Source organism: Companilactobacillus formosensis, from assembly GCF_005405305.1.
GTDB classification, from domain to species: Bacteria; Bacillota; Bacilli; order Lactobacillales; family Lactobacillaceae; genus Companilactobacillus; species Companilactobacillus formosensis.
Genome location: NZ_BJDU01000010.1, coordinates 1 through 57,671 on the forward strand (window position 1 = coordinate 1; position 57,671 = coordinate 57,671).

Consider the following 57,671-nt stretch of genomic DNA (forward strand, 5'->3'; position numbering starts at 1 on the left):
TTATCTTATCGAAGATGCAAGAACAAGTCAAGCACTTTTTTAAAATAATTTTTGACGTCTTGGATAAGCTGTAAGGCTTGAATCCGTTGACGCCGTTGCATCTGTCGTGACAACAGGTAATATATTACCGTTAATAATAAGTCGTTGCAAGTACTTTTTATTATTTTTTTCAATTTCTTTTGAAAAACTGACTAATTGAATAGTTTCTTCCTATTAATTATCAAATAAAAAAACTTTTAAAAAAACTACAACATGACTTTATTGATTAATACTATATCACGATTTCAAACAAATGAAACCCCTTTTATACAAAAAGACAACCACCAGTTTATACCAGTGATTGTCTTTTAATTAAAAGAAACTCTTACTTACAACAATAGCGAAGATCAATAAAATAACTGAAGAAGATAAGGCTGCTAATACAGCATTCTTTCCACTACTGATAAAGGCCTTGAAGTTCACGCTCATCCCCAAAGCTGCCATTGCCATCCCTAATACTATATAAGCTAATTTAACTAGGGCATTTAAAACACCAGTTGGCATAGGAATGAATGTTCCAATTACACTAGCCAACAAAAATCCTGCCATGAACCAAGGAATGGGCAACTTACCTTTACTACCATCTACTACAGGTTCTTGTCTTTGATACCAAATACCGATAACTAGAGCAGCAGGTGCCAATAATAAAACTCGTGATAGCTTAGTAATGATTGCGGCACTCAAACTGACTGAACCACCGGCGCCACCTGTAGCAATCGCATGAGCAATTTCATGAAGTGATCCACCAGCCATTACTCCAAACTGCGTTGGTGACATGTGTAGTAAAGGTTTAATAGCAATTTCTATCAAGGTAAAGACCGTTCCTAATATTGCTACTATCGCTACAGCTAATACTTCATCATTGTGCTTAGCTTCTTCTTCCTCTTTTGAAACTTTGATTTGGGGTGAAATACCCATGATTGCAGCTGCCCCACAAATCCCTGTTCCACTTGCTGTCAAAATTGCCAAACGTTTGCTGACTCCAAATTTTCGGGCAACATTATAAGTCAAAAAGATTACTCCACTGACAATAAACATCGCAAACAAAATCGTTTTGACCCCTGCATGAGCTAAATCAATCAAATTCAATTTGAATCCTAATAAAATAATTCCTAAACGTAAAAATTTATTGGAAATAAAACCAATACCCACTTTAGATTTCTGAACTAGTGGCTGACTAACTTGAAACATCATCCCTAGAATCAAGGAAATAACTAAAGCACCGATAATTGTCAAATATGGCAACCCACCTAACAGAGTTCCCACGATTGAACAAAGAAGTGTTATCCCAAATGCATATAGGAAACTTCTCTCAAAAAATTTTGCATACATACTAATTCCTCCGTGATTAAGATGATAATATAGAATCATCATAAGTAAAAATTAGTATTTCTTTGATATACATAAATTCAGCTTATAAGGAGAACAATCATGCTAGATCGACGCTATCAAACACTCATCACTTTGGCTAAATATCAGTCATTCACCAAAACTGCCCAAAAGCTCTACATCACTCAACCAGCAGTATCCCAACAAATCGCCTCATTGGAAGAAGAATTAGATTTTGCTCTAGTCATCAGAGATCATGGCAAAATCCATCTAACTCCTGCTGGCGAGAAATTGGCACAGTTTGCTACTCAAATCGAATTCGAAGGGACCAAAGTAATTGATAGTCTACGTAATAACGTGGAACATCTAAAAATGGGTTGCACTTTATCACTCAGTTCCACCATCTTACCTAAATTTGTTCAACAACTATCTACTAGGACTAATATCGTCACAACGAAAATTAACAATACCCAACATATCTTGCAAAATATTCGTGATGGCAAAGTCGACTTTGGCTTAATCGAAGGTAATTTCAATAAGAAAGAATTCGATGCCTTCCTATTGCAAAAAGAACATTTCATTGGTGTTGGTCATATTAAATATCGGTGTGATTCAATTGAAGATTTATTTAACCAACCATTATTACTGCGAGAAAAGGGTTCTGGTAGTCGAGAAATATTTGAAAACTGGTTAGCAACCCAAAACTACAATATTAATGATTTTAAAAATACCATCGAAATCGCTAGCCCTTCTGCCATCATTGAATACCTCAAACAAAATGATGGAATTAGTTTTATGTACGAGTCTCTAGTAATAAATGAATTAAAATCCGAACAATTAAAAAAACTAGATCTAACAGGATTCCACGTGGAACATCCCATCAATCTAGTTTTTCTCAAAAATTCTTATTTCAAAAATATTTATCAAGAAATTGCTGAATCAGTTTAGTCAGAGATTTCAACACTTTCCATCACGATATCATCGTTAGGTTTGTCATTACTGTTGCGTTTAGCGCGGGCAATATCACGAACAACGTCCATACCGTCGATAACTTGACCAAATACAGTGTGGCGATGATCCAACCATGGAGTTCCACCATTCTTGTATGCAGCGATGATTTCTTCTGGATAACCAGCTGAAGCCATTTCCTTAATCATGCGTTTTGGCATATTTTGGTTAGAAACGATGAAGAATTGACTACCATTAGTGTTAGGACCAGCGTTAGCCATTGATAGAGCACCATCTAAATTGAATAATTGATCAGTGAATTCATCTTCAAAACTATCGCCGTAGATACTTTCGCCACCCATACCAGTTCCAGTTGGGTCTCCTCCTTGAATCATGAAATCAGGAATAACACGATGGAAGATAACCCCGTTGTAGTAGCCTTTCTTAGCTAGTTCAATGAAGTTCTTTACAGTCTTAGGTACTAACTCATCGAAAAGTTGAATTTTGATTGCTCCGTGATTAGTATTAATTGTTGCGACACTACCAGTAGCATTGGCTAAATCTAATTGTGGATATGACATTTTAAAGTTCCCTTCTATATATAAGTAAATTTACTTTACCACATTTAACCAATAAGCCAAATCAAAGGAGATTTTAATTACTTTTGATAAACTGAAAGAAACACCTTTGGAGGTCATTATGCCTAAGAAAGATATCACCCAAATGTATTTCAACGATATTTACCCGCTATACGTCAAAAAAGTAGCGAGAAAAAATCATACTCAAAAAGAAGTAGATCAAATCATCACTTGGCTAACTGGATATACCCAAAACTCTTTAGAATCCATCCTTCAAGATAAAATCACTTTTGAAGATTTTTTCAATCAAGCACCTAACTTTAATGACCAAGCAAAGCTCATCACTGGCACTATTTGTGGCGTCAAAGTCGAAAATATTACAGATCCACTCGTTCAGAAAATTCGCTATTTGGACAAACTAATTGACGAGCTTGCTCACAACAAAAAAATGGATAAAATTTTGCGCCATTAATTTCGTTTGAAACGCCGGATTAGATAAGTTACTCCACCAATCAAACCAGCCAATAAGAATAAATAGCCAATCGGTACTAAGAAAAATGGTTCCTGCAAATAACCATTTTTATCAACAGTGCTACCAATCAATACAAATAATAGGAAACTAATAACACCTGCGATTATCATTGCTAAACTGAAATACAAATTCCACTTAGTTTTCTTCATCTCACTACCATCCTTCACTAATTTATCAGTCATCGTAGGATCGCCTAATATCAAATTATCCAACGAAATGTTAAAAATTTGGGCAATCAAAACTACCATTTCTAAATCAGGCAAATTGCGGTTGTTTTCCCAACTAGAAATAGTTTGCCGAGAAACATTCAACTTCTGGGCAATTTGTTCTTGAGTTAATTTTCGACTAGTTCGTAATTTCTTTATCTGTGCTCCAAAGTCCATGAATTCAACTCCTTTAACCTCAGTTATACATAATCTCTGTCAAAAACTAAAGCTAGAGTTACAAGCATCCTTGGTTTAACGGGATTTATAAAACATATTTCCATATAGTACAGAATACTACAAATTACGTTTTCTATATGTTATGTTATATACTCATTCCAATTGAGGAGATTTTAATTTGGTTACAGAAAACATTCAAGATTACACATTAGGACAAAATGAACCTACTTTAGATATTACCGTGACTGGAAATAGCGAACTTGACTATTCCCACGACGACTTAAAAATCGCCGCTGCCATTAAATTGATTGAATCATGCGACAACCTAAACTTTACTTTAATGACTGGCGAACACGAGCTATACAAAAAGCTATCCGATAAACTATACGTAGCAACAGAAGACTTCGTTCCTAAAAGTTATTTACAATAATAAATTCAAGTCAGAGAAGACCGTTTCTCTGGCTTTTTCTTTTGTGATAATATTATTTGAGTAATTATCCAGAAAGGAATAAATAATTTGTCATTTAATCTCAACACCTTAATCAAAAAACTCTTTCTCAAAGTCGATTGGGAATCAGTTTTACAGCACGTTGCCTCAGTTGCTTTCCAATTAATACTATTAACTATCGTCTTACTCTTAATCAATTGGGTCGGTAAAAAAATTATTCGTCACATTTTCAAAACTGGACTTAGAGGCACTAAGCGCCAAATTTCACCTAAAAAACTTGATACCGTTTATACATTAGCTCTCAACATTTTTAAATATACGTTGATGTTCTTTTGGATCTACGCCATACTTTCAGCCATAGGAATCCCTGTTGGTACATTGATTGCTGGAGCCGGAATCTTCAGTTTGGCAATTGGTCTTGGAGCTCAAGGTTTCGTTTCCGATATGGTCAACGGTTTCTTCATTTTATTGGAGCAACAAATCAGTGTCGGCGATTTAATTCAAGTCAACAATATCGAGGGAGAAGTTACTTACGTCGGCATTAGAACAACTCAAGTCAAAAGTTTCGACGGAACTTTAAACTACATCCCTAACCGTAACATCACTATTGTCAGCAATCTATCGCGTAATAATATGCGAGCTTTAATGGAAATTCCCGTTTCCAGTGACTCTCCTTTTGAAAAAATTACGCAAGTTATTGACGATGTTAATGACAATTTAAATTTAAAAGAACTTCAAATTACCCAAAAGCCCTATATTTTTGGTTTTTCCAATTTAAACGACGGTACCTTATCAATTCAAGTCGCCTGTTATACCACTCCTGGTGCTCAATACAATGCCAGAAATGTATTATTAAAGAAGTATTTGAATGCATTAAAAGATGCTGGGATTAATCTACCTAAGTAGTTAGCTTAGTTGGTTTCCTACATTATAAAAGTTATAATTAATCTATTAGAGATTATAAAAAGGAGCTAATTAATAATGGAAAAACGCATTAAAGGTTCTTGTACTTCGATTTTAGTTGGTAAAAAAGCTTCAATTGACGGTTCAACTCTTATTTCAAGAAATGATGACGGTCATGAAGCCTTAGATCCACAACGTTTCGTAGTCGTAAAACCAGAAGATCAACCTAGAGATTACACTTCAGTTATCAGCAAGGTAAACGTTAAATTACCTGATGATCCACAACGCTATACTTCAATTCCTAATTCAATTTTGACAAACGGAATTTGGCCAGCCGCCGGTATCAACAGTTCAAACGTTGCTATGTCAGCTACTGAAACTATTACTACTAATTCACGTGTTCAAGGACTCGATCCCTTCGTTGAAAATGGCCTAGGTGAAGAAGACTTAGTTACTGTTGTTCTTCCTTACGTCAAAAGTGCTCGCGAAGGTGTTAAACGTCTAGGTTCACTACTAGAAGAATACGGAACTTATGAACCAAACGGTATTTCATTTGCCGATAATGAAGAAGTTTGGTGGTTAGAAACTATCGGTGGACACCACTGGGCAGCCGTTCGTATTCCTGATGATGCTTACGTTGTAGCTCCAAACCGTATGAATATTGACCAATTTGACTTTGATTCAGATGACACACTTTGTTCAAGCGATTTGAAAGACTTGATTGACAACAACAACCTCAATCCAGACTTTGAAAACTACAACTTAAGACATATCTTTGGTAGTGCTTCTATTAAAGATACTGTTTACAACAACCCCCGTACTTGGTATGGTCAAAAATTCTTCAGTCCTGACGATACAGCTGATGATCCAATGGAACAAGATCTACCATTCATCTGCCACGCCAATCGCAAGATTTCTGTTGAAGATGTGAAATTCGTTTTGAGTTCTCACTTCGAAAATACTAAATACGATGTCTACGGTAGTGGCTCTGAAAGTGACAAGAAACTCTTTAGACCTATTGGTATCAACAGAAACCACAATGTTCACATTCTTCAAATCAGAAACAATGTTCCAAAAGAAATTGCCGGTATCCACTGGTTAGCTTATGGTGCTAATACTTTCAACACAGTTGTTCCATTCTATGCCAACGTTAATGACACACCTGCCCAATACAAAAACGCTACCGGTAAATTCGATTTGAATAACATGTACTGGTTGAGTTGTACAACTGCCCTACTTGGTGACACAGATTACGACTTCTACGTTGATATGAGAAATGATTATGAACTAGACGCTATGAGTGCTTACCGTAAAATTCAAAACGATACCGACGCCGATATTTCTGGACAAAAAGATATTGAAAAATACCTCGAAAATGCCAATAAGAAATTAGCTGACGTAGCCTTTGAAAAACAAAATAAATTGCTCGGAGACATGGTAACAACAGGTTCCAACAATATGAAACTTCGTTACAATTTAAATGATTAATCACTAAAAGTCGATAATTTTTTTATCGGCTTTTTTTTGCAATTTTATCGAACATACGTTCTAGTTTAATGATATACTTTAGCTAAATCTTAATTACGGGAAATTTTACGATACAATAAACTCAAATGGAGGGTTGATTATGAAACTATTACACACTGCTGACTGGCATATTGGACGAACTTTAAACGGTTATTCCCTACTAGATGAACAAGAGGAAACTTTCAAACAAATCCTAGATATTGCTAAACAAGAACACGTTGATGGCATCGTTATTGCCGGAGATATTTACGACCGAGCCATTCCTAGTCCTGAGGCCGTTACTGCCTTAGATGAAATGTTCCGTAAGATCAATTTGGAAAGTCATTTACCGATTTATGCTATTTCTGGTAATCACGACAGCGCCAAACGTCTCAATTATGGTCGTGCCTGGATGAAACAATCTGATTTTTATCTTAATACGCTTTTAGAAGAAGCTTTTAAACCAATTGAAACTTCACAAGCACAAATATTCTTATTGCCATTCTTCGATCCAATGGATGCTAGAGCTTATTACTCTCATCAAGGTATGCCTGACGAACAAGCTCAAGAGATCAAAACCATTTCCCAAGCAATGAATTTAGTTGTCGCTGATATGAAAAAGAACTTTGATCCTAATAAAAAACACTTACTAGTAACCCATTTTGCTGTAACACCTAATCAAGATACCGAACTAGAACTAACCAGTGAAACTAATTCTAAAGTCGGTGGCTTAGCAACTTTAACTAGCGACGAATTCAGTGATTTTGATTACGTCATGCTGGGACATATTCATACCCGCTTCGCTTCTCCGACTGATAATATTCGTTATTCCGGCAGTCCCGTCAAATTCAACGTCAAAGAAGCTCGTATCAAGAACAAAGGTAAAGGTGTCGATATTGTAACGATTGACGACAACGGTATTAGTCGTGAATTCAAACCTTTAACACCTAAAACTGACTTAATTGTTCTAGAAGAAGATTGGGATACCCTCTGTGATGAGAAATTTTATAGCCAACAACCACTTGATTCAGCCTGGTTCGCTATCACAATTAAAAACTTTGACCCTAGTGAGCACATTCATACCAACATCCGAGCCAAATTACAAAAACACTATAAAACTATCGTCGAACTAGACTACCAAATTAAAGCAAATGACAATCAGCTTCAAACTATCAATACCAATATCAATGATCTCAGTCCCGAAGAGACCGTTGACCAATTTTTCAAAACTATCACTGGCAAAAATTTATCCAACCAACAAAAAACACTAGTTGAAAATATTTTCAACGAAGTAGAAAGAGCGCAAAAATGAAACCAATATATTTAGATATCAATTTCTTTGGACCACATGAACATTCAACTATTGATTTTAGAAAACTAGATGAATCACCAATCTTTCTAATCGGTGGTGACACTGGGGCTGGTAAATCTACTATTTTTGATGCCATGACCTTTGCCCTCTTTGGTAGTACAACTAGTGATCGTGATGCTAAAGAAATGCGCAGTCAATTTGCTGAAGGCACCGATACGACCAAAGTAATCTTCTACTTCGAGCAAAATGGCAAAATATTCAAAGTTGAACGGACACCTGAACAATTTTTAGATAAGAAAAAAGGGACCGGCTTTACTAAAAAAGCTCCCACTGCTAATTTGTCGATTGTTGACGAAGTTAATGGCGTCGAAGTTGAAAGTATCGCAACTAAACCAGTTGATGTCGGTACATCAATTCGTGAAATTCTCAATTTGTCTGCCGATCAATTTAAGAAAATCATTCTTTTGCCACAAAATGATTTTTCAGAGTTTTTGAAGTCAAATACTGCTGATAAAGAAAAAATCCTTAAAAAAATTTTCGGAACTCAATTATTCACTGATTTTACAATCAAACTAAAAGATCATTATGATCAAGCTACTTCCAAAGCTCAAAACTTTAAAAACAAAATTCAAAGCCAACTGTCTGCTTCCATTTGGAATGACGAGGAAAAAGCCAAACTTAAAGAAATCGATAACGATCAACTGAATGACACATTAGAAAAATTTGTTGCTAATCGTCAAATTACTTTAGATGAAGCCCAAAAGACTGAACGGGCTAAACTTGTAGCCAAGAAGAAGACCGATGCTACCTATCAAACAGCTTTAGATATTAGTAAAAAATTTGATCAATTAAACGAATATCAGTCACAGTACCAAGACCACATTACAAACCAAGCTGACAATATCAGCCAAAAGCAAGCACACATTTCTGAATTACAATGGGCACGACCTCTTCAAGAAACGGTCCGTGATTTAGAGCGCCTCGAAAAAGATCAAACAGATATTTTGAATAATGAAAAAGATCTCGAACAGAAGTCACAACTTTCTCATAAGAATTTAGCTGCTGCTCAAGCTAAAACTACCGAGCTAACTAATCAACAAGCAGATTTTGATGAAAAGAATAAACAAGCTCAAAAATTAACTGTTCTGATTACTAAAGTTCAAGAAATTGAAACCATTAAAAAGTCTCTCTCCCAGTTACAACCTCGCCTTGAAAAAGTCACTCAGACCGTTCAGACAAAATCCCAAGAATTAATGACTATTAATGATTCAATTCAAGCTAAGAATGAAGAATTGTCTAAATATCAAGACTTTCCCAATCAAAAAGACAAATTGGTTCAAGAAAAATCCGATTTTATTGATCAATTCTCACCTCTTGAGACCGACCGTCAAAATGCTGCCGATGCTGTAGCTAAAACGCAAAATAAACTCAAGAAATTACATGCTGACTTAGATGAAAAAACTAAGTTATTTGAAGATGCCAAAAAAGACTATCAAGAGAAAATCAAAACTAGACAATCACTAATGATTGCTCAACTTCGTCAAGAATTAGTAGATGGCGAAGCTTGCGCTGTCTGTGGTTCGACTGAACATCCCTATGCCAAAAAGGCTGCTGTAGCTGATGAAAAAGAACTTCGCAAATCAATGGATGCCGTCGACAACTCTCAAAAAGTCTTTGCAGCCAAAGAAACAGATTTAAAGAACATCCAACAAACAATTCAAGAAGTTTCAGATGAGTTTGACCAACAACAACGAAAGGCTGTCTCTACTCAAATTGCCTTATCAACTCACTACACTCAAGCAGTTACTGGCGCCTCAGTTGAATTGCCACAACAGTTTGATTTAACAACTATCAAAGACGTCTTCCAGAAAAATATCGATCAACTAAATAAAAAAATTCAAGCTTCACAAAAACTAACTCAAGAAATCAAAGCTTTAGAAACAAAATTAAATAACCAACAGGAATTATTAAACCAAGATAAGTCGGAATTGGATAAATTGACAGCTGAAATTCAAACTCGTAAAAATGACTTACAAGCAAAATCGTCCGAACTTGAAGACTCAACCGCTACAAGTCAGCAATTGATCAGTCAAAAGAATGAATTAGTATCAGCGTATGAGAAATTCCAAAAAGACTTAAAAGCTGCTCAAGATGCAGTTCACAGAAATGAAATCAGCTATAGTAACAATCAAACTAAATTGACTGATACTCGGACACAATTAGATAAATTAACAACCAATTTAAGAAATCTCTCCGATAAATTGCAACAATCACTTAACGCAGATGATGCTAAAACTAACGATCGTAATTTATTGGATAGATGGATTTTAGAAATCTCTCAAAATCAACTAAATAAATTACAAAATGACGTCACCAGCTATCAAAAAGAAAAGGAAATTTTAACTGACAACATCACCAAGGTAAAAACACAACTAAAGAATCAAACAAAACCTGATATTGTCACTTTAAAGCAAGCTAAAGATGATGCTGAACAAAATCATTTAAATGCCGCTAAACAAACTAATTCATATGACCATGACTTAAAAGAAGCTACCCAAAACTTCGAACAAGTACAAAAGATTCTTCAAGCTCAAGGTAACTTCACCAAGGAATTAGCCGCTGTCACTAGCCTTTATAATATTGTCACTGGTAAGGATGGCAATGAGAATAAATTAAAGCTAGAAACTTACGTCGTTCAAAACTATTTATTGAAGATTTTGAATTACGCCAACAGCAAATTCTTAAGTATCCTTTCTAATGACCGTTATTATTTCCAACTATCGACTGAAAGCACTAATAAGCAACGGGATCACGGTTTGGATATCAACATTTATGATCGTCAAACTAACGCCACTCGTTCTTCCGACACACTTTCTGGTGGTGAAACTTTCATCGCCGCCTTATCAATTGCTCTATCATTGAGTGAGGTCGTCCAATCATCAGCTAACGGAGTCCAAATCGATGCGTTATTTATTGACGAAGGCTTTGGTTCATTGGATGAAGAAACACTTAACGAAGCAATGAAAGCTTTAACTGAAATCGGTCAAAATCGCATGGTCGGTGTCATCAGTCACATTGAATCTATGAAACAAAGTATCGGCCAACAACTATTAGTTCAAAAAGTTGGTAATGGTAAAAGTACAATCAAAATTATTACTAAGTAAAATAAAAAACATCCCCAAATTGAGGATGTTTTTCTTATCTATAATGGATTTACGCCGATAAAACGTTTTTCAAGTACTTTCAAAATAGCATTGGCCGTATCGAGTGAAGTATATAGTGGCACGGCATTCAAGACTGCATTTTGACGAATGATATAACCGTCTGAATGATGACTTCTACTTTCACCCAAAGTATTGATCAATAATTGAATCTTGTTATGACTCAAATAGTAAACAATATCTTCATCTGCCTGTCCCACTTCAGGAACAACTTTAGCTTCAACACCATGTTCATTGAAGTACTTAGCTGTACCTTTAGTAGCCAAAATTTGGAAGCCAACTTCATGGAAACGATGCGCCAAACTGCAAGCTTCAGCTTTGTCATTATCATTAACTGTTATCAAGACATTGCCAGCATCTTTGATGTGTTGGTTAGTAGCTTCAAAGGCTTTGTACAAAGCTTCAGTATAATCTTTACCTGAACCCATGACTTCACCAGTTGATTTCATCTCAGGTCCCAAAGCACTATCAACATCGTTTAATTTATTGAAGGAGAATGTTGGTGCTTTGACGTGAATCAAACGAGATTCTGGTGCCAAGCCTGGTTCTAACCCAAGCGTAGCAAAGTTGGCTCCTAAGATTAATTTTGAAGCAATTCTAGCCATTTGAATTCCTGTGACTTTGCTCAAATATGGCACTGTCCGACTGGCTCTTGGATTAACTTCAATAACGTAAGCTTGGTTTTCATGAATAACAAATTGAACATTCATGATACCAATACATTTGAGTTCTTTTGCCAAAAGTTTCGCGTATTTAACGATTTGGTTTTGAACTTCTTCAGGAATATTTTGTGGAGGATAAACAGCCATAGAATCCCCTGAGTGAACTCCAGATCTTTCGATATGTTCGATGATACCTGGCAATAGAACATTTTCACCATCACTCAAGGCATCAATTTCACATTCACGACCAGTCAAGTAAGTATCGATCAAAACTGGATGGTCGTTTGAAACGTGAACTGCTTCGTGCATGTATTTGTCGAGTTCTTCGTCAGATCTGACAATTTCCATCGCACGACCACCTAGAACATAACTAGGACGAATCAAGACTGGATAACCAATCTTATGGGCAACTTCAACCGCACCTTCTTGAGAGGTAGCCGTGCCACCAGCTGGTTGAGGGATATTTAATTTTTTGATAATTTGATCAAACAAATCACGATCTTCAGCACGATTGATATCTTCAACTTGCGTACCCAAAATCTTGATACCATTTTCCTTCAATGGTTCAGCCAAGTTGACTGAAGTTTGCCCACCGAATTGAACGATAGCGCCGACTGGTTGTTCCAAATCACAAACATTCAAAACATCTTCCAATGTCAAAGGTTCAAAGTATAGTTTGTCGGCAACTGAATAATCAGTTGAAACAGTTTCCGGGTTATTATTGATAACGATAGCTTTGTAACCCATTTGTTGAACCGCTCTGACACAGTGAACTGTTGAATAATCAAATTCGATACCTTGGCCGATACGAATAGGACCAGAGCCTAGAATCAAGACGGATTTTTCTGAAGCTTTTTGTGATTCATTTTCAGTCTCATACGTGCTATAGAAATAAGGAGCTTGAGCTTCAAATTCACCAGCACAAGTATCAACCATCTTGTAAGTTGGCAAAATTTCACTTTGCTTTCTGAAGTGACGAATAATATCTTCATCCAAGCCATTCAAGCGAGCAATTGTCTTATCAGAATAGCCGAGTTGCTTAGCCTCTAGAATGATATCTTTGTCCAAAGTTCCGTTAGTCAAAACTTTTTCGTAATTGATGATATTCTTCAATTTGGCCAAGAAAAACGGATTGATAGCTGTTAGTTGATTAATTGTTTCATAGGAAACATCTCGTCTCAACAATTCAGCGATGTAGAATAAACGGTCATCTGTTGGCGTTTGAACGTATTTTTCCAACTCTTCTAAAGGTTTGTCGGCAAGTGAATCCATAATTAAATCATGTTGGTCAATTTCTAGAGAACGAACGGCTTTTTGGAAAGCTTCTTCGATATTTCTACCAAGAGCCATTACTTCACCAGTTGCCTTCATTTGGGTACCGATAGTTCTGTCAGCTTTAGAGAATTTATCAAAAGGCCAACGAGGGATCTTGCAGACAACATAATCTAATGCTGGTTCGAATTGGGCAAAAGTCTTACCAGTGATTGGATTGATAATTTCATCCAAAGTCAAGCCAACGGCAATCTTAGCCGCAATTTTAGCAATCGGATAACCAGTAGCTTTAGAAGCTAAGGCTGAAGAACGGCTGACACGAGGATTTACTTCAATGATGAAATAATTACTTGTTTTAGTATCGATAGCGAGTTGAACATTACAACCACCTTCGATTTTTAGTGCACGAATAATTTTTAGAGAAACATCACGCAATTTTTGAACTTCGTCATCAGTCAAAGTTTGAATTGGTGAAATAACAATCGAATCTCCAGTGTGAATACCGACTGGATCAATGTTTTCCATGTGACAAACAGCCAAAGCATTGTCGGCACTATCACGCATTACTTCAAACTCAATTTCTTTAAAACCGGCGATACTTTGTTCAATCAAAACTTCAGTTGATGGTGAAGCTTTCAAACCACGACCAACGATTTCTTCTAGTTCGTCATAGTTGTGAGCTACCCCACCACCAGTTCCACCCATGGTAAAAGCGGGACGGATAATGACCGGAAAGCCGATTCCATCGACGAATTTTTTAGCTTCACGATAGTTGTGAGTCGATTTAGAAGCAGGTACTGGCTCATGAAGTTTATTCATTAATTCTTTGAACTCTTCACGATCTTCAGCTTCATTGATAGTGTCAAGCTTAGTTCCAATAATTTCAATTCCCAATTGGTTCAAAATACCTGATTCTTGTAATTGAACCGCCATGTTCAAGCCCGTTTGGCCACCTAATGTTGGGATGATGGCATCAGGATGTTCTTTGACCAATACTTTTTCAACAAATTCCAAAGTAATTGGTTCGATGTAAACTTTGTCCGCAATGTGTTTGTCAGTCATGATTGTAGCTGGATTGGAATTAATCAAAACAGTTTCATAACCTTCTTCTTTCAAAGCTAGACAAGCTTGTGTTCCTGAGTAGTCAAATTCGGCAGCCTGACCAATAATAATTGGACCGGAACCGATAATCATAATTTTTTTAAGGTCTGTTCTTTTTGGCATTTAATTCCCCTCCAGCTATTTGTTAATTGCATTCCAGAATTTGTTAAATAAGAAATCAGCATCATGTGGACCTGGTTTAGCATCGGGGTGGAATTGCACAGAAAAAGCATTGTATTTAGTGTGCTCTACTCCTTCAACTGTTTGGTCGTTTAATTCTACTTGTGTAACTTTCAAATCAGTATCTTCAACTGATTCAGCGTCAACGGCATAACCGTGATTTTGTGAAGTGAAGTAGATACGACCAGTTTCTAAGTCCTTAACTGGATGGTTAAATCCACGGTGACCAAATTTCATCTTGAAAGTCTTAGCACCGTTAGCTAGGCACAATAATTGATGACCCATGCAGATTCCAAAGACTGGATAAAGTTTTTCCAATTCCACAATAGTTGGCAAAACATCCATATGTCTAGTTGGATCTCCAGGTCCGTTACTTAACAAAATTCCATCTGGTTTGAGATTTTCGATTTCTTCTAGTGAAGTGTTGCCTGGTACGATAGTGATTTTCAAACAACGCTTCTTTAGTTCGGAAATGATACTTTCTTTATATCCGAAATCTAGTACAACGACGTGTTTGCCGCTGCCTGCAAATTCTGCTGGTGTAGGGGTGATACTCTTTTCTAACTGTGAATCGTCTAATTTCCAAGTACTGATTTGGTCAATAAGTCCTGAGTCTAAATCGTCAACAATAGCTGCTTTTAGTGAGCCAGCTTTTCTAATCTTTAAGGTAATTGCACGTGTATCAACTCGTCGGATACCGGGGACATTCTCTTGCTTTAGGAATTCATCGATAGTCATTTCGCTTTGGTAATTTCCTGTGACATCGGTTATTTCTCGGGCTAGTACGCCCTTTATAGTAGGCTTTTTGGATTCATTAAATTTCTTGGCGACACCATAATTACCGATCATTGGTGCACAAAAGTTAATAATTTGTCCATTGTAGGATTGATCAGTAATTGCTTCTTGATATCCGCTCATCCCTGTTGTAAAAACAAGTTCGCCGATTGTTTCTGTGTCGCTTCCAAAAGCCGTACCTTCAAAGTATGTTCCATCTTCAAAAACTAGGTATCTTTTCATATTTGTCCTCCGAATTGATAAAAATTTGGTACATAAAAAGGGATGCTGATAAGCATCCCTAAAGTTAGTCCTAGACGATTGATTAGACTGAACTTTTGGGACCTCTCTGGATCCAATTAAAAATTCAAATTTAAAGACTTTTCACCAGTACGAATTGCTCAGAGAATCCTCTCTGTGGTTCTTTCGCCTTCAAGATCTCACAGGGTCCCATTAAAAGTTATTGTTCCCATGATACAAACATCTTCGTGAATCGTCAATAGTTTTATTAAAATAATTCTAATTTAAATCATAGTTTTATTAGATATTTTTAAATATATTAAACACAAAGCAATAAAAAAACTTCCTCTGCCAGCAGACAAAGAAAGTTTAGTTTGAGAAAGTTCCCCTCCTAATTGTTACTTTCTAAGCCTCTCTGGACTTAATTAAAAGTTGTTGTAATTATAATACAAATCACTTGTTGATTAGTCAATAGCCATTAACGCTTAAATATGTGCTCACGGTGGTATTGTAAATAATTTTTATTAGGAGAATATTCTCTATTCATATGTATTTTTCTATTTTTATATTTATTTAGTGTTTTATTGAGCTCTGGGTCGTCTGAACTTATGTCGGATAAGATTATGTGTCCTTGATTAGAAAACGTGAAATAGCCTTGTGTAAAAGCTTTTGAGAGTATTTTTGTTAAGCAGATGCCATTACGATAATCTAGACGAGTGGTTTTATTTTCTTCCCATGGGATTATTCTAGTGGCAACTAGTTCATCCTCATCAGAGGCTCCAGTTAGAGCTGATTTATAATGATAATTAAATTTTACTTGGTCGGAGAAATATTTATCTGCGGCTCTGCGAGTTGGGACTCCTTTGGCGGTATCTTCAATTGTATACAATTCGTGCCTTTGAGCTTGGTAACATTTGACCGACAATGATTCTTCAGCACTAGACAAATTGTCAAACTCTGGAGACAAATTGTTTTGTCGATCCAATAAACCAAGGAAATCTTCTTTAGTTATTTGGGTAATACCGTTCATGTTGAAGAAGTTAGACCACTTACCTTTGAACTTGCGGAATTCCCAGTCGAAGGTTCGTAAGTTTTGTTTCATTAGACGATGAGAGAACAGATAGGGATTCTTCACTTCAAGTAGGCTATTGCCTGTTGTTGGGTCTACTTGGACTATATCCCCTAGTTGAGCCGCACCATATAGATAGAATTCGTTACCCCATTCGGATGCACTGCCAGATCTGCGATAGATTATCAGGTCTCCGGTGTGGAGTTGTTTGTTGGTTTGATTTTGGTAGCTGTAGTATTTGAAGTCTACGTCATTGTGGTTGGGACTGGAGCTGGAGTCTATTATGAAGTAATTGGTTTTGGGATTGGTTGTTTGAGATTGAGATTTGTACATTAATTATCTTCTCCCGTCTTTTAATTATCACTTATATTTTATACTTTGAATTCGGCACATACCTACATTTGATATACTAGATCTATTGAAATAACGATTAATAGGAGTGGTCATATGAGTAAAATTCAAGTTGTAGGAGCAATCATTATTAAAGATCACAAATTACTTGCTGCTCAACGTGCATCCAATCGAGTTCTTGGAGGATATTGGGAATTTCCTGGTGGAAAAATTGAACCCACAGAAACACCAGAAGTTGCAATGTCGCGTGAACTCCGAGAAGAGTTTGGAGCAAAAGCAACTGTATTCGAAAAGTTTTCTATTGATGGAATTGCAGAATTAGAATTTGGAGAAGTAATACTTCATTGTTATTACGTTAGATTAGACAGTAATATTTCTAAGACTATTGCACACGATGAATTACGCTGGGTTACTCCGAATGAAGCTCTCACATTAGATTGGGCTCCCAGCGATGTTTCCGTAATTAAGGCCCTAGCAAAGACTGGATTTAATTATGAATACTGATTATGAAAAAAATATAAAAAAAGGGATAGATTTTGGTTTTATTGATAATTCAATCGAATCACTAGATCGTTATCAGCCCTCACTTGTAACTAACCATAATGGAACTGTACTTGATACATTGGAAGAAGAATTACGTAGTACCAAATCATTTACCATTGCAGTAGCATTTGTCACATCTGATGGCTTATTAGATTTAAAAAGTACCTTAGCCGATATCGCATCTCATGGTATACGAGGCAGATTAATCACATCAACCTATTTAAAATTTAATAACCCAAATATGTTCGAAGATCTGTCTTACATTCCTAATCTAGATGTTAGAGTTTTACATCAAGAAGGATTCCATACAAAAGCTTACTATTTTAATCATGGTAATTATGAAAGTATTTTAGTTGGAAGCGCCAATTTAACTCAAAATGCTCTGAAGAAAAACTTTGAATGGAATCTAAGAGTAACTTCTACTGAACGTGGAGATATTGTTCAAAGTGTCAAAAGAGAATTGGACGACCTTTGGCAAAAGGCGACGCCTCTAACTAACTCTTGGATAGAAAAATATCGTCAAAATTGGGAACCACCAGCTCTTTCAGTATCAGAGCCCTCTCAAAAAGAGCAAGCACCTGGAACAATTTCACCTAATGAAATGCAAAATAACGCCTTAATGTCGTTAAAAGATTTAAGAGAAAAAGAACATGCTAAAAAAGCTCTAGTGGTCGCAGCGACAGGAACAGGAAAAACGTATTTAGCGGCCTTTGATGTTAGAAACGTCAAACCTAAAAGAGTCTTATTTGTTGTACACCGCGCACAAATTCTGGAACAAGCAAAAGAAAGTTTCCAAAAAATCTTGGGCGGTCCCGATAAAGATTACGGCATACTTAGTGGAAGTAAAAAGCAAATTGATGCTCGTTATCTTTTTGCTACAGTAAACATGGCTTCTGACGAAAACGTTTGTAAGCAATTGGATTCAAAGAGATTTGATTACATAATTATTGATGAAGCTCATCGTGTCAGCGAGAATCAAGCCGGCGAAAAACAAACAATGTATCAAAAATTAATGAATTTTTATGAGCCAAAATTTATGCTCGGCATGACCGCCACACCAGAACGTACCGATGGTACAAATGTCTATGCATATTTTGACTACCATCTGGCCTATGAAATTTCTCTTTTGGACGCCTTAGACCATAATTTTCTTACACCATTCCACTACATTGGCGTAACAGACTACGAAATAGATGGCCATATTATAGATGACAAAACTAGTTTAAAATATTTAGTTTCTGATGAAAGAGTTAATTATATTGTAGATAAAACTAAGTACTATGGCCCACGTGGAGAAAATGTTCATGGTCTAATCTTTGTTAGTCGTATAGAAGAAGGCCGTGATTTAGTAACCAAATTAAAATTGCGAGGTATAAATGCCCAATTCGTCTCAGCTGTGGATTCAATCGACACTAGAGAAAAGGCCGTTCGAAAACTAATCAAGGGTGAACTCCAATATATCGTAACTATCGATATCTTTAATGAAGGTGTTGATATTCCTTGCCTAAATCAAATTGTTATGATGCGCCCTACTAAGTCCAGTATTATATTTTTGCAACAACTTGGACGAGGATTACGTAAATTCCCTGGTAAAACATCAGTTACCGTATTAGATTTCATTGGAAATTATGATGAAAATTATATGATCCCGATGGCTTTTGACCAATCAAACACCAGTAATAAGGAAAAAATACGAAAACAAATTATTAGTCCTAGTATTTCTGGAGTCTCTACCATTCACTTTGAGGAAGTAGCTCGTAATAGAGTACTCAAAGCTGTCTCAAAAGCTTCATTAGAAAGTATGAAAAGATTCCGAGATGCCTACAATAATCTAAAAGATAAGATCGGTCTTCGACCACCTATGTTTATGGATTTTGCCAAATTAGGAACCATCACTGTTTCTGATATAGTACATAAATTTAATACTATATATGATATGCAATTAAAATTTGAAAAAGGATCTTCTCAATCATTAAACGAAAAGCAATACGCATTTTTAGATTTTATTTCCAGAGAAATAACTGTTTCAAAGCGTCCAGTTGAAGCTTGGATTTTAAAACAATTATCAATAAAAAAGGTTCTAACCGATACTGAAATCTTATCCGGGCTTCAAGCTGCAAATATCTTTTACGATAATGATTCTTTAAAAAACGTCGCTTCCATACTAAACCTAAGTTATTTCATGGATAGGAATCGTCAAAAATATGGTGACACGCCTTTAATCAATCATTATGACAACAACTGGGAACTAACCTCTGAATTCAAATCGGCTTTAAATTCAAAAGAATTCAAAAAATATTTTGAAGATGCTATCAATGTAAACTTATTAAAACTTCAAAATCATCCATTAGCTTTCAGCAATCGTTTTATTATTGGCGAAAAATACTATCGTACTGATGTTATTAAATTACTAAATTGGCAAAAAGAACAAAACGGTCAAAATGTTGGCGGTTATATTATGAGATCTGATTCCAAGTTTTTACCTGTTTTTATAGCATTAGAGAAAACTGAGAATTTTCAAAATAAAATGGCCTATGAAGATGCATTCTTAGATCGTTCAACAATGAGATGGTTTTCAAAGAGTGGTCGTTCAACTACTAGTAAAACCGAAAGTAAAATTATTAGTAATAAAGACTTTGGAATGATTCAATTATTCGTTAAAAAATCCGATGATGACAAGCGTGAAGGTAAAGATTTTTATTACTTGGGATCTGCACGTGTTATAAATGCTGAAGATAAAATTGCTAGAAATTCGGACGATAAAAAAACGAAATTAATTGATTTTACTCTTCGACTCCAACGAGAAGTTGATTTAAGTTTATATCGTGCTTTGACGGAAAGCTGACAACAACCCATAAATTATAGGCTCCCTTAATTAGGAGTCTATTTTTATACAGTAAATCTCTCCCCATTGCTACATCTGCTATACTTATCCCAAAATCAATCACAATTAGGAGCTCACTAATGAATACCAACCAAGAAATCAACAAAGGTGTAAACTTTGGCTTTATCGACAATTCAATCCAATCACTATCTCGCTATCAACCAGCTCTAGTGACCAACCAAAATGGCACAGTTCTCGACACGATTGAAGATGAACTGCGTAATGCCACAACATTTACGATTGCAGTTGCCTTTGTTACTTCTGGTGGTCTACTAGATCTAAAGAGTACCCTAGCTGACCTTGCAACTCACGGTGTTCACGGGAAACTTATTACTTCAACTTACCTTGGTTTCAACAATCCTCAAGTCTTTGAAGATTTACTCCAAATTCCCAATCTCGATGTCAAAGTTTTAGATCAAGATGGATTTCACACTAAGGCTTATTATTTCAATCACGACGACTACGAAAGTCTAGTAATTGGAAGTGCCAACTTAACTCAAAACGCTTTGAAAAATAATTTTGAATGGAATCTACGCATCACTTCAACTGAACGCGGTGAAATTGTTCGTAATGCTAAATCTGAACTGGAGAAACTTTGGCAACAGGCTACTCCACTAACTCAAGCATGGATTGATGAATACAAAGAGGATTGGCAACCAAATTACTCATCGTTTTCTCGAAAGAAAAAAATTAATAAATCTGGCAAAATCATTCCCAATCAGATGCAAAAGCCAGCTTTAGAAGCTTTGAAACACCTTCGAGATGCTCAACATGCCAAAAAAGGCCTAGTCGTTGCGGCCACTGGAACTGGAAAAACTTACTTAGCAGCTTTTGATGTCCAACAATTTCAACCTAAACGACTATTATTTGTCGTCCATCGAGAACAAATTTTGCGCAAAGCAATGTCTAGTTTTCGAGAGATTTTAGGTGGTTCTGACAGTGATTACGGCATTCTCAGCGGCAGTCAAAAAAATCTCAATGCTCGCTATCTTTTTGCCACCGTCAATATGGTTTCCAAAAAATCAATCCGTGAACAGCTTGGTGCCAAAGCCTTTGACTACATAATCATCGACGAAGCTCATCGAGTTGGTCAAAATAATCACGGTGAAAAAGAAACTATGTACCAGCGTTTGATGAATTTTTACAAACCACAATTCATGTTGGGAATGACTGCCACTCCTGAACGAACTGATGGGACGAATGTCTACGAATATTTTGATTACAATTTGGCCTATGAAATATCTTTGCTAGATTCATTGGATCATAATTTGTTGACGCCTTTTCACTACATTGGTGTCACTGACTATGAAAAAAATGGCGAAGTAATCGACGACAAGACTAGTCTCAAGTATCTCGTATCCGACGAACGGGTTAATCATCTAATTGAAAAAACTAACTATTATGGTCCCAGAAAAGACTCTGTCCACGGTTTAATTTTTGTCAGTCGTATTGCTGAGGGACATGAATTGACCATCAAACTGACTAATAAAGGTATCAATGCTCAATTTGTTTCCGCCGAAGATACTGTCGAAGCACGCGAAAAAGCAGTTCACCGACTAACTAAAGGTGAACTGCAATATATCATCACGGTTGATATTTTTAATGAGGGTGTCGACATTCCAATTCTCAATCAAATTGTCATGATGCGTCCTACCAAATCTAGCATCATCTTCCTTCAACAATTAGGTCGTGGTTTGCGTAAATTTGCCCACAAAGAATACGTTACTATTTTAGACTTCATCGGTAATTACGACGAAAATTATATGATCCCGATGGCCTTTGACCGTTCACACACTAATAATAAAGAAAAAATCCGTAAACAAATTATCAGCCCCAGTATCTCCGGTGTTTCAACGATTCACTTTGAAGAAGTTGCTCGACAAAAAATTCTTGCTTCTGTTTCTAAAGCTCGCTTGAACGACATGAAACGATTCAAAACTGCTTATCAAAATCTCAAGGAAAAAATCGGCTTACGTCAACCCATGCTCTTGGATTTTGCCAAAATGGGTAACATCGAAGTTCCTGATATAATTGATAAATTCGTCACTCTCTACGATATGCAAAACAAATTTGAAGATGATTTTTCAAACGTCCTCACTGAAAAACAATATGCCTTTTTAAAATTCATCTCCGCAGAAATCACCGTTTCCAAACGCCCTGTTGAAGCTTGGATTTTGAAACAATTATTAGACAAACCAGTTTTAAATGATGAAGAAATTTTATCAGGCTTAAAAGTCCAAAATATTTTTTGCGATAAAGAAACTTTGGATAACGTGGCATCAGTTTTGTGCTTCAATTATTTCTCAAAAGTAAAACGAAAGAAATACGGTCAAATGATTTTGATCGACCGCACTAACAACAAGTGGACTTTCACTTCAGAATTACAACAACTGCTGCAATCACTAATTTTTAAAAGTTATTTTGAAGATGCCCTTGATGCAAATCTCTGGAATGTATCGCAAAACCCAGAAATTTACCAAAATAGATTCACTATCGGAGAAAAATACTACCGTCCGGATATTATTAAGATGCTGAATTGGACAAAGGAACCCAACTACATAAATATCGGTGGCTATGCTCTAAGAGATGATGAACGTTTCCTCCCTGTCTTTATCTCTTTGAAGAAAAATAAAAAAATTCAAAATAAGCTAGTCTATGACAACACTTTTCTCGACCGTTCAACAATTCCCCTATTTTCTAAAAGTGGGCGTACAACTTCTAGTGCAGTAGAAAGTAAATTATTAAAAAATAAAGATTTCAGCATGATTCAACTATTCATCAGAAAATCTAACGACGACCGCATAGATGGCAAGGACTTCTACTATCTTGGATCCGCAAAAACACTCAGTGCTAAAGATATCACCGAAGAAAATATCGACGGCAAGCCAACCAAGTTAGTTGAATTTATCTTGCGATTAGAACACGAAGTCGACCTAGGCTTATACAGATTTTTAACTGAGGACTAAATCGGCAATTTTTCTCATAGCATCGTTGAATTCTTTTTCCGTGACATAAGCAAACGAAATTCGTAACGAACGATTGTGGCGAAAGTCATAAATATCACCAGGATTCAAAAGTATCCCTTTATCCAAGGCTCTCTCAAACAAATCATCAGCTTCTACATCAGGATTAAAAGTCAGCCAAATATAAAAACCGCCAACTGGCACGTCCCATGTAGCAATATCCTTAAAATATTTTTCCAAAGTTTCCAAGGCATTATCACGACGTTTCTTCAAAGTAATCTTCAAATCAGCCAAGTATTGATCATACATACCACTTTCCAAAAACTCCGCAAACACTAGTTGCGACAAAGAACTTGCTCCATAGTCCATTTGCATTTTGGCATCTCCTAGTCGCTTGATAACTGCCTCTGGAGCAATTACCCAACCAATTCTCAGTCCCGGTGCCAAAGCTTTCGAAGCACTGCCTAAATACATCACCATACCATTTCCATCGATTGCCTTGAGTGGACGTGGTGCTTTTTTAAAACACAATTCTTGATAGACTCCATCTTCTATGATTGGCAGTCTATTTTTTATGCAAAAATTCATCAGTTCTTGACGACGAACATCACTCATTGTAATGCCAGTAGGATTTTGATTAGTCGGAATCGTATAAAGAATTGCCGGCTGGTTTTCTTTTAAAAATTTCTCCATTTTCCAATATTCCAAGCCTTCATGATCCATAGAAATGCCGTTTAATTTCAACCCAGTCGACTGAAACATCTGTATTGATTTCAGATAAGTCGGCGCCTCAGTAAAAACAGTGCTGCCTTCTTCCAACATGCACGACGAAATCAGTTGCAAACCTTGCAGTGCACCTGAAGTTATCAAGATATTATCTACTGATGCTTTTACTCCAATTTTTCTCATGTGTTCAACTATCGCCAAACGCAAATTCATCATTCCTAAAGGTTCAGCGTATCCTAAAGAAGTAACCTCGATACTCAATTTTTGCATAATTTTTGACCACATTTTTTGCGGGAATAATCGTGGATCTAATTCACCAGTTCCCAAACGAATGATATCTGGTGAAAATTCCAATTGATTTATCTGCTGCAGCCGACGGTCACTTTCTTTTAAATATCCGGCTGAAATAAATTTTTTCCAACTTGGTTTGGTTGGCAACATCACCGACCAGGTATTACTGACAATCCTCGTTCCCGCACCGTGTTGGCCAGAAATAATTCCATAAGACGTCAGTTCATCGATAGCTGTTGAAATGGTGCTACGATTGACTTTGAACATCAATGCTAAAGCCCGTTGTGACGGCAATCTTGAGTTGATAGGCCAAGCTCCACTAGCGACTTGATCACAGACGTATTGCACGATTTGGCGGTAAACCGGAATTTTAACTTTTTTATCAGGTTGCCAAGTAATTTGTAGTGGTATATTTTTTTGCATGATTAACTCCTTTTGGTTGGGTAAAGTTAATCAATTTGGATGGTTACTTTACTCTCTAACACTTATATAATCGTTAATGTCGGTAAAAATCAATACAATTTGGTTGGTAAAGGGGGACTAATCATGAACTTTTTCTTACAGGGATTAACTATGGGGATTGCTTACGATGCGCCAATCGGTTTAGCAAATTTATTCGTCATCAATTCTGCTCTGACTCAGACGCGCAAAAAGTCACTATTGACGGCAATTATCATCATCATTTTTGATGTAAGTCTAGCCTTTGCCTGTTTCTTTGGTATCGGTGCTATCATGAAAAAATTCGAATGGCTACAATTGATTATCTTGTTGGTCGGCAGTTTGATCGTAATTTATATGGGAATAAATCTCCTACGCTCGCAAACGACTGATATCAGTGCCGAAGCTACAACTGAAATGACACTTTTCAAAACCATTTCTTCAGCTTTTGTAGTCATTTGGTTCAACCCACAAGCAATTATCGACGGTTCAATGATGCTGGGAGCTTTTCAAGTGACTTTGCCTAGCTACAGCCACCCTATTTTTATCACCGGAGTGGGAATTGCTTCTGCTCTCTGGTTCATTTTATTGAGCATTATTGTTTCTAAATTTAAAGATAAATTCAACGCTAAAGTATTGAGAATTATCAATCTAATCTGTGGAATAATCATTATTCTTTACGGTGGTAAACTATTTTGGAATTTTATTACTTTGTTAATAGCGTAAAAATAGCCTCAAGTTCTCAACTGAACTTGGGGTTTTACTTATTCTTTGAGCTTTTCAATCATTAATTATCCTCTAATAATTCATGCCAAAATTAATAAAAATCAAATTTACTTGTTTACATTTTCAAAAAAGATGCTAATATTAGTGTCACAAGATAAAAAACGACAAGAAAGAGGAGTAGAATCTTCCACACTAACAGTGAGTTGGGAATGGTGAGAACCCAATTAGTAAATGGATTTTTCGAATAACACTTTCTTAATGTTTCTGGCTAAAATGAGCAATCAAAGTAAGTACAGACGTTAACCGGTACGTTACCATCGGTGGAACATGTTAGTGTTCTTATTGAGCTGGTCTATTTTATATAGGCAACTTGGGTGGTACCGCGAAGTCTTTCGTCCCAGTTATTATTAATTTAATAACTGCGATGAAAGACTTTTTTATTTTGCAAAGAATAAGGTTGACCAATCGGCCACTAATTGGAGGAAAACTATATGAACTTAATTATACCTAAGGATTATGATCCAAAATTATCTGTTAAAGAAACACAAAAAGCTATTCAATACATCCGTGAAACATTCCAAGATGAATTTGGTAAAGAATTGAATTTGTCACGTCTCTCAGCACCTATGATGGTTGAAAAAGGTACTGGTTTGAATGATAACCTTAATGGTGTGGAATCTCCTGTTTCCTTCACTATGAAAGGTCTACCTGGCGAAACTATCGAAATCGTCCACTCTTTGGCTAAATGGAAACGTCTAGCTTTGAAACGTTATGGCTTTGGTATGCACGAAGGTATCTACACAAACATGAACGCTATCAGAAAAGATGAAGATCTCGATAACATCCACTCAATCTACGTTGACCAATGGGACTGGGAAAAAATCATCGCCAAAGATGAACGTAACACTGCGGCTTTGAAGCACACTGTTCGTCAAATTTTCAAAGTTATCAAGCATATGGAACACGAAGTTTGGTACAAATTCCCTAAGGCTGTTCACCACTTGCCTGACGAAATTCACTTCGTAACAACTCAAGAACTAGAAGATAGATGGCCTGACAAGACACCTAAGGAACGTGAAGATGCTATTTGTAAAGAACTCGGTTGTGTCTTCTTAATGCAAATCGGTGGACCTATGAAGAGTGGTAAACGCCATGACGGTCGTGCCCCTGACTACGATGACTGGAAACTAAATGGTGATATTTTATTCTGGTATGAACCTTTACAACACGCCCTAGAAATCTCAAGTATGGGTATCCGTGTCAGTGAAGAATCAATGAGAGAACAATTAAAGATTGCTCATGCTGAAGACCGTGAAAAACTTCCATTCCACCAAATGTTATTAAACGGCGAACTACCATACACAATCGGTGGTGGTATCGGACAATCTCGTCTATGTATGTTACTTCTTGGCAAAGCTCACGTTGGTGAAGTCCAAGCTGCTGTTTGGCCAGAAGACTTACGTCAAAAATGTGAAGAAAACGACATTCACTTGCTATAAAACAAAAAGTCACTGATTAATTTCAGCGGCTTTTTTTAGTTGATATCAAATAATTTTTTCATAGCTTCAAAGTTATCGGGATACTTGTTGGAACCAAAAATTTCTTTACTCTTACCGTTATCAAAAGAGACCTTTAAACTCCATTGAGTACCGTCCAAAATCTCATTATCACTATATTCGTCTTGCCAATCTTCCAAATGTAAATCAGCGATTCTTTTTTGTAATGATTTGATTTGTTCTTCACTCAAATCATTTTTTACAGCCGAACCCGAACGTTCAGAATCCAGAATTCCTTTACTATATTTAAACGTTTTATTCAGCAGATCTATTTCACCAAACTCTGGCACGCCAAAAAATCCGCCTTCTTCAAAGAATAATTTAGTGATTCGCATAGTCTCACCTCTGGCTAATTTTTCTTCATTATATCAGCGCTAGCTTAATTTAAAAATAAACAGCTCTTCTCAATAAAGACTTAGCTTCGGTTAAGTATTCCGCCCTCCATAGCAAAGCAAAACAGTTGATAACATCCCACAAAAGGGGGACTAACTATTATCCCCTAACTTCCTTTAAATAGTCGCTAATTTCGTCGTACTCACCCAACTTCATAACCTTGTGAATATTTTCTTTCGTGATAGCTGAGTCGTTGGAAGAAAATTCATAGAAGTAATCAGTTAATAAATTAAATTTGGCAACTAATTCTTCATCCTCCAAGTTAGTTCTCTCACGTAAGGCTTGCATGATAACTTGAGCCCATTGATCATAATTCTTAAAAATGAAAACTGGTTTGGCACTGATTGAGAAGTCCAAAATTCGATCAATAATCAATGATGCAGCGTATTTAGCCGATTTCAAATCTACATAGCTTTTATCAGCTTTCAAAGTGGCGTCTTGATAGGCCAACAAATGCAAATCGCAAATCTTCAAATTGTCAAAATAAGTTTCATCTGCTTCATTTTTCAAAAAATCATAATATTTAACTTTTGAATCTTGGTGCAATAAGTAAAAGTAATATGAATCTAAATAATAATGTTCACTTTTGCCTGCTTTCAAATTACGCAATTCTTGTCCCAAAATATTGGTGTCCGTCGAGATAACCTCTTGAGAATAATTATTTACTTCCGGCTTCATCAGGCACAAAAATAAATTAGCCGTCTGTGGATTGCCAATAACTTGACTTGGATTGATATCTGTTTTACTAAAATCCAAAACTTCTTTATCCGCATCTAAAATTTTTTCATCTGTTTTAACCCATGGGTTGATATTTACTTTTAATCCCATAATTCCCTCCTATTTAATCCGAAATCGCCGTGCTGTACGAAAATCATCAGGCAGTCCATCCACCACGTCCCCAACTCGACAATAATCAAACAAATTATTTTGATATGAACCATTTTTATCATAAATACTAGTCACGACGAATTGATTGTCATGATTTCTACTAATTCCAATGATAAATTCAATATCTGTTAAAATAATTTGTTTCATCGTAGCTTGTTTCAAAAGTTCCAATTCCTTTGGTTCTAAAAAGAAGAAGGATGTATTTTTAACAATAATTCGATGTAATTCTGAATCATTTTCTTCCAAAGGAACTAGTAAAACTTTGCTATGCGGTTTGCCGTCTCGATCATTTTCGACTTTCATTGCGACCTCCTTTATTTCTTCAACAACCATATTTTATAAAACGGGTGTGACATATTATGTCGTTTTGCAATTTTAAAGACGAAAAATGACAATTTTTCCAACAAAAAAATTGTCATTAATATTTTTATTCAATTTTTTCAAAATATAATTGTTCAGAAAGATAATTTTCTTTGAACTAAGCATTTCAAACTACAACCTAGAACAAGTGAAATCGACTGAAAAGTAACTGAATTCAGCAGTTTCTTAATTTTACGAGAAATGTTATCCTATTGTACAATTGTTATAATAGTTAAAATAGAGGTGGATTATATGCAAACAATAGACAAAGTAAAATCCGCTGGTTTGGCTAAATTCACATCCCTAGTATATTTATATACTGGTTTGGGAATTGCCTTTTGGATGATCAGCGCACAAGCCATTGCTAATAACCAAGCATTCTCAATGGCAATATTCCAAGGAATGGCACAACATCGAATTATTTCCATGATTTTGATGATTGGTATTCCAATTGCTTTCATTAGCTTATGCGGACATTTCGCAACGAGATCATACTTCCTAACTTTTCTTAGTTACTTAGCTTTCTTGTTCACATTGTCCTTTATAGGAGTTCCAATTTTCTACATTTACTCAGCTAGAAGTATTGTTCAAATGTTATCTCTTACTTCAGTCGTCTTTATCGTTTCAGCTGCTATCGGTTTCTTTACTAAAAAGGACCTGATGAAGTGGAACCGCACTTTGATGATTGGAATTATCTCAATTATCGCAATTGAAGCTATTAACTTATTGATTTTCAGAAGTACTCCATTGATGATGTTAGTCAGTGCAGCTATCGTTATTCTCTTCTTGTTCTACATTGCTTTTGATTCTCAAAACATCAAACGTATTTATCAAAACAATTCAACTTCAAATAGTCTCGGTGCAATTGCCTTACTTGCCTCAGTTACTTTGGTGCTTGACTTCATCAACGTCTTCTTGAGCTTGTTACAACTATTTGGGGATAATAACTAGATAAAAAATCGGACATTAAATTGTTCGATTTTTTTTATTTCTCATTGAAAACCCTTTACAAATAACCTATGATTATCTTGTCCTTTAATAGGGAATTAAATATTTAGGAGGGAAATAATATGAGATTATCAAAAACTGCTTCAATTGTTGCAGCTTTAGCTCTAGGGGTTACAGGAGCCTTGACCTTTTCTCAAAGTACTGCTGATGCAGCTTCGGTTGTGACAGTCACTGCACCTAGATATGCCAGACTTTATACATCTACTGGCCAATTAGTTCAAAATCGGGCATTAGCTTACAATACACCTTGGAAAGTTGGCAAAATCATCCAAATAGATGGTGAACCTTACTACCAGGTAGCAACAAATGAATATCTCAAAGCTAGTGATGGGTCTTTGAATTATAATGCAAATCAAGTTTTGCATGGAAAAGTTGTTGGCAATGCATCAATTTACAATGACCAAACTCATTCTATCGAATCACGAATTTTGCCTAATGGTTCTGAATGGACTATTGGTAAAACAGTCCGCAATTCAAATGGCGACATCTACGCTCAAGTCTCATCACACGAATATATCAATGCAAATCAAGTTCTATTCGATGCTCCACCACAAAATACCATTGAAATTTCTGATTTTGGTCAAATTGATCCTAATGCAAATCAGAATAATAACACAAACACTGATTCGTCAGTACCAAGTACCCAAGCAGTTCAACAAGCCTTCTTGACATCTATTAATAATGAAAGAGCTTCAAAGGGAATTGCTCCCTTGACCATGGATAATTCTCTTAATCAAACCGCAATGACTCGTGCCCAAGAAATAGATTCTGTCTTTGCCCACGTTAGACCTAATGGTTCTCCTTGTTGGTCAGCTTTTCCTGGTGGGAGTAGTAATATGGAAGAAAATATTGCTGCCAGTTCTACTTACCTCTTCGGCAATTCAGCCACAAAGTTTGCCGACAACATTATGAAATCATTCAGGGCAGAAAACTTCACACCTAGTCATTACACAAATGTCATGTCAACTGACGTAACTAAAGTTGGTATTGGTGTTTACTATGATGCTAACAAACAATGGATGTACGTTGCTGAAGATTTTGCTAGCTAATAATTAGATTCTTATCATAGTTTGGTTATATAAAAATGCAGAGAAATTCCATTTTCAATGCATTAGTTGTATGTAAGTTTATTTTTTGAATTAAACAAAATAAATAATAGAACTAGGATCTAATCTGGAGCACAAGCCCTGTGATGGCTCAGCCGCCAAATTATTCTTAGCAACTTGTTGCTTAGAATAAGACCAATCTTGAAGACTTTGCCCGAACTTGGTCTTAGCAAAGGCTCCAAGTTGCGTCGGCAGCGTTCCAGCCAATCACAGGGCTTGTGCGGAAGACGGCAATTAACACTAACCAATTTTTAGTAAGAACCAATAATTATTGACGAAACGTATCTTTTGATTTAACAAAAATAAGGTAGTATTATATGTAATCTACAAAAAGACTCGAAAACATTTAGCCCTCAGCTATGATTTCGAGTCTTTTTGCTTTTTATTATTTAAATTGTGTCGGATAAAACCCAGTTCATTTTTCCAGAGTAATTTCCGATAACATTTTGTCCAGTAGTTTTTAACATGATTCCTTCAGAGTCATTCCAATTTTGCCCTACATTAGTAACTTCACGTCCGCTACCTTGCTTGTAACCTGTAGCAATCGGTACATTATCATTGTTGAAAAGATTGATTATCACGCCACTGGAACTTTTGAAAATAATATTACCCTTAAACGATGTATCTCCATTTGATAAGCCTTCATTAGAAGCTGATAACTTCCAAGGCGATGTTGTTCCATCTTTTCGACTATCTTCAACCAAAATATTCCAAGTACCCTTTCGAGGAATCAACATTGATGGTGTAGCTTGGTTAATACTTCCAAAGGAATAATCATCTACACTCAAAGCTAATCCACCGGTCTTCGTTATTACGACTGTTGAAGTTGTGGAGACATTACCTTTTTTGTCCATGACGTGAACTTTTAAAGTATTAGTTGGTTGCGTCAATTTATTGTACGGAATATCAAAATTCAATTTTCCACTAGTTGTATTCGCAACATTGGTACTATCAGCCAAAGTGAATTTATTCAATGAATCGTCATTTAACGTAGCATAAACTGTAACATCAGAATTATTTACTGTTGTTTGATCTGCATAAGATACAACACCAGTTATATTGGCATTTTTACCAACACCGACTGAAATGTTGCTTTGATCCAAATTTAGATTGATTGGCTTACTTTTTTGAATAACGAATTCTGGAGTATCTGTATCTTGAATTAAATTAGGGCTATTAAAGTTGGCATGAGCTGAAGCCACTAATGTATTGGCATACACCGTGTTAGCTACCCCATAAAGCGTAATTGTTGCATTTTTATTAGTATCATTTAATCCTTGACCAAGAGTGTGCGTAACAACTTGAGTAGTACTATTTTCTTTTGTCGTTATTTCACTAGCATAGATTGGTTCGCTTTTATCATCAGTCGCATTATTGTAAGTCACATAACCGATAATTCCATTTGAGAAAGTCACATTCGATGGCAAGTCAATTTTGGCGACATTCTCGGTCCAATCCTCACTACCACTCTTATAGCTTAAATTATAGTTAAAAGCTAAATCATCACCGGAATTAATTGTATTATCAGTACTATCATCTTTAATAGTTTTATTTTGCGTTTGGTCGACAATATTTGAAGAAACTTCACCCTCAATTTCAGAAGGGATAGATTCAAAAGCAATCAAATTAGCTTCATAGGCATCCCCGTTACTAGAGACGAATCCCCAACGCAATTTTCCACCGATTTTATTCAAAGCATCGTGTCCACCAAATTCAGTCGCTTGAACTGCAGAAGTAGTCGCCACTAAGGGATTAGCTCCTTTAGAACCATCAAGATTTTTATCATTAAATTTATAAGTAATAGTGAAATCATTAGGATGCCAGGTCAAAGTCAAATGATGCCATTTTCCATCGTGCAATTCGATGTAATTAATGCCTTGATGCAACATGGAGAAATAATTTTCCTTAAAAATCAGTCCAGAAGTATTTCTTATATACGTATTTGAACTACCAGGATAACCATAAGCAATGTGTTGACCTGAAATATTATAATCAAAGTCATCATAGGAACTCTTTGAAGAATTTGAGTTAGTATCAAATTCCAAAGCCCAACTTTTTTGGATGGCAGTATTGGCTATCTGAAGTGGATCAGTTACTGAAGTATCATTATCAATCCCCCAAACACCCATACTTTCACCTCTACCTATTTCAGTTCCCTTATGAGCAAAAGCTTTTATTCTATCGTCAGAATTCTGTAAAACAAAGGCCATCCCATCACCAAAACCGTCACTACTATTTTTGTGAGTCTTGGGTCCAAAATACATCCATAAAGATAGGGTCTGTTGTTTAGTTATATCAACATAGTTTCCACCTTCGACATTAGACCAGATGGCTCCTGCTTGATTCTTATAGGTATTCACTCTAATAGCACGAAATGGATCATAAGAAGCAGCCGTAGGTCGTCCCATAGCAGTTTCTAAGATGGCATAATTTTTTGTTCCATTATATCCACTTAAATCCCCTGGCGTAAATTGTGTCGAATCTAATCCTAAATTATTCGGCGCATCATTTAATCCTTCCATTGATTCATTCAAAGCATCCGTTTGTGAAGTTGCAAAAGAAGTCATTGGACTATCTAAAATAATTATTAAATTAAAAAATATTGCTAAAAAAGTTAAAAATAATAATTGTTTTTTCCCACTCATAGCAACCCCCATAAAGTACGTTATATTAATCACAATATCTGATTAACATAAATTTTATACCCATTAATAATAATTACAAGCAATAAATAAAATATCATTTTTAAAATAATAATTTATGATTTAATGAAAAAGTTCCCACAATTGAATGTGAGAACTTTTTATTTTAATCCTTCATAAATATGATCAATATTCCACTTCATCATCGAATAATAAGTATCCCCATCACTGCCTTCTTTAGCTAAAGAATCAGTAAATAATTTAGAATAAATCTCCAAACCAGACTCCTTCGATACTTTTTCCATTGATTTAGGTGAAACAGAAGACTCAACAAACAAGTTTTTGACGGCAGATTTTCTAATTTTACCCAAAACTCGTTGCATTTGTTCCGGCGTTCCTTGCGATTCAGTATTGATTTCCCAAATATAGGCCGGTGTCACGTGATAAGCCTTACCGAAATACTTGAACGCACCTTCTGAAGTTACTAATAAACGTTGTTTTTCAGGGATTTCTAAGTACTTTGATTGTGCTTGATGATGCAATTTTTCTAACTTAGCAATGTATTTATCAGCGTTTGCTTGATAGTAGCTGGCATTTTTCTTATCTTTTTCCTTCAAAACTTTCGTAATAACTTGAACATATTTGACCCCGTTGGCTAAATCTAACCAGGCATGCGGATCTTCTTCATCCACGTTAGTTGTCAAATGTTCCGGTGTCACTTCGCTACTAGCTGAGAAAACATCTTCATTGAATTTCTTATGTGAAGTCTCGACTAATTTATTGAACCAGCCATTCCCACCAGTTTCTAAATTCAACCCATTGTGGAAAATCACATTAGCTTCAGTTGCGGCTGAAACATCACTTGGTTGTGGCTCATACTCGTGCGGATCAGTTCCACGTTTGACGATACTGTACAATTCGATTCGGTCGCCACCAACGTTTCTGACCATATCTTCCAAAATCGAATTAGTTGTCACGACTTGTAGTTTATCACCAGCAGTTAAATCAGCGGAATGATTATCACGACTATTTAAGAAAAAGTAAACTCCACTGATCATGGCAATCACAGCGACTAAAGTTATCCAAATTCTCTTCATCGAGCCACACTCCTTTTCAATTTAAAGAAGTTTTGTTTTGGTGAAAAGATAAACGATAAAGCAAACAAACTAGCTGCCACAATAACGATTGCCGGACCAGATGCCCAGTTGAAAGTGTAACTAAAGTACAGACCAGTTATCGCTGAAATTATTCCTATGACTGCCGATAAAACTAACATAATGTTTAACTTGTCAGTCCATAAAAAGGCGGTTGCGGCTGGCGTAATCAACATCGCCACTACCAAAATAATTCCGACTGTTTGCAAAGCGGAGACAGTAACCAAAGTTAACACCAACATTAAAGCATAGTGGATAACTTGGACTTTCAAGCCGTACGTTCTAGCGTAAGTTTCATCAAATGACGTCACCAACAATTCTTTATAGAACACGACAACAAATAAGATAACTAATCCTAATACAACTGCTGTAGTCATAATGTCACTGTCACTAACTGCCAAGATATTTCCAAACAAAATATGATGCAAATTAGTGGAGCTTTCGGCCATTGAAATCAAAATAAATCCTAAAGCATAAAAAGCACTAAAGACGACCCCTATTGACGTATCAGTTTTGATTTTACTTCGTGAGGCAACAAAACCAATCAATAAAGCTGCTAGAACACCAAAGACTGATGCTCCTAATAAAATATTGATACCTAACATGTAAGCCACGGCAACTCCGGGTAAAACCGCATGCGAAATGGCATCCCCCATCAAGGACATCCCACGTAAAATAATGAAACTACCGATTATCCCTGACATAATTCCGACCATAACTGCTGTTAATAAAGCACTTTGCAGAAAGTCGTATTTGGTTAAAGCATTAAAAAATTCTACTATTGATGCCATCACTGCACACCTTCCTTTTCCGCAAACAAGACTGAAGAAAGATCTGCACTAAAAGCTCGTTCGATATTTTTTGGATTATAAACTTCATTAGTAGGTCCAAAGTCCACGATACCGTGATTCAAAATCACCAAATCATCAAAATAATCATGAACTTTATTCAAATCGTGGTGAATGACGATAATTGTCTTACCAGCATCTCGCCACTGTTTCAAAATTCTCATAATAGCTGTTTCACTCTGCAAGTCGATTCCGACAAAGGGTTCATCTAAAATGATAATTTCTGCTTGTTGGACGATTGCTCGAGCTACGAAAACTCGCTGCAATTGCCCACCAGATAAATTTCCAATTTGACGTTTAGCAAATTCCGTCAGTGAAACTTGTGCCAAAGCATCCTGTGAAAGTTTCTTCTCAGCTTTGCCTGGATTTTTAAACAAGCCTAATTTTCCATAAGTTCCAGTAAGGACGACATCAAAGACATCGATTGGAAAAGTTAAATCTAAATCCTTTCTTTGTTCAACGTAAGCAACTTGCTTTTGAACTGATTTCATTGTCTGACCATCATAGTCAATATGACCACTTTTGGTTTTGATCAGATTTAAAATTGCCTTAATGAGTGTAGATTTCCCTGCACCGTTCGGTCCAATGATTCCAGTGATCTTACCTGCGTTAAAGTTAACGGCAACATCAGAAAATACTGGTGTGTCATCGTAAGCGACAGTGAGGTTCTTAACAGTTAACATAAAGAGCCTCCATTCTTAGGCGGATTACCCGCTCTATCCAAAGAGTAACATATACCTTATGGTGTTTCAAGAAAATTATTAGGTTTACTTAACTTGAATTTTAAATATAGTTTAACTAAATATGCCGTCGTCCGCAAAAACCCTGTGATTGGCTGGAACGCTGCCGACGCAACTTGAAGCCTTTGCTAAGCCCAAGTTCGGGCAAAGTCTTCAAGATTGGTCTTATTCTAAGCAACAAGTTGCTAAGAATAATTTGGTGGCTGAGCCATCACAGGGCTTTTGCTCCCGACTAGATTTCAATTTTTATTTAGATAGAGTTAAACATATACTTCTTAAATAACAGTTCTATTTCTTTACATAAAAAAAGAAAATACTACTAAAACCACAGCAATATACTGCAATTCCAATAATATCTTCTATTAATTTTCTGAAGTAATTTATATAAAGATAGAAACCACTATCTAGTCGGGAGTGAGGTCCTGGAAAATGCTCAGCCGTGAAAGGCCGAACGGACGACGGCAGCTTAATACAAGTTAAGCTAAAAAGCTAATCTACAAAAGATTATTTATTTTCAGCAATTGCCTTATTAACAGCATCCTTTTCGCTTTCAACTAATTGAACCTTAGTTTCAACAATCTTAATATCCATCTTGATTTCACGTGTCAAACCTGGTGTATTAACTTTTGGTTCGAAAAAATCTTTAAATTCAGCCAAACGTTCTGGTGTATGGAAGATCATTGAAGTAACTGTGATGTAAGTTGAGAATTCCATATCTCCACCGACAGTCTTTTCTAGCCAGTTCCAGTCATTTCTGATCCAGTCCCAAGCATCTTGTTGTGCGTATTCGTTAGCCAAAGTTCCACGATACCATGCACGTAAGTCTTGTGGCTTGATAACATCGGCATTTTCAAATTGTTTAACGAGCTTTTGAATCAAGTTAGCATCTGGTGTGCTTGTGATAGCTACTGCCAAATCAGCTTTGTAACTAGGGTCACTTGATTTAACATAATCATTCAACAAATTATCAAACAATTCTGCACTACCATAATTCTTAACTTCATTTCTCAAAACTAGCAAACGAATGTCAGCTGATAAGGCACCTAAATTATCTTTATTATTAGTAAAGATTTCATGAGCTTGAGCTACGGCATCTTTATTCTTAGCATACAAAGCAGCATTTAGAACATAAGGACGAGTCAATTGATCATCATTTGATTCATCTTTCTTTGGTTCCCAGCCTAGACGAGCAACTTGGTTAACACTCAATTTGTTAAAGAAGGCTTTCAAGTTTTCTTCGGCTTCTGAACCTGGTGTGACGAACTTCTTCAAGTTGTTAGCTGTACGATACAAAGCGGCGTTAACAACATTTGACTTGCTATCAGAAACTTTTGTCAATAATGGCACGATTGAAGCATAAGAAATTTGATGTGCATCAGCCAACAATTGTAAGTCTTGGATGATACCAAGTTGTGAAATAGCATCAATTGAATCAATGTTTTCCAAAATGTCGCTTAACAAAGTATCGTCATATTTAACGATAAAGTGTGAGTTGTTACCGACATTTAGGCGGAATGGAACTCCAGCATCTTTATGCAATGTTTCGTAATCACCAATTGTAATTGTTTGGTCAGCCATAATCTTAGGAGCAGCACCGTAGTTACTGTTCAAAGGAATTTGCCATAGACGTCCTTCATCTTTACCGGCACCGATGAAGAATTGTTGTTGTGACAATTGAATCTTACCGTCAACGACACTAGCTGAAACCACTGGATAACCCGGTTGTTGGAGCCATGAGTGCATGATCTTACCAACATCGATACCAGAAGCATCACCTAAAGCATTCCAAAGGTCATCCCCTTGAGCATTACTATATTTGTGAGCCTCAAAGTACTTCTTCAAACCAGCACGTAAGTTGTCGTCACCTAACAATGAACGTACCATAACTAGCATACGAGCACCTTTGGCATAAACGATAGCTGAGTCAAACAAGGCATCGATTTCAGCTGGATTATTAACTTGAACGTGAACTGATTGAACACCGTCAGTCGCATCACGTTGTAAAGCAGCTGGAACATCGGATGTTTGGAACAATTCCCAGACATTCCACTCAGGTTCGATAGCATCAACAGCAACGTATTCCATCATGTTGGCAAAACTTTCATTTAACCATAAGTCGTCCCACCACTTCATAGTTACCAAGTCACCAAACCATTGGTGAGCTAATTCGTGTGTAATAACAGTAGCGACTAATTGCTTAGTATCGAGTGAAGTATTATCAGGATCGACCATCAAGTAAGCTTCACGATAAGTTACTAGTCCCCAGTTTTCCATTGCACCAGCTGAGAAATCAGGAAGTGCCAATTGCCATGAATGTGGTAGTGGATAAGGTGTTTGATAGAAGTCTTCGTAAAATTCGATGGCACGTTTAGCAATGCTCAAAGCAAAATCTAGTTCGTTAGCTTTGTGAGCCTTAGTTGCGAAAACGCCGACTTCAACGCCACTCTTAGTCTTAGTAACTTTACTTTGAAGGTCACCAAAGGCAAAAGCAATTAAGTAAGTTGACATCTTAACAGTTGTGTCAAAGTAGTGAATGCCATTTTCAGTTCTAATTTCAGGCATGTTAGCCAAAATTGTTTCGCCAGGTTTTTCATCGAACTTGATAGCCATGTCAAATTTAGCCTTAGCTTCAGGTTCATCGACACATGGGAAGGCTTGACGAGCAAAAGTTGTTTCAAATTGTGTACCAATAATTTGTTTCTTTTCGCCGTTTACTTCGTAATATGAAGGATAAATACCCATCATTGAGTCAGTAAGTTTGGCATTGTATGCGATAGTTAAAGTTGTTTCACCAGCTTGTGGTAAGTCGATATTGATAGCATCGTTGTCATCATCAGTTGTGAATGGAACATCTTTACCATCAGCTTGAACAGATTCAATATTCAAATACTTTTGGTGGATAGAAATTGATGGCACCTTAGCTTCACCATCAATAACAGTCTTACCAGAAAATTGTTTTGTGCCACGGTTGATATCGATAAAGACATCGTAGCGGCTAGGTTGAAATTTATCATAAAAACGTGTTATTTCAGTCATAAGTTCCCCTTTAATCTTTTTTTAATACACTTCTAATTAATTATAATCTTTAGTTTAGAGTAGTTTCAACAAATTTGAAATGATTTGAATCAAAATAGTACTATACTGCACTGCCGTCTTCCGCTCGGCCCTGGAAAACGCTGGAACGCTGTGGCCCCCAATTGAAATTTATTTAAGGGTATCATAATTTTTTAGACACAAAAACTTGCTCTAATCATTCAATTCTTTAACCAAGTTATACCAAGTTTCACCGGCATGTTCTGAATCGGCTATTCCGAGATTCTTGAAACCATTCTTCAAGTAAAATGGTAGATTTTTTTCCAAACTAGTTAAAGAGATACTTTCTCGTTGAGCTTTTCTGGCATTATCTTCCATTGCCTTCAACAACTTGCTGCCAATACTGTGTACTCTGAATTTAGGATCAACGGCGATGGTAAAGATAATTTGATTGCCACCGGTTGGCAAATTTTTCGGCGTGTTCTCGTACATCCAGTCTTCCACGAATTTTTCTTTGACGGCCGGTCCTACGACAAAACCCGCTACTTGTCCATCGATACGAGCTACCAAAAAAGTATCCTGTAATTTTTTAATCCGATCTTGATATTGTTCTTTGGTTCCTGCCTCTTCAGATGTAAAACCTAAGTTCTCAATTCTAACAATTTCTGGTAAATCTTTTAATGTTGCTTCAGTAATTTCCATGTGTAACCTCAATTTAAATGATTAATATTTTGATTAGTTTATACTATCATAATCATAGAGTTAAAAGAGGAGTGTTGATATTATGGAAACTGAAAAAATGATTAGTTCTCGTAAAGCTGTTCGTCAATATAGTGGTCAAATTACCGATGAGCAACTCCACAAAATTTTACTAGCTGGTAACGCCGGACCCGTTGGTATGGGTGAATATGATAATTATCGTTTGACAGTTATTCAAAAACCCGAAATTCTTAACAAAATGAGCGGAATTTACGATGCTCCAACTGTTATCGTCGTTTCAGCTAAGAATCCCGATACTATGGAAGATCTTTCTGCCGGTGCTATCGTTCACAACATGGAATTGGCCGCTGAAGACCAAGGATTAGGCGCCAATTACAATATGGCTAGTGTTGGTTCAATTCCTAGTGGCGTTGTTCCTGATGGTTTTAAAGCAGTCTTTGCTTTAACTATTGGTCAAACTTCTGAGAAATTTGTTCCACGTGAAATACCTATGGATAGAATTAAGACTAATATCGTTAAATAGAAAAAAGTGAGTAGATTAATCAGTCTACTCACTTTTTTCATTTTTCATTTCTTTTAAAAATTCTTCTGCCAACCGTGATAAAGTTCGCGATTTCTTCCAGATCAGGACAGTCTTAATCGAATCTAAGTAATTCAAACTTTTAAAAACTAGCTCCCCACTCTGATATTCAGGTTTATTAAATGTAATAGCACATCCCATCCCAGACATAACCATGGCTCGCATATTGTAATTCATATCATAAGTACCCGTAATTTCATAATCACGAACGTATTCGTCTAAATAAGACATCAATTGTGAATGAACGTCAATTTGTCTTGGTATTAATAAATTCATTCCTTTTAAATCAGCTGCCACAAAACTTTCTTTACCAAAATTATCTTCTGATCTAGGCATCACAATCCCAATTTTGTTATCAATTGGCAATGATAATTTGTTATAACGGTCTAAAGAATCATTTGTGTAAACGACCCCGAAGTCCAAAATTCCTGCATCGAGATTTTTAAAAATTTGATCCGCATCTTGGGTTTCAAAGTTAATGTTGATATTTTCGCCCTTTTTGATCAGCTCATTAAAAGTTCTTGTCAACATAGCATTAGCTTCACCTTCACCGGCCGCAACATATAAATCTCCTGACAAAACTTTTTTATTCAAAATAGCAGAAGTAGTCGATTCAACCAGACTATTAATTTCTTTAGCTCGTTCTAATAAGAAATAGCCGTCATCAGTCAAAGAAATTTCTCGTGGTCCTCTTTCAAAAAGTATTGTCCCTAATTCTATTTCTAAATCCTTAATTTGCCGTGACAAAGTTGACTGCGAAATGTGTAATTTTTCCGCCGCTGAAGTGATACTTTTATCGTTTACGATCTCGATAAAATACCGTAATACCCGTAATTCCATCTTACCCATCCTTTTTAGTCATGGTTACCATTGCAATATAACTGTTTTACATCACAACTTTTAGCATCTATATTATAAACATAAATTGATTCACAGGAGGAATTTAAAATATGGATTTATCAAATAAAGTCGTTGTAATTATGGGTGCTTCATCAGGTATCGGAGCTGCTACAAGTAGATTATTAGCTAAAGACAACGCTAAATTAGTTATTGCTGCTCGTCGTTTAAATCGTCTAGAAGAAATTCAAAAAGATTTTCCAGGGAAGATTGATGCTTATAAGGCTGATGTCACAAAATTCGAAGACGTTAAAAACGTTATTGATAAAACGGTTGAAAAGTATGGTCGTATCGATGTTCTTTACAATAATGCTGGTATCATGCCAACTGCTCCTTTAATTGAAGGTCGCCGTGATGAATGGCAAAATATGCTTCAAATCAACATCATGGGTGTACTAAATGGTATTGCTGCTGCTTTACCTTACATGGCTAAAGCTAAGAGTGGTCACATCATTACAACTGATTCAGTTGCTGGACACGTCGTTGGACCAGATTCAGCCGTATATAGTGGTACAAAATTTGCTGTTCGTGCCATTATGGACGGTCTTAGACAAGAACAAGCAGAAAACAATATTAAAACAACAATCGTTTCCCCAGGTAGTACTGGTACTGAACTATTCAATTCAATTAATGATTCTAATCAAAAGAAATTTGCTGAAGATTTCTTTGAAAACGTCGATGGATTACAACCAGAACAAATTGCTTCAGCTGTTGAATTCGCCATTGGCACAAAAGATAACATGTCAGTCAGTGAAGTAATCGTTCGTCCAACTAGACAATCTCTATAATAAGAAGGAAAAAATATGAAAACTCTACTAGTCTATTACTCAAAAACAGGTATCGTTGATAAAATGGCGCAACTTATTGCCAAAAAATTGAACAACGTTGATTTATATAGAATTCAAACTGTTCGTCAATATGCAGCAGGCATGTACGATGCATGGGATCAAGCCCAAGTTGAAATTGCAGACAATAACATGCCAGAATTATCCGGAAAATTACCGGACCTTTCTAAATATGACAATGTAATCATTGGTGGTCCCGTTTGGGGATTCAATCCATCTAACCCTATCTTGTCATACATCAGACAAAATGACTTCTCAAACAACAACATTGCTGCTTTTTGGACTTACTACGATCATGATGAAAAATACACTAGTGCCTTACATCGGGAAATACCTACTTTTGACCCCCAAAATGGACTAGCTTTGAGTATGTCATTAATGGATAATGATAAATTGTTAAATCAAAATATCGACAAATGGATCAAAAAAATTAATTTCTAATCTAAAAAATCAACTAATCATCATTGGTTAGTTGATTTTTTCATTTCTAAATTATTGTTCCTGTAATCTTAGCTAATTGCTCTAAATAATCAGCTTGTAGTTTTTCATCATCAGCTCGTTTATCATAATGACTTGGTTTTTGATGATGGAAGTATCCACCATTCAGACTTAAATCATCAGAAGTAGCCAATTTTACTTGAGTCATATAGCCTGCCGTTAAGTCATCAGTTGCCATTTGACCACCCATTTTTGTCGGTACCCAACCGGGATCAACTGCTGTCGAAATCATTTCTGGATAACGTTTGGCCAAAGCTTTTACTAGCAACACGATTTGTAACTTAGACGATGAATAATCTGTCGTCTTAGCCAAATTATTAATATCTAATTTTGCTCCAACGTGCATTCCTGACGAAACATAAATATTGCGTTTAGGTTTATTGATTAAAGCTGTTAGTAAATATGGTGCCACGTCATTTACTTTAAAAGTCAGTTCACGATCAGAAGTATAAACTCCTGCATTGTAAATAACCGTATCGAATTTTCCTAACGCATTTACTTGTTTAGCAATACCTTCGACTTCTGATTGACTGCCTAAATCACCAATGACGATATTCTTAACGTTTAATTTTTGACGAACATCTGCGGCTCGTTGGTCATTTCTAGCATGTAGAACTACTTCATTTCCATCTGCCAATAATTTTTTAGCGGCTAAGAAACCCAATCCATCGGTCGAACCAGTAATAAATATTTTTGCCATTTTACTCACCTCTTCTAATATCAAATATAATATTTTTTGTTAGTTGCGTAAAATAGTTATATCGGATGATTATCCATGACTAAAAGTAATAATCAAAAATTTCCCTTTGATTTAAAAAAATTCTAGTGATATTCTTTTAAAGTATTTACTGCGTATAATTGTTCAGCGTAAAGCACACAAAAGTGTCTTTGCGCTTTTTTTTGTGCAAAGACAAAGAAAGAGGTTTAATATTTTGGATTTTTACATGAAGCTTCCACGGAATAAAAGAGAATTTACATTGTTTATTGCAATCGTTTCAGTTCTCTCGGTCAATATCATTGCTCCACTCATTACTTGCTTTGAAGTAGGATTTAGTTTTCACACTTGGGGGCAAACTTTACAAGTTCTACCCTTTATTTGGCTAGTAGTAGTCGCATTTGTTTTAATTACCAATGCACCGGCATCGAAAGTAACTAATCAAATACTCGCTAAAGAAGACAGCTTCAATGCTCATATGATTATTAATTGCTTAGTAAATGTTCTAATGATGTCAGTCTTCTTGACCGTCATTGGAAGTTGGATCGGTACCAGACACATTTCTTGGCTACCAATTACCCAATTCTTTTACAAATGGCCTAGAAACTTCGCTATTTCATTTTTTGTTGAAGCAGTTCTAGCACAACCTTTTGCTCGTTTTATTTTGTTAAAGAAACATCAACTGGAAGAAAAGTGAAAAACCAACTTGACCTAAAGTCGACTTCAAGTAATAAGCTAAAGTCATTAAGAAAAATGGGGGAAATTATGAAAAAGCCATATATTATTTGTCACATGATGACTTCAGTTGATGGTCGTATCGATTGCAATATGACTGAGCACTTACAAGGTCAAAGTCAACTACCACCGACTAAAGTCAGTGGCTTGCGAACTTCACTAAATAGCTCATCACTACTTAATTACTAGTCTCAACTTATTCAGATAAAGCATTGCATCATAATGTCTCATGCCGTAAAGCAATCGGAATCATAACGTCTTATGCGCTAATTACCAGAACTTAGGACGTGAGTTGCCAAACGCCCGCACTTATTACTTATATATTGGACTATCTTCAGTTAATGGTTTAGTTAATTCAATCAAACCCTTAGCTAAGATATTTTTAGAAGCATTCCAATCTCTAATATGATGAGTACCACAATTAGGACATGTCCATTCTCTATCCTTGAGAGTTAGTTTACGAGTATTATTCGTACCCATTCTAAAGCCACATTCACTACATTGTTGGGTCGTATAGGCTGGGGAAATTTCAACAAAGGTACGGCCGTACATCGGAGCTTTATATTCCAACATACCTATGAATGTTCTCCAACCAACGTCTGAGATGGACATGGCTAAAGCATGATTTTTTAACATATTTTTACCCTTCAAATTCTCTCCAACTACCAAATCGTGGTTTTTGATAAGTGTAGTTGAGAGATTATGAAGGAAGTCTTTACGTTGATTTCTTACCTTAGCGTGAAGTTTAGCTACTAGTTTTCTTTGCTTCTGATAGTTTTTAGATTTCCAAAGTTTTCTTCCTTCTGATTTAGCCCGTCTAGCTCTTCGAGATAACTTACGTTGTTCTTTGGCTAATCTACCTTTGATAGAGCGGTAAAATTTAGGATTATCAATGGTATTGCCGTTACTATCAGTTAGAAAATTTTCAGTATTTAAATCATAACCAACCTGAGAGTTTGTTTTAGGTAATTGTTTTTTAAATGGTTCATCACTTTTTAATAGGAAAGAAACAAACCATTCTCCAGTTGGTAAGTGCTTAATGGAAACAGTAGCTATTCTTACTAATTGGTTAATAGGTAACTGTCTTGATAGTTTAACTTTGATACGACCAACTTTAGGTAATCTAATATGTTTGTTATCTAAAAATTTAATTGATCCGTTATATAAAGATGGCATACCACCATTTTTCTTAACCGTGATCGAATTGTAATGATTAGATGTTCTATATCCTTGATTGGGATTAGATTTACGTTTGAAGTTTGGTGCTCCAGAGTTATGTACTTTATGGAATAGATTCCAAGCTGATTTATAACTAACTAGAGCATTATTGATCATATCGCTATCAATGTCTTTATCACCTAACCATGGATACTTATCTTTAGTAATCCGAGATAATCCTGTTGGTCGAACCGTACTAGGTTTAAGTAGCTTACCGTTTTTATTGTGCCTCCAGTATTTTTTTGGAATGGGATACAGTTTATCTAACTTATTTTTAAAAATAGGTGAGTCAGTCCAACTGTTGGCAACTAACTTGTTGTAAACAAAGCGAGAAGCATTGATATTCTTCCAGAATATTTCTTCCTGTCTTCTACTAGGATACATTCTCATTTTTAAGCCCATCATATATTCCATTTCATTCTTCATCGTTTCACCTCCCTCGTATCTTTATAGACTCATTGTATACGAACGTGTGTTCAAAATCCCGTAATAAGGGTGAAATATAAGAAGTTCGATATCAAAAACTAATATATTAATAAAAAAAGAGGGCTTACCTCCCACGAATAAATTCGTGGGTATCACGCCCGGCTTAATGAATATTACGACACTTTGAAAGCTACTAAAGCTCCAACTACTATCAGTGGTCGTGTAACTGCTGAATTAGAATTAGCCCAATCTGGTAAATTCGAGTCTAAGATTAACGAAGCTTTAGGCAAAGAATCCTTCTCTAAAAAAGTAGCTGCCGATAATTACAATATCGTTATGGATACAAAAGGAACTTTACTTTGGGAAAACGATTCACAATAGAGTCATCCCCATCTCATTATCACGAGTGAAAAAGTCACAAAAGATTATTTAGAATATCTTGATTCTAAAAACATCTCATGGATTTCTACTGGTGAGAAACATATTGATTTAGCACGTGCTGTTGAAATCTTATCTACTGAATTCAACGTCGAAAGACTAGCTATCGTTGGTGGTGGAAAAATCGACGGTGGTTTCTTGGATGCTGGTTTGATCGATGAAATTAGTATTTTAATGGGACCGGGCGTTGATGGTCGAACTAATGCACCTTCTGTTTTTGATGGACGTGCAAACGATAGTCATCCATTATCTTTAAAATTACAAAGTGTTCAAAGTTATGATGACGGTGCTATTTGGATTCGTTATCAAGTTCAAAAATAATACAAAAAAATTACCGCTGCTTAATTGTCAGCGGTAATTTTTTTGTATGCTAGTTTTATCCATAACATCCTTGTATATTTAAATTAAACTTCTTCTTCAACGATTTCTTCTGCTTCAGCTTTCTTAGCAGCAACACTTTGCATCTTACCCAAAACTCCACGAGCAATAGGTCCAACGATGATCAATTGCAATGGTAAAGCAACAATCAAGTTAAAGATCCAAGTGTGACCATAAGTAGCTAATACGTGGCCATTTGATAATTCACCTTCAACGGTAATACCGAAGAATGACATCAATGTTACCATTCCTAGAACCATCAAAACTGAGATTGTAATACCGATTAAAACGGTATTTTTCTTCATATAATCATTAATAATGTATTTGAAAGCCAATCCTTTAGCAATTGGTCCAACAATCAATAAATCTAAGATAATCGCAACGATCAAACCTAGTGGATAACCTTTTAAAATTTCCATAACTAGTCCACTACTTAATCCCTGTGCCATTGCGACGTTGTAACCTGTCATTACTAACACCATCAATCCGGCCATAATGGCTGTGAATACAACTTCTTCTTTTAAATTACGTGGCATATATTTCCCACACTCCTATTTTTTTATCAGCGAATATAAATATACCACGTTAAAAATTTCTTCATAAGTTACAATTTGATTACAATTTCAAAAAATCGCTTGCATTTTTAAATGAAAACGTACTCATTCTAATTAGATTGACAAAAGGCCTTTTCCAACTCAAACTAGGTATAAATAGAAGAAACGTAGGTACAAAAATGGACAAACAAACTAAGTTCGTTAAATTATCAAATATCGGCTTGGATAACTTGGAATTATATAAAAAGGTAGAAACTGGTTATTTGGATAATGTGTGTTATTTATATACTAACAAAAACAGTCGCAGCGCCTTTGTTGCCATGAACTCAACTCAAAAAGTTTTGGATTTTTACAAATTCTACACTTCAATGGATAAAGACGACATCATCGACAAGATCAAAGCTATTTTTAGTAATGACGAAGCAACTGATTTCAAAAAGGAATTCGAAAATACTAAAGAATTCACTTTGACAGATAACGTTGTGGTTGAATTGCCATTTGATAATGGTGTGTTCAAAATATAAAAAAAGCTCAGTTAGAAATTTCAATCTAACTGAGCTTATTTTTTATTTTAATTTTCCAACTTCATTTAATTTAGCTAAAACAGAATGCTTATGTGGTGCGTGATTAATTACTTCCGAGAGATCCTGACCGGCAACATTTCCGTGGTGTTCTCCACCTTGCCAAGGATCAACATCAGTAACATCATAGATAATCCCATCAATTGCAACATAGGCAGGTCGACCTTCCTTTCCATCAAACTTCTTTAATTCGTCTAACGTCATTTGCTTATCTGGCACATCTACAACCTCACTTTCCTTCTATTTACATCCTTATTATTACACGTTCCTATACAGGCTACATGCAATATGCTCACTCAAATTCAGACTGTGAAACGTGCTCTGGGTAGAAGGCTTCTACTTGATTACGTTTTTCTAATAAATTCCAATATGTTTGAGCTACTTTGTCTGGGGCCATCTGATCTGACGAACCGATGATTCCTTGAATAGTTACTAAACCAACAAAAATATCATCTTGAGCCACTTCTTTGTGCAAAGTATAAGCATAACTTCTCAAAGCAGCCTTAGTTAAAGACAACGTTGAAGCTTTATCGGACGGACGAATGGCTGCTCCACCACCAGTAAAAATAATCGAACGTGGTAAATTTGGATTAGTGCTCTCAATAAAGGATTTAGCCGCATTGATAGCACTCAAAACGTTAGTTTCAAAAATATCCCCAATCAAACCGACGGTACTAGACAATGCATTATCCAAATGTTTATTACCAACATTGAAAACTAAATTATTGATTTTCCCATCTTGCATAATTAATTGTTGGATCATTTTATCTGTGCCCGCAAAGTCATTGACGTCACAAGCATAGTTAGCGGCCGCAATATGTTCTTTACGTAATTCTTTAGTAGCAGTATCTAGCTTATTTTGGTCACGTGATACTAAGACTATTTTTTGACCGTGCTGTCCGTATGATTTTGCAACTTCCAAACCGACACCACTATCTGCACCGATTACTATTGTTGTCATAATATTGCCCCCTCAAGCCAATTATAAACACAAAAAAGACCCATCAATTGATGAATCTTCTTATTTATTACGATAATCTTTAACATTAGAAAATCTTTTCAGTTCATCCAAATTATTTTCATCTTCTAGATGTTTAGTATACTCTTCTGCTAAATTCGGAATAACTTCATTCGTATCTTTTACAAAGTGAATAGTTTCTGTACCTGCATCAACTGCAGTTTTATAATACCATTCTTTAAATTTCAAATAACTCATCGTATCTTGTAAATCGGTTATTTGTTGTTGAAGATCTTTTCTATGTTCTTCTAAAAGATTATATCGTTGCGTTAAAGTGCTATCGCCTTGTAATCTAAACTTAATAAATTTAGAAATATCAGCCACCGACACGCCAGCATTTTTTAAACAAATTATTGTTCTCATTAAATGAATATCATTATCAGTGAATTCTCTTCTACCAATTTCATTTCTCTTCACAAACGGCAATATACCAGATTTATCATAGTAACGAATAGTGTCAATCGTTACACCTAATATTTTAGAAACTTGACCAATGCTATAAGTCATTTTTACTAACCTCATTAATCATCTGTTGATACAGAAAGATTGCGTCGACTCTTTATTTCATCGACTATACTCTCTAAATTACTAATACCACCCTCAAAAGCAAATTGTCCCAATGGTAAATGTTTAGGTAATTCTTTTCCGCTTATAACTTGATTATAAATCACTTGGGCAATTTTTTGTGGATTTCCGGGTGGCTGATGTAACAGAATCAGGAACACTACTAATGTCATCAGAGAATTTTTGATAGTCACTAATTGTTGGTTTGACCTTCTTAGAAGAACGGCCAGACCAATTAGTTCTAGCTCCACTAGGTTCAACATTCATTACTTGAATGCCAAGATCACTGACTTCTTGACGAAGAGTATCAGAATATCCTTCGACGGCATATTTAGTAGCACTGTAAAAACCCATTGTAGGTAATGTCGTTAATGCCAGGGCTGAAGATAGGTTAACAATAATTCCATCTTTTTGCTTTCTCATGATAGGTAAAACTGCATTAGTCATATTTGCTAATCCAAAAACATTAACATCAAACATATAATGAACTTGTTGCATATCACTTTCTTCAATGGTAGAGAAATATCCTAAACCAGCGTTATTAACTAGGACATCAATTTTTCCGAAACGGTCATATGCACTCTTAACAATATCTTTAACCTTAGGTGTATCAGTTACATCCAAAATCACTTTAAGAATTTTACTATCATTGTATTTATCTAAATAATCTAAATCTGACATCTTTCTGGCAGTTGCGATTAAATTATTATCAACATTAGCGGCCACTATTTGTGCCAATTCTTTACCAAATCCACTTGAAGTTCCTGTTATTAACCATGTTTTTGTCATATTAATTTACTCCTTATTATTTTTTAGAAATATTGATCAAACCAACTAGCCACTTTTGGTGACCGTTCAACATTGGATTAGGATCCTGTTTTGCTAAATCTTTAGCGGGTTTCCCAATTTGTGATTCTTGAGTAATTATTCTAATTCGACCATCATCTAACTTTTCAATCAAAAAAGCATGATAAACATCGAATTGAGTATCTTCATCACCATTTTGCCAACCGTGCCATGCCAATCTAGCGGTTTTTCCATCAACTGGTTTGACTAATTCCATTACTTGAGCATCAATTGGAAATCCAAAAGTGTCAAAATGAAATTTTTCGGCAAATTTTAATAAAGAACTAGATTTATCACTTAAAACGATATTTGTGGCATTGTCGTAATAAGTTTCCCATTTAGACGTATCAACTAAATTACTCCAAACTGTGTCGATGTCGACTTGATTACTGATAACTTCATTTGAGACGAAGTTATCTGTCGTTCCTGGTAAATATTCTGTAGACCAATTAATTGATTTCATATTAATTTTCTCCTTAAATGTTTGTTTGATTTTCTATCACTAATTTTCCAACCATATGGTGTCCACCAACAATCTCATGTGCTTTTTTTATTGTTTCCGCATTGAGTGGTGCCTTAATAGATTTACCTTTTGTAGAATGAATTTTATTCTCTGATATAAGTTCACCCAGTAAACTCAATAGTTCACCTTGACTTTGAATACGGTAATTATATTTACTCTTGGTAAACATCAATTCCCAATCAAAGCTCAATGATTTCTGTTGTAATTTTCTAACATCGACTGGTGTATTAGTTCCCGTAATATTGACCAAATGTCCAAATGGGCGAACTAATTCCACTGTTTCGTCAAAATATCGTCCTGTATCGAATAAATTAATACTGTTGTCGATTGTTAAACCTAAATCATTAATCTGTTGCACTAAGTCTTTATGGTAATCGATTTGATAGTCGACATGGTTCTTCTTTAACCATGGATAATTTTTAGGGCTACTAGTTGCTACTACTTTTAAACCAATCAAATGCGCTAATTGGGTCAAAATTGAGCCAACTCCACCAGCACCGTTGATTACTAAAATGGTTTCATTATTATTCTTAGCTGGATTTTGAGAGTAATTTAATTTTTCAAATAAAATTTCCGCTGCGGTCAACCAAGTTAATGGCATTGCGGCTAAATCACTAAAATTATTATTAGGAGCTAAAGCTACGAGATTTTCATCAACTAACTGTTCATCCGCATAACTCCCAGCTCTTTGTGTCGTTCCAGAATAAAAAACTAAATCGTCTTTATGAAATTTATTTACTTTAGATCCGACTTCAATAACCACGCCTGCTGCATCAAATCCTAGAACTCTAGAATTAGCAGTGTGGGGATTCTTTTTTATATCAACTGGATTGATTGAAATTGCTTTAACTTTTACCAAAATATCTGAGCCAGTTGGATGTAGTTCTCCCATCGGTTTATCAGAAAAACTACCATCGTCGTTAATTATTACTGAATTCATATGATTATTCCTTTCCATCAAAGAATAAACATACTTTATATCCTGGAGTCGGCTCCAGCACAAGCATTTAATTTATTTTTTTGCAAAAAAAAAGATGCTCTCGCATCTTTAAAAACATTAATTATCCTTGACCATTCATAAATGCTGGGTAAAGTGTCATCCCACCATCAATGAATAAAGTTGTACCTGTAACATAACTTGATTCATCAGAAGCCAACCATGCAGCACCGGCAGCTACTTCTTCAGGTTTACCGATTCGATTCATTGGAACCATAGAAACAGTTTGGTCATATTGTTCTTTGTCGGCAAATTTCTTAGCATTGATTGGTGTATTAATAGCACCAGGTCCAATAGCATTGACACGAATACCATCTTTAGCATATTCCATTGCAATTGTCTTAGTGAATAATTTTACTCCACCCTTAGCAGCTGCGTATCCAGCAAATGTTGGCCATGGAATTTGTTCATGGACTGATGACATGTTGATAATATTACCTTTCTTATTATTATTTTTGAAATAAGCTAAGGCAGTTTTAGAACCTAAGAAGACACCAGTTTGATCAATAGCTATCATCTTATTCCAATCATCAAGTGATAATTCATGGGTAGCTGATTTGATTTCCATACCAGCATTGTTGACCCAAACGTCCAAATCACCGAAATTATCTAAAGCAGCTTGAAGTAATTCTTGATTACCTTTTTCAGTTGAAACATCGGCTTGAACGATAACGGCTTTACCGCCATTTTTTTCTACAACTGCAGCAGCTTCTTGAGCACCTTTTTCATCGCTATGATAATTGATCACAACTGACATATGTTCTTTACCGAATCTTTCAGAAATGGCTGTTCCAATTCCTTTTGAACCACCAGTGATTACCGCAATTTTTTTATTCAAATCTTTATACATAATTGATTCCTCCAAAATTTAAAATAATGTAGTAACAACGGCCCCGACAACAGTCAATACTAAACCAAAAATCGTTAATTGTAATTCATGTCGACTTTTCTTTTCATGCAAGAAAACCATACCACCAATAGTAGAAATAACTACTGATAGTTGTGAAACGACAAAAGCTGAATTAACACCGTTGTCACGAACTGACAAGATATAAGCAACCGAAGCAATTGAAAAGATGAATCCTGCTAGTAAACTTTGCCAACTAGACTTTTCTTTCAATATTTTTGGCTGACGAATAAATATTATATAGAGTAGTACTACTACTACCATCCCCACTGATTCTGGGAAAAAGATAGCTAAACCAGAAGATATCATAGCTTTAGGAATGGAGTTATAAACTAGAAAACCTACTGTTGTTAAAATTAACATCACTAAAGTTCTAGTTTGCTTGTTTGTTGAAGAACTCTTTTGATCTTTTTTAGCCGTCATGAAAACGCCAATAATCAAAAGAATAATTCCTAAAAAGCCAAAAATTTTAGCGTTAGTTGACACCCATTCTCCAAAAAGAAAAACTCCTATTAAAGACGTTCCAATCAATTGGAGCCCTGTTGAAATTGGCATTGTTTGCGACACACCGATTTCTCTATACGCATTATACTGTCCTAATTGACCGACAATCCAAAATCCCCCTGCCAAGGCTGCTAATAGAAAGGTCCCAATGGAAATACTTGGCTTCATTATTAATAGAACAACTATACTGACAATCAATGTCCCAACGGCTGTTCCAAATATCTGATTAATAGGTTTCCCATTTATTTTTGATACAGCCAAGGGCAAAATTCCCCAGGCCAGAGCTGGTAATAACATTAAAATGATACTCATATCTTATTCACTTCCGTAATTTTCATACCTCTCAAACAACATAAGTAAGTGTACAGCTGTTGTTTCATGAAAAAAATTACTAGATAAGCATGATAGTATACTTCAAATGTATACTGTTAAAACAAAAAAACGACACCTTTCCGATGTCATTTTTCTCAGTTATGCCCATTTATTTAAAATCAATTGACCAATTTCTTGATAATGTGTTTCCAAAACGAAATGTCCACCATCTAGCAAATGAACTTCCGCATTCTTATCATCCTTTGTAAAAGCTTGAGCTCCTTGATAAACAAAGCTAGGATCATTTTTACCCCAAGCAGCAATGATTTCCGGTTGATAATCACGAACGTATTTTTGATATTTAGGATAATTAGCGACGTTACTTTGATAATCAAAAATTAAATCTGACTGTCTCTCTGCATAATCAGGTGATTCAGTATAGTGAATATCTAACGTGTAGCCATCTGGAGAGACAGTACCCGCTTTTTCGCCACCAGTGTATTGACCGATAATCGTCTCCGGCTTAAAAGCTGATTTATAATTTTCACGTAATTCCTTAGTAGGATTAGCCCAATAACTCTTGCGACCTTCCCACTTTGAACCAAGACCTTCTTGATAAATATTGCCATTTTGACTAACGATACCAAGAATTCTATCCGGATATTTTACAGCTAAGTTAAAACCAATTGGTGCTCCGTAGTCGAAAACATACATATAGAATTTATCAATTTTCATCGCATCTAAGAAACCATCAACGTAATTCGTTAGATTGGCAAATGTGTACTCGAATTCTGTGTGAACTGGTGCATCTGATTGACCGAAACCGATGAAATCTGGAGCGATGACGTGGAAATCATTTTCTAAGATTGGCATTAAATTTCTAAACAAATGACTAGCTGTAGGAAAACCATGTAATAGTAGAAATGTTGGTTTATTCTTGTCGCCACTTTCGCGATAAAAGATGTTCAATCTATTTACTTTAACTGTTGAGAATTTCATATTTACTGACCTCGTTTTTGTTTTAATTAACTTACAAGTTCAGTATATGGTCGTTTGGATATATAATAAACTATGATAATGAGAATTTTGATATATCAAAAACAGATATCAGGAGTAAATTATGAATACTAACACTTTAGAAATGTTTATTACGATTGCCCAAACAGGCAGTATTTCCAGTGCTGCTGAAAAATTAGGCTACGCTCAATCTAATATTTCAACTAAGCTTCGCCAATTAGAAGCTGATTTGAATACACAATTATTTTATCGAAACAACCGTGGTATCACCTTAACTGATACCGGCAAGGAATTCTACACCCGAGCCATCAAGATTATCAGCTTGACTAATGATGCAATCGATCAATTAAAACATCCCGAAAACATTCAAGGAAATCTTAAAATTGGCACTCTTCAGACTGCTGCTTCAACTTTTTTGCCAACAATACTTTCAAAATTTCACCGACAAAATCCGCAAGTTGAATTATCGATTGCTACGGGGACAACTTTGTCAAGTGCCCAAAAAGTCCTCAATTATGAGTTGGATGGTGCAATTATTGGTGGCAAAGTTAGTGAAACTGACCTTACCGTTATCCCTTTAATGGACGAACAATTATCATTAGTCGCTCCCAGTAGTGATATTGATATCGACAATGCACCTCTGTTAGTTTTTCCAGTTGGTTGTGCCTACCGTAAAACTCTGGAAAGTTATCTCGATTCCAAGCAAATCATGATTCATCATCCAATTGAATTTAATTATCTCAACGCCATCGTTGCCAGTGTCAGTGCTGGTTTGGGCATTAGTTTACTACCTACAAAGGTGGTTCAATCTTATTTAGATCAAGGAACCATCAAAGAAATTCCACTACCCAAGGATTTTTCAACATTGCCGGTCTCCTTCATTTATCGAAAAGACCATATCATGACCCAATCATTTCAAGAATTTACCAAAATCCTTTAGCTATCTCAAATTCAGATAACAAGTTTCGCAACCTAATATTTCTCAAACGGATAATCAGCTGTTATAGTTAAGAAAAAACAAGGGAGAACACGTTATGCCATTAATGAGAGTCGATATGTTTAGAGGACGTACTAAAGAACAAATCAAAGAAATTTTAGATATCAGTTATCAAATCGCTTCCAGAGAGTTTCATCTATTACCTAAAGATAGATACCAAATCGTAACCCAACATGATCCTGAAGAAATGATTATTGAAGATGTTGGTTTAGGATTTACTCGAACGAAAGATTTCTTGATGTTTAGTTTAACTTCCAGCCCTAGAAAATTAGCTGACAAAGAAAATTTTTATCGTGAATTAGTTAAAGAACTACATGAAAAAACTGGCATTTCACCAGAAGACATAATGATAAATATCACGCCTAATACTAAAGAAGACTGGAGTTTTGGTAATGGTGAAGCACAATTTATTAACGGAAAATTAAATTAGAATCATCAAAAAAGCCATATCGAAATTGATATGGCTTTTTCTTTACTTCTAATAAACTGGTCGAGACATGCCGTTTGTTGCAGGATCAGAAATACCTATACTTTCACGTTCATATAATTTTGGATCTTCAATTATTGCTGTAATTACACTAGCAACACTTTCTCTTGATCCAGAGGTGCCCAACCAAGCATCATGTTGACGTGTTATTTGATAATTATTATTTTGGTGATCATTTAAATATGGCAATCTTAACGTCGTATAATCCAGTGAAGATTTTTCAAATAATTGATCTTCTTGTCGAGCCAAGTCTAATCCATACCAATTTTCTAATTCAGACATCACATTCTGACTAAATTCTGCTGGCAATTCATTATACAACCCCAAAATATTCGTTGCGATAACTCGAGGTACATTATTTGCTTTCATTGCTCTAATAACATTTTGACTAATTCTATTTTCGGTTGAACGATCAACCATTGCAATATAAACAATATTTTGTCCTTCCATCGCAGAACTGATTTGTTGATAATCATTAGCATCACCCTCGACTAAAGTTATTTGTGGGTTATTCACTAAATTATTTAGACGTTGACTATTTCTAAGGAATAAGGTCAAATGAATGTCTGACAAGTTCAACAGAAGCTGCTTTTCAACTAATTGAGCAATTCGACCGTTAGCACCAATAATTAAAATATTTTTCATTCTACTACCTCTTTAATTTAATAAGCTGTTTCATTCATTGATTCTGGCCAATTTTTGATTGAGTGATGCTTATCAAATTTTCTCAGAGATTCTATTTCTTCATCAGTCATCTTGAATGAGAAACTGTCAAAATTACTCTTAATATGTTCCATATTTGTTGATTTAGGAATAGTGATAATCCCTTGTTGTGTCAAAAATCTTAACAAGACCTGTGCCGAGCTGACGTGATACTTATTTGCCAAATCTTTGATTTCTGGTAAATTCATCATTTCTCCACCAAAATTTTCACCCAATGGAGCCCATGATTCATGTTTTATCCCATTTTCTTTTAAGAATGGATGCATTTTTTGTTGTTGCCAGTAAAGATGAGTTTCGATTTGGTCCACGGCAGGAACAACGTCAGTATTCTTCATTAATACTTCAAGTTGTTTAATATTAAAATTGCTAACACCAATTGCACGAGTTTTTCCTTCTTTTAGGGCTTGCTCAAGCGCTTTATAAGTTTCAATATCATCCCCGTTAGGCCAATGAATAATAATCAAGTCTAAGTAATCACTGTTTAATCTCTTCAACGATTCATCAATACCTTGAAGCGTTGCCTGATAACCTTTAGTTTGAGTCTTTGAAGTTATGAAGACATCAGATCTTTTTAATCCACTGCTTGAAACAGCCTCTCCGACTCCAGATTCATTTTGATAAACTTGAGCCGTATCAATACTGCGGTAACCAACTTTTAAAGCATCTGCTACTACTTGAGCAGTTTGAGTTGGTGGAGTTTGAAATGTTCCATATCCTAAAATGGGCATTTTAACATCGTTATTTAAAGTTATATATTCCATAGTTTTCCCTCTTAGTATAAAAGTTGATATTCATTGCGGTCACGATACATTTTCCAGTATTCTTTGGCAATTAAACTAGGGTCATTCTTAGAATCCCCTTTTTGAATAGCGCCATTAACAATAACACTTCCAACAAAGATTCCTCTTGGTTTTAATTCTTCATGCAAAACAATATTCATGGCATTCAAAGCTGCTTTATCAATGCACAAAGCCTTTAAATTCATAATTGGTTCAAAAGTCTTGGCAAAACCACCACCAGTAAAAATTATGGCACCTTTTTTAT

At 35.7% G+C, this 57,671-nt stretch carries 58 protein-coding genes, 1 pseudogene and 1 other annotated feature (1 of these 60 running past the window's edge); of the genes and pseudogenes, 26 read left to right on the forward strand and 33 right to left on the reverse strand.

All coding sequences use genetic code 11. The features are described from left to right. Window positions 1-351: 351 nt before the first annotated feature. Window positions 352-1,371 carry a YeiH family protein gene (locus tag FFM65_RS10690; protein WP_119318824.1) on the reverse strand — a complete coding sequence of 340 codons (1,020 nt, stop codon included), beginning with the start codon at window positions 1,369-1,371 and terminating at the stop codon, window positions 352-354. 99 nt (window positions 1,372-1,470) lie between these two features. Between FFM65_RS10690 and FFM65_RS10695 the strand changes: the two genes are divergently transcribed. Next, a complete protein-coding gene (locus FFM65_RS10695) occupies window positions 1,471-2,316 on the forward strand; it encodes a LysR substrate-binding domain-containing protein (RefSeq protein WP_119318823.1) in 846 nt (281 codons plus the stop codon). Here the strand turns inward: FFM65_RS10695 and FFM65_RS10700 are convergent. Continuing rightward, window positions 2,313-2,897, reverse strand: a complete 585-nt coding sequence (locus FFM65_RS10700) for a peptidylprolyl isomerase (RefSeq protein ID WP_119318822.1) — start codon at window positions 2,895-2,897, stop codon at window positions 2,313-2,315. The genes FFM65_RS10695 and FFM65_RS10700 overlap by 4 nt on opposite strands. Window positions 2,898-3,015: 118 nt before the next feature. On the opposite strand from FFM65_RS10700, the gene FFM65_RS10705 reads away from it, so the two are divergent. Further along, on the forward strand, window positions 3,016-3,366 hold the full coding sequence (locus FFM65_RS10705; protein ID WP_119318821.1) for a DUF2200 domain-containing protein: 351 nt from the start codon (window positions 3,016-3,018) through the stop codon (window positions 3,364-3,366). On the opposite strand, the gene FFM65_RS10710 is transcribed toward FFM65_RS10705, so the two are convergent. Continuing rightward, on the reverse strand, window positions 3,363-3,809 hold the full coding sequence (locus FFM65_RS10710; protein ID WP_119318820.1) for a helix-turn-helix domain-containing protein: 447 nt from the start codon (window positions 3,807-3,809) through the stop codon (window positions 3,363-3,365). The genes FFM65_RS10705 and FFM65_RS10710 overlap by 4 nt on opposite strands. 178 nt (window positions 3,810-3,987) lie before the next feature. Between FFM65_RS10710 and FFM65_RS10715 the strand changes: the two genes are divergently transcribed. From FFM65_RS10715 to FFM65_RS10735, 5 genes are all read left to right on the forward strand, one after another. Further along, window positions 3,988-4,239 carry a hypothetical protein gene (locus tag FFM65_RS10715; protein WP_059074921.1) on the forward strand — a complete coding sequence of 84 codons (252 nt, stop codon included), beginning with the start codon at window positions 3,988-3,990 and terminating at the stop codon, window positions 4,237-4,239. Between the two features lie 87 nt (window positions 4,240-4,326). Next, on the forward strand, window positions 4,327-5,163 hold the full coding sequence (locus FFM65_RS10720) for a mechanosensitive ion channel family protein (RefSeq protein WP_119318819.1): 837 nt from the start codon (window positions 4,327-4,329) through the stop codon (window positions 5,161-5,163). 75 nt (window positions 5,164-5,238) lie between these two features. Further along, window positions 5,239-6,648, forward strand: coding sequence for a C69 family dipeptidase (locus tag FFM65_RS10725; protein ID WP_119318818.1), 1,410 nt, complete (start codon window positions 5,239-5,241; stop codon window positions 6,646-6,648). Window positions 6,649-6,787: 139 nt separating this feature from the next. After that, entirely contained in the window at window positions 6,788-7,978 is a 1,191-nt protein-coding gene (locus FFM65_RS10730; protein ID WP_119318817.1) for an exonuclease SbcCD subunit D, read from the forward strand. Further along, window positions 7,975-11,142, forward strand: coding sequence for an AAA family ATPase (locus FFM65_RS10735; protein WP_119318816.1), 3,168 nt, complete (start codon window positions 7,975-7,977; stop codon window positions 11,140-11,142). Before FFM65_RS10730 ends, FFM65_RS10735 begins: the two co-directional genes overlap by 4 nt. A 38-nt stretch (window positions 11,143-11,180) precedes the next feature. On the opposite strand, the gene carB is transcribed toward FFM65_RS10735, so the two are convergent. From carB to FFM65_RS10750, 3 genes are all read right to left on the reverse strand, one after another. Continuing rightward, window positions 11,181-14,357, reverse strand: a complete 3,177-nt coding sequence (gene carB, locus FFM65_RS10740; protein WP_119318815.1) for a carbamoyl-phosphate synthase large subunit — start codon at window positions 14,355-14,357, stop codon at window positions 11,181-11,183. 15 nt (window positions 14,358-14,372) lie between these two features. After that, entirely contained in the window at window positions 14,373-15,431 is a 1,059-nt protein-coding gene (locus FFM65_RS10745) for a carbamoyl phosphate synthase small subunit (RefSeq protein ID WP_119318814.1), read from the reverse strand. 475 nt (window positions 15,432-15,906) lie between these two features. Beyond that, on the reverse strand, window positions 15,907-16,530 hold the full coding sequence (locus FFM65_RS10750) for an HNH endonuclease (protein ID WP_170176904.1): 624 nt from the start codon (window positions 16,528-16,530) through the stop codon (window positions 15,907-15,909). 165 nt (window positions 16,531-16,695) lie between these two features. On the opposite strand from FFM65_RS10750, the gene FFM65_RS12210 reads away from it, so the two are divergent. The 4 genes from FFM65_RS12210 to FFM65_RS10765 all read left to right on the forward strand — a co-directional run bounded on the left by FFM65_RS12210 (window position 16,696) and on the right by FFM65_RS10765 (window position 23,241). Continuing rightward, the gene (locus tag FFM65_RS12210; protein WP_170176905.1) at window positions 16,696-16,833 is read left to right on the forward strand and encodes a hypothetical protein; all 138 of its coding nucleotides are present in this window, start codon (window positions 16,696-16,698) and stop codon (window positions 16,831-16,833) included. A gap of 111 nt (window positions 16,834-16,944) precedes the next feature. Then, window positions 16,945-17,352: a (deoxy)nucleoside triphosphate pyrophosphohydrolase gene (locus FFM65_RS10755; RefSeq protein WP_119318812.1), complete on the forward strand. Its 408-nt coding sequence runs from the start codon at window positions 16,945-16,947 to the stop codon at window positions 17,350-17,352. Then, complete coding sequence (locus FFM65_RS10760) at window positions 17,342-20,236, forward strand: DEAD/DEAH box helicase (RefSeq protein WP_119318811.1); 2,895 nt, start codon at window positions 17,342-17,344, stop codon at window positions 20,234-20,236. Before FFM65_RS10755 ends, FFM65_RS10760 begins: the two co-directional genes overlap by 11 nt. 119 nt (window positions 20,237-20,355) lie before the next feature. Next, a complete protein-coding gene (locus FFM65_RS10765; RefSeq protein ID WP_119318810.1) occupies window positions 20,356-23,241 on the forward strand; it encodes a DEAD/DEAH box helicase in 2,886 nt (961 codons plus the stop codon). Here the strand turns inward: FFM65_RS10765 and FFM65_RS10770 are convergent. Continuing rightward, window positions 23,227-24,678: an aminotransferase-like domain-containing protein gene (locus FFM65_RS10770; protein WP_119318809.1), complete on the reverse strand. Its 1,452-nt coding sequence runs from the start codon at window positions 24,676-24,678 to the stop codon at window positions 23,227-23,229. The genes FFM65_RS10765 and FFM65_RS10770 overlap by 15 nt on opposite strands. Before the next feature lie 123 nt (window positions 24,679-24,801). Here FFM65_RS10770 and FFM65_RS10775 point away from each other — a divergent pair, with 123 nt between their 5' ends. Continuing rightward, window positions 24,802-25,419: a LysE/ArgO family amino acid transporter gene (locus tag FFM65_RS10775; protein ID WP_119318808.1), complete on the forward strand. Its 618-nt coding sequence runs from the start codon at window positions 24,802-24,804 to the stop codon at window positions 25,417-25,419. 155 nt (window positions 25,420-25,574) lie between these two features. Continuing rightward, window positions 25,575-25,822, forward strand: a binding site (T-box leader). 88 nt (window positions 25,823-25,910) lie between these two features. Beyond that, the gene (gene asnA / locus FFM65_RS10780) at window positions 25,911-26,918 is read left to right on the forward strand and encodes an aspartate--ammonia ligase (protein ID WP_059074937.1); all 1,008 of its coding nucleotides are present in this window, start codon (window positions 25,911-25,913) and stop codon (window positions 26,916-26,918) included. 35 nt (window positions 26,919-26,953) lie between these two features. On the opposite strand, the gene FFM65_RS10785 is transcribed toward asnA, so the two are convergent. From FFM65_RS10785 to FFM65_RS10795, 3 genes are all read right to left on the reverse strand, one after another. Continuing rightward, window positions 26,954-27,310 carry a hypothetical protein gene (locus FFM65_RS10785; protein WP_119318807.1) on the reverse strand — a complete coding sequence of 119 codons (357 nt, stop codon included), beginning with the start codon at window positions 27,308-27,310 and terminating at the stop codon, window positions 26,954-26,956. 157 nt (window positions 27,311-27,467) lie between these two features. Continuing rightward, a complete protein-coding gene (locus FFM65_RS10790) occupies window positions 27,468-28,196 on the reverse strand; it encodes a hypothetical protein (protein WP_119318806.1) in 729 nt (242 codons plus the stop codon). Between the two features lie 9 nt (window positions 28,197-28,205). After that, on the reverse strand, window positions 28,206-28,559 hold the full coding sequence (locus tag FFM65_RS10795) for a hypothetical protein (RefSeq protein ID WP_119318805.1): 354 nt from the start codon (window positions 28,557-28,559) through the stop codon (window positions 28,206-28,208). 309 nt (window positions 28,560-28,868) lie between these two features. Between FFM65_RS10795 and FFM65_RS10800 the strand changes: the two genes are divergently transcribed. Further along, entirely contained in the window at window positions 28,869-29,567 is a 699-nt protein-coding gene (locus tag FFM65_RS10800; RefSeq protein ID WP_119318804.1) for a Bax inhibitor-1/YccA family protein, read from the forward strand. Between the two features lie 119 nt (window positions 29,568-29,686). Next, on the forward strand, window positions 29,687-30,673 hold the full coding sequence (locus FFM65_RS10805; RefSeq protein ID WP_119318803.1) for a CAP domain-containing protein: 987 nt from the start codon (window positions 29,687-29,689) through the stop codon (window positions 30,671-30,673). 90 nt (window positions 30,674-30,763) lie between these two features. Here FFM65_RS10805 and FFM65_RS12215 read toward each other — a convergent pair whose 3' ends face one another. From FFM65_RS12215 to FFM65_RS10825, 5 genes are all read right to left on the reverse strand, one after another. Beyond that, window positions 30,764-30,937 carry a hypothetical protein gene (locus FFM65_RS12215; RefSeq protein WP_162897998.1) on the reverse strand — a complete coding sequence of 58 codons (174 nt, stop codon included), beginning with the start codon at window positions 30,935-30,937 and terminating at the stop codon, window positions 30,764-30,766. A gap of 182 nt (window positions 30,938-31,119) precedes the next feature. After that, window positions 31,120-33,375, reverse strand: a complete 2,256-nt coding sequence (locus FFM65_RS10810; RefSeq protein ID WP_119318802.1) for a hypothetical protein — start codon at window positions 33,373-33,375, stop codon at window positions 31,120-31,122. 158 nt (window positions 33,376-33,533) lie between these two features. Next, window positions 33,534-34,469 carry a metal ABC transporter substrate-binding protein gene (locus FFM65_RS10815; RefSeq protein WP_119318801.1) on the reverse strand — a complete coding sequence of 312 codons (936 nt, stop codon included), beginning with the start codon at window positions 34,467-34,469 and terminating at the stop codon, window positions 33,534-33,536. After that, complete coding sequence (locus tag FFM65_RS10820) at window positions 34,466-35,317, reverse strand: metal ABC transporter permease (protein WP_119318800.1); 852 nt, start codon at window positions 35,315-35,317, stop codon at window positions 34,466-34,468. Before FFM65_RS10820 ends, FFM65_RS10815 begins: the two co-directional genes overlap by 4 nt. Continuing rightward, complete coding sequence (locus FFM65_RS10825) at window positions 35,317-36,057, reverse strand: metal ABC transporter ATP-binding protein (RefSeq protein WP_119318799.1); 741 nt, start codon at window positions 36,055-36,057, stop codon at window positions 35,317-35,319. Before FFM65_RS10825 ends, FFM65_RS10820 begins: the two co-directional genes overlap by 1 nt. A 148-nt stretch (window positions 36,058-36,205) precedes the next feature. Between FFM65_RS10825 and FFM65_RS12220 the strand changes: the two genes are divergently transcribed. After that, a complete protein-coding gene (locus FFM65_RS12220) occupies window positions 36,206-36,397 on the forward strand; it encodes a hypothetical protein (RefSeq protein WP_170176906.1) in 192 nt (63 codons plus the stop codon). Between the two features lie 221 nt (window positions 36,398-36,618). Here FFM65_RS12220 and FFM65_RS10830 read toward each other — a convergent pair whose 3' ends face one another. Both FFM65_RS10830 and FFM65_RS10835 read right to left on the reverse strand, forming a co-directional pair. Continuing rightward, complete coding sequence (locus FFM65_RS10830; RefSeq protein WP_119318798.1) at window positions 36,619-39,150, reverse strand: M1 family metallopeptidase; 2,532 nt, start codon at window positions 39,148-39,150, stop codon at window positions 36,619-36,621. A gap of 210 nt (window positions 39,151-39,360) precedes the next feature. Further along, window positions 39,361-39,849 (reverse strand): GNAT family N-acetyltransferase, encoded by a 489-nt coding sequence (locus tag FFM65_RS10835; protein ID WP_119318797.1) that lies wholly within the window; start codon window positions 39,847-39,849, stop codon window positions 39,361-39,363. Between the two features lie 82 nt (window positions 39,850-39,931). On the opposite strand from FFM65_RS10835, the gene FFM65_RS10840 reads away from it, so the two are divergent. Next, window positions 39,932-40,390: a nitroreductase family protein gene (locus FFM65_RS10840; protein ID WP_119318796.1), complete on the forward strand. Its 459-nt coding sequence runs from the start codon at window positions 39,932-39,934 to the stop codon at window positions 40,388-40,390. Between the two features lie 24 nt (window positions 40,391-40,414). Here FFM65_RS10840 and FFM65_RS10845 read toward each other — a convergent pair whose 3' ends face one another. Continuing rightward, on the reverse strand, window positions 40,415-41,287 hold the full coding sequence (locus FFM65_RS10845) for a LysR family transcriptional regulator (RefSeq protein ID WP_119318795.1): 873 nt from the start codon (window positions 41,285-41,287) through the stop codon (window positions 40,415-40,417). Between the two features lie 110 nt (window positions 41,288-41,397). Between FFM65_RS10845 and FFM65_RS10850 the strand changes: the two genes are divergently transcribed. Next, on the forward strand, window positions 41,398-42,132 hold the full coding sequence (locus FFM65_RS10850) for an SDR family oxidoreductase (protein WP_119318794.1): 735 nt from the start codon (window positions 41,398-41,400) through the stop codon (window positions 42,130-42,132). 15 nt (window positions 42,133-42,147) lie between these two features. Further along, the gene (locus FFM65_RS10855) at window positions 42,148-42,630 is read left to right on the forward strand and encodes a flavodoxin family protein (protein WP_119318793.1); all 483 of its coding nucleotides are present in this window, start codon (window positions 42,148-42,150) and stop codon (window positions 42,628-42,630) included. Window positions 42,631-42,676: 46 nt separating this feature from the next. On the opposite strand, the gene FFM65_RS10860 is transcribed toward FFM65_RS10855, so the two are convergent. Then, a complete protein-coding gene (locus FFM65_RS10860; RefSeq protein ID WP_119318792.1) occupies window positions 42,677-43,387 on the reverse strand; it encodes an SDR family NAD(P)-dependent oxidoreductase in 711 nt (236 codons plus the stop codon). Window positions 43,388-43,631: 244 nt separating this feature from the next. Here FFM65_RS10860 and FFM65_RS10865 point away from each other — a divergent pair, with 244 nt between their 5' ends. Further along, window positions 43,632-44,099, forward strand: a complete 468-nt coding sequence (locus FFM65_RS10865) for a hypothetical protein (protein WP_255311504.1) — start codon at window positions 43,632-43,634, stop codon at window positions 44,097-44,099. Between the two features lie 68 nt (window positions 44,100-44,167). Next, window positions 44,168-44,326 (forward strand): hypothetical protein, encoded by a 159-nt coding sequence (locus tag FFM65_RS12385; protein ID WP_245954267.1) that lies wholly within the window; start codon window positions 44,168-44,170, stop codon window positions 44,324-44,326. 123 nt (window positions 44,327-44,449) lie between these two features. On the opposite strand, the gene FFM65_RS10875 is transcribed toward FFM65_RS12385, so the two are convergent. Continuing rightward, window positions 44,450-45,781, reverse strand: coding sequence for an RNA-guided endonuclease InsQ/TnpB family protein (locus tag FFM65_RS10875; RefSeq protein WP_119318790.1), 1,332 nt, complete (start codon window positions 45,779-45,781; stop codon window positions 44,450-44,452). A 183-nt stretch (window positions 45,782-45,964) separates the two neighbouring features. Between FFM65_RS10875 and FFM65_RS12390 the strand changes: the two genes are divergently transcribed. Further along, entirely contained in the window at window positions 45,965-46,162 is a 198-nt protein-coding gene (locus FFM65_RS12390) for a hypothetical protein (protein ID WP_245954266.1), read from the forward strand. Between the two features lie 18 nt (window positions 46,163-46,180). Next, window positions 46,181-46,540 (forward strand): dihydrofolate reductase family protein, encoded by a 360-nt coding sequence (locus FFM65_RS12395; RefSeq protein WP_245954269.1) that lies wholly within the window; start codon window positions 46,181-46,183, stop codon window positions 46,538-46,540. Window positions 46,541-46,623: 83 nt separating this feature from the next. On the opposite strand, the gene FFM65_RS10885 is transcribed toward FFM65_RS12395, so the two are convergent. Continuing rightward, window positions 46,624-47,133 carry a DUF2798 domain-containing protein gene (locus FFM65_RS10885; protein ID WP_119318789.1) on the reverse strand — a complete coding sequence of 170 codons (510 nt, stop codon included), beginning with the start codon at window positions 47,131-47,133 and terminating at the stop codon, window positions 46,624-46,626. 197 nt (window positions 47,134-47,330) lie between these two features. On the opposite strand from FFM65_RS10885, the gene FFM65_RS10890 reads away from it, so the two are divergent. After that, window positions 47,331-47,675 carry a hypothetical protein gene (locus tag FFM65_RS10890; RefSeq protein WP_119318788.1) on the forward strand — a complete coding sequence of 115 codons (345 nt, stop codon included), beginning with the start codon at window positions 47,331-47,333 and terminating at the stop codon, window positions 47,673-47,675. A gap of 42 nt (window positions 47,676-47,717) precedes the next feature. On the opposite strand, the gene FFM65_RS10895 is transcribed toward FFM65_RS10890, so the two are convergent. The 9 genes and pseudogenes from FFM65_RS10895 to FFM65_RS10935 all read right to left on the reverse strand — a co-directional run bounded on the left by FFM65_RS10895 (window position 47,718) and on the right by FFM65_RS10935 (window position 54,402). Next, complete coding sequence (locus tag FFM65_RS10895) at window positions 47,718-47,936, reverse strand: cytochrome b5 domain-containing protein (protein WP_162898000.1); 219 nt, start codon at window positions 47,934-47,936, stop codon at window positions 47,718-47,720. A gap of 88 nt (window positions 47,937-48,024) precedes the next feature. Further along, window positions 48,025-48,693, reverse strand: a complete 669-nt coding sequence (locus FFM65_RS10900; RefSeq protein WP_119318786.1) for an SDR family NAD(P)-dependent oxidoreductase — start codon at window positions 48,691-48,693, stop codon at window positions 48,025-48,027. Window positions 48,694-48,753: 60 nt separating this feature from the next. Further along, complete coding sequence (locus FFM65_RS10905) at window positions 48,754-49,257, reverse strand: MerR family transcriptional regulator (RefSeq protein WP_119318785.1); 504 nt, start codon at window positions 49,255-49,257, stop codon at window positions 48,754-48,756. Between the two features lie 14 nt (window positions 49,258-49,271). Beyond that, a pseudogene (locus FFM65_RS10910) lies at window positions 49,272-50,103 on the reverse strand (SDR family NAD(P)-dependent oxidoreductase). Window positions 50,104-50,119: 16 nt separating this feature from the next. After that, window positions 50,120-50,623, reverse strand: a complete 504-nt coding sequence (locus FFM65_RS10915; protein ID WP_119318784.1) for an SRPBCC family protein — start codon at window positions 50,621-50,623, stop codon at window positions 50,120-50,122. A gap of 13 nt (window positions 50,624-50,636) precedes the next feature. Next, the gene (locus FFM65_RS10920; protein ID WP_162897997.1) at window positions 50,637-51,623 is read right to left on the reverse strand and encodes an alcohol dehydrogenase catalytic domain-containing protein; all 987 of its coding nucleotides are present in this window, start codon (window positions 51,621-51,623) and stop codon (window positions 50,637-50,639) included. 121 nt (window positions 51,624-51,744) lie between these two features. Further along, window positions 51,745-52,530 carry a glucose-1-dehydrogenase gene (locus FFM65_RS10925; protein ID WP_119318782.1) on the reverse strand — a complete coding sequence of 262 codons (786 nt, stop codon included), beginning with the start codon at window positions 52,528-52,530 and terminating at the stop codon, window positions 51,745-51,747. An 18-nt stretch (window positions 52,531-52,548) separates the two neighbouring features. Next, window positions 52,549-53,403: a GRP family sugar transporter gene (locus FFM65_RS10930; protein WP_119318781.1), complete on the reverse strand. Its 855-nt coding sequence runs from the start codon at window positions 53,401-53,403 to the stop codon at window positions 52,549-52,551. Between the two features lie 159 nt (window positions 53,404-53,562). Next, window positions 53,563-54,402 (reverse strand): alpha/beta fold hydrolase, encoded by an 840-nt coding sequence (locus FFM65_RS10935; RefSeq protein ID WP_119318780.1) that lies wholly within the window; start codon window positions 54,400-54,402, stop codon window positions 53,563-53,565. A 121-nt stretch (window positions 54,403-54,523) separates the two neighbouring features. Here FFM65_RS10935 and FFM65_RS10940 point away from each other — a divergent pair, with 121 nt between their 5' ends. Together FFM65_RS10940 and FFM65_RS10945 are read left to right on the forward strand one after the other, a co-directional pair. Next, complete coding sequence (locus FFM65_RS10940; protein ID WP_119318779.1) at window positions 54,524-55,360, forward strand: LysR family transcriptional regulator; 837 nt, start codon at window positions 54,524-54,526, stop codon at window positions 55,358-55,360. 94 nt (window positions 55,361-55,454) lie between these two features. Further along, on the forward strand, window positions 55,455-55,847 hold the full coding sequence (locus FFM65_RS10945; RefSeq protein ID WP_119318778.1) for a tautomerase family protein: 393 nt from the start codon (window positions 55,455-55,457) through the stop codon (window positions 55,845-55,847). Between the two features lie 48 nt (window positions 55,848-55,895). Here FFM65_RS10945 and FFM65_RS10950 read toward each other — a convergent pair whose 3' ends face one another. The 3 genes in view from FFM65_RS10950 to FFM65_RS10960 are tightly spaced (at most 17 nt apart) and all read right to left on the reverse strand, a layout consistent with a single transcriptional unit that may run on beyond the window. Further along, window positions 55,896-56,549 (reverse strand): NAD(P)H-binding protein, encoded by a 654-nt coding sequence (locus FFM65_RS10950; RefSeq protein ID WP_119318777.1) that lies wholly within the window; start codon window positions 56,547-56,549, stop codon window positions 55,896-55,898. A gap of 17 nt (window positions 56,550-56,566) precedes the next feature. Continuing rightward, window positions 56,567-57,388 carry an aldo/keto reductase gene (locus FFM65_RS10955; protein WP_119318776.1) on the reverse strand — a complete coding sequence of 274 codons (822 nt, stop codon included), beginning with the start codon at window positions 57,386-57,388 and terminating at the stop codon, window positions 56,567-56,569. 11 nt (window positions 57,389-57,399) lie between these two features. Then, on the reverse strand, window positions 57,400-57,671 hold the end of the coding sequence (locus FFM65_RS10960; protein WP_119318775.1) for an SDR family NAD(P)-dependent oxidoreductase. It continues 382 nt past the right edge of the window; the window shows 272 of its 654 coding nt (coding positions 383-654); its start codon lies off the right edge, out of view — the gene reads right to left on this strand; it ends in the stop codon at window positions 57,400-57,402.

What these genes read in the sequence shown, in the direction of transcription:
- FFM65_RS10700 (WP_119318822.1), bottom strand. Translation starts at nt 2,897, where the DNA reads ATGTCATATCCACAATTAGATTTAGCCAATGCTACTGGTAGTGTCGCA.
- FFM65_RS10875 (WP_119318790.1), bottom strand. Translation starts at nt 45,781, where the DNA reads ATGAAGAATGAAATGGAATATATGATGGGCTTAAAAATGAGAATGTAT.
- FFM65_RS10725 (WP_119318818.1), top strand. Translation starts at nt 5,239, where the DNA reads ATGGAAAAACGCATTAAAGGTTCTTGTACTTCGATTTTAGTTGGTAAA.
- FFM65_RS10730 (WP_119318817.1), top strand. Translation starts at nt 6,788, where the DNA reads ATGAAACTATTACACACTGCTGACTGGCATATTGGACGAACTTTAAAC.
- FFM65_RS10835 (WP_119318797.1), bottom strand. Translation starts at nt 39,849, where the DNA reads ATGGAAATTACTGAAGCAACATTAAAAGATTTACCAGAAATTGTTAGA.
- FFM65_RS10760 (WP_119318811.1), top strand. Translation starts at nt 17,342, where the DNA reads ATGAATACTGATTATGAAAAAAATATAAAAAAAGGGATAGATTTTGGT.
- FFM65_RS10765 (WP_119318810.1), top strand. Translation starts at nt 20,356, where the DNA reads ATGAATACCAACCAAGAAATCAACAAAGGTGTAAACTTTGGCTTTATC.
- FFM65_RS10890 (WP_119318788.1), top strand. Translation starts at nt 47,331, where the DNA reads ATGGACAAACAAACTAAGTTCGTTAAATTATCAAATATCGGCTTGGAT.
- FFM65_RS10920 (WP_162897997.1), bottom strand. Translation starts at nt 51,623, where the DNA reads ATGAATTCAGTAATAATTAACGACGATGGTAGTTTTTCTGATAAACCG.
- FFM65_RS10820 (WP_119318800.1), bottom strand. Translation starts at nt 35,317, where the DNA reads ATGGCATCAATAGTAGAATTTTTTAATGCTTTAACCAAATACGACTTT.
- FFM65_RS10710 (WP_119318820.1), bottom strand. Translation starts at nt 3,809, where the DNA reads ATGGACTTTGGAGCACAGATAAAGAAATTACGAACTAGTCGAAAATTA.
- FFM65_RS10950 (WP_119318777.1), bottom strand. Translation starts at nt 56,549, where the DNA reads ATGAAAAATATTTTAATTATTGGTGCTAACGGTCGAATTGCTCAATTA.
- FFM65_RS10795 (WP_119318805.1), bottom strand. Translation starts at nt 28,559, where the DNA reads ATGAAAGTCGAAAATGATCGAGACGGCAAACCGCATAGCAAAGTTTTA.
- FFM65_RS10775 (WP_119318808.1), top strand. Translation starts at nt 24,802, where the DNA reads ATGAACTTTTTCTTACAGGGATTAACTATGGGGATTGCTTACGATGCG.
- FFM65_RS10705 (WP_119318821.1), top strand. Translation starts at nt 3,016, where the DNA reads ATGCCTAAGAAAGATATCACCCAAATGTATTTCAACGATATTTACCCG.
- FFM65_RS10895 (WP_162898000.1), bottom strand. Translation starts at nt 47,936, where the DNA reads ATGACGTTAGACGAATTAAAGAAGTTTGATGGAAAGGAAGGTCGACCT.
- FFM65_RS10755 (WP_119318812.1), top strand. Translation starts at nt 16,945, where the DNA reads ATGAGTAAAATTCAAGTTGTAGGAGCAATCATTATTAAAGATCACAAA.
- FFM65_RS10850 (WP_119318794.1), top strand. Translation starts at nt 41,398, where the DNA reads ATGGATTTATCAAATAAAGTCGTTGTAATTATGGGTGCTTCATCAGGT.
- FFM65_RS10825 (WP_119318799.1), bottom strand. Translation starts at nt 36,057, where the DNA reads ATGTTAACTGTTAAGAACCTCACTGTCGCTTACGATGACACACCAGTA.
- FFM65_RS10750 (WP_170176904.1), bottom strand. Translation starts at nt 16,530, where the DNA reads ATGAAACAAAACTTACGAACCTTCGACTGGGAATTCCGCAAGTTCAAA.
- FFM65_RS10860 (WP_119318792.1), bottom strand. Translation starts at nt 43,387, where the DNA reads ATGGCAAAAATATTTATTACTGGTTCGACCGATGGATTGGGTTTCTTA.
- FFM65_RS10845 (WP_119318795.1), bottom strand. Translation starts at nt 41,287, where the DNA reads ATGGAATTACGGGTATTACGGTATTTTATCGAGATCGTAAACGATAAA.
- FFM65_RS10770 (WP_119318809.1), bottom strand. Translation starts at nt 24,678, where the DNA reads ATGCAAAAAAATATACCACTACAAATTACTTGGCAACCTGATAAAAAA.
- FFM65_RS10855 (WP_119318793.1), top strand. Translation starts at nt 42,148, where the DNA reads ATGAAAACTCTACTAGTCTATTACTCAAAAACAGGTATCGTTGATAAA.
- FFM65_RS10935 (WP_119318780.1), bottom strand. Translation starts at nt 54,402, where the DNA reads ATGAAATTCTCAACAGTTAAAGTAAATAGATTGAACATCTTTTATCGC.
- FFM65_RS10695 (WP_119318823.1), top strand. Translation starts at nt 1,471, where the DNA reads ATGCTAGATCGACGCTATCAAACACTCATCACTTTGGCTAAATATCAG.
- FFM65_RS10790 (WP_119318806.1), bottom strand. Translation starts at nt 28,196, where the DNA reads ATGGGATTAAAAGTAAATATCAACCCATGGGTTAAAACAGATGAAAAA.
- FFM65_RS12385 (WP_245954267.1), top strand. Translation starts at nt 44,168, where the DNA reads ATGAAAAAGCCATATATTATTTGTCACATGATGACTTCAGTTGATGGT.
- FFM65_RS10900 (WP_119318786.1), bottom strand. Translation starts at nt 48,693, where the DNA reads ATGACAACAATAGTAATCGGTGCAGATAGTGGTGTCGGTTTGGAAGTT.
- FFM65_RS10810 (WP_119318802.1), bottom strand. Translation starts at nt 33,375, where the DNA reads ATGAGTGGGAAAAAACAATTATTATTTTTAACTTTTTTAGCAATATTT.
- FFM65_RS10840 (WP_119318796.1), top strand. Translation starts at nt 39,932, where the DNA reads ATGGAAACTGAAAAAATGATTAGTTCTCGTAAAGCTGTTCGTCAATAT.
- FFM65_RS10905 (WP_119318785.1), bottom strand. Translation starts at nt 49,257, where the DNA reads ATGACTTATAGCATTGGTCAAGTTTCTAAAATATTAGGTGTAACGATT.
- FFM65_RS10745 (WP_119318814.1), bottom strand. Translation starts at nt 15,431, where the DNA reads ATGAAAAGATACCTAGTTTTTGAAGATGGAACATACTTTGAAGGTACG.
- FFM65_RS10800 (WP_119318804.1), top strand. Translation starts at nt 28,869, where the DNA reads ATGCAAACAATAGACAAAGTAAAATCCGCTGGTTTGGCTAAATTCACA.
- FFM65_RS10785 (WP_119318807.1), bottom strand. Translation starts at nt 27,310, where the DNA reads ATGCGAATCACTAAATTATTCTTTGAAGAAGGCGGATTTTTTGGCGTG.
- FFM65_RS10735 (WP_119318816.1), top strand. Translation starts at nt 7,975, where the DNA reads ATGAAACCAATATATTTAGATATCAATTTCTTTGGACCACATGAACAT.
- FFM65_RS10945 (WP_119318778.1), top strand. Translation starts at nt 55,455, where the DNA reads ATGCCATTAATGAGAGTCGATATGTTTAGAGGACGTACTAAAGAACAA.
- FFM65_RS10885 (WP_119318789.1), bottom strand. Translation starts at nt 47,133, where the DNA reads ATGCCACGTAATTTAAAAGAAGAAGTTGTATTCACAGCCATTATGGCC.
- carB (WP_119318815.1), bottom strand. Translation starts at nt 14,357, where the DNA reads ATGCCAAAAAGAACAGACCTTAAAAAAATTATGATTATCGGTTCCGGT.
- FFM65_RS10805 (WP_119318803.1), top strand. Translation starts at nt 29,687, where the DNA reads ATGAGATTATCAAAAACTGCTTCAATTGTTGCAGCTTTAGCTCTAGGG.
- FFM65_RS10915 (WP_119318784.1), bottom strand. Translation starts at nt 50,623, where the DNA reads ATGAAATCAATTAATTGGTCTACAGAATATTTACCAGGAACGACAGAT.
- FFM65_RS10690 (WP_119318824.1), bottom strand. Translation starts at nt 1,371, where the DNA reads ATGTATGCAAAATTTTTTGAGAGAAGTTTCCTATATGCATTTGGGATA.
- FFM65_RS10925 (WP_119318782.1), bottom strand. Translation starts at nt 52,530, where the DNA reads ATGTATAAAGATTTGAATAAAAAAATTGCGGTAATCACTGGTGGTTCA.
- FFM65_RS10865 (WP_255311504.1), top strand. Translation starts at nt 43,632, where the DNA reads ATGAAGCTTCCACGGAATAAAAGAGAATTTACATTGTTTATTGCAATC.
- FFM65_RS10815 (WP_119318801.1), bottom strand. Translation starts at nt 34,469, where the DNA reads ATGAAGAGAATTTGGATAACTTTAGTCGCTGTGATTGCCATGATCAGT.
- asnA (WP_059074937.1), top strand. Translation starts at nt 25,911, where the DNA reads ATGAACTTAATTATACCTAAGGATTATGATCCAAAATTATCTGTTAAA.
- FFM65_RS10940 (WP_119318779.1), top strand. Translation starts at nt 54,524, where the DNA reads ATGAATACTAACACTTTAGAAATGTTTATTACGATTGCCCAAACAGGC.
- FFM65_RS10955 (WP_119318776.1), bottom strand. Translation starts at nt 57,388, where the DNA reads ATGGAATATATAACTTTAAATAACGATGTTAAAATGCCCATTTTAGGA.
- FFM65_RS10930 (WP_119318781.1), bottom strand. Translation starts at nt 53,403, where the DNA reads ATGAGTATCATTTTAATGTTATTACCAGCTCTGGCCTGGGGAATTTTG.
- FFM65_RS10830 (WP_119318798.1), bottom strand. Translation starts at nt 39,150, where the DNA reads ATGACTGAAATAACACGTTTTTATGATAAATTTCAACCTAGCCGCTAC.